General features: G+C 71.2%; 52 protein-coding genes and 1 rRNA gene. 22 read left to right on the forward strand and 31 right to left on the reverse strand.

Annotation, left to right across the window (positions count from 1 at the left end):
- The first annotated feature begins 248 nt into the window (after positions 1–248).
- From modA to ABEA82_RS09610, 3 genes are read left to right on the forward strand one after another with little or no spacing between them, the layout of a single operon-like run.
- Positions 249–1,076: a molybdate ABC transporter substrate-binding protein gene (gene modA / locus ABEA82_RS09600; protein ID WP_345661015.1), complete on the forward strand. Its 828-nt coding sequence runs from the start codon at positions 249–251 to the stop codon at positions 1,074–1,076.
- On the forward strand, positions 1,073–1,879 hold the full coding sequence (gene modB / locus ABEA82_RS09605) for a molybdate ABC transporter permease subunit (protein ID WP_345660926.1): 807 nt from the start codon (positions 1,073–1,075) through the stop codon (positions 1,877–1,879). Before modA ends, modB begins: the two co-directional genes overlap by 4 nt.
- Entirely contained in the window at positions 1,876–2,961 is a 1,086-nt protein-coding gene (locus tag ABEA82_RS09610) for an ABC transporter ATP-binding protein (RefSeq protein WP_345660927.1), read from the forward strand. The genes modB and ABEA82_RS09610 overlap by 4 nt, the downstream gene beginning before the upstream one ends.
- 57 nt (positions 2,962–3,018) lie before the next feature.
- Here ABEA82_RS09610 and ABEA82_RS09615 read toward each other — a convergent pair whose 3' ends face one another.
- Entirely contained in the window at positions 3,019–4,203 is a 1,185-nt protein-coding gene (locus tag ABEA82_RS09615) for a M20 family metallopeptidase (protein ID WP_345660928.1), read from the reverse strand.
- Between the two features lie 66 nt (positions 4,204–4,269).
- Entirely contained in the window at positions 4,270–5,823 is a 1,554-nt protein-coding gene (locus ABEA82_RS09620) for an AbgT family transporter (RefSeq protein WP_345660929.1), read from the reverse strand.
- A gap of 169 nt (positions 5,824–5,992) precedes the next feature.
- Between ABEA82_RS09620 and ABEA82_RS09625 the strand changes: the two genes are divergently transcribed.
- Positions 5,993–7,018: an AsnC family transcriptional regulator gene (locus tag ABEA82_RS09625; protein WP_345660930.1), complete on the forward strand. Its 1,026-nt coding sequence runs from the start codon at positions 5,993–5,995 to the stop codon at positions 7,016–7,018.
- 52 nt (positions 7,019–7,070) lie between these two features.
- Here ABEA82_RS09625 and ABEA82_RS09630 read toward each other — a convergent pair whose 3' ends face one another.
- Positions 7,071–7,304 (reverse strand): hypothetical protein, encoded by a 234-nt coding sequence (locus ABEA82_RS09630; protein WP_345660931.1) that lies wholly within the window; start codon positions 7,302–7,304, stop codon positions 7,071–7,073.
- Between the two features lie 160 nt (positions 7,305–7,464).
- On the opposite strand from ABEA82_RS09630, the gene ABEA82_RS09635 reads away from it, so the two are divergent.
- On the forward strand, positions 7,465–8,268 hold the full coding sequence (locus tag ABEA82_RS09635) for a GNAT family N-acetyltransferase (RefSeq protein WP_345660932.1): 804 nt from the start codon (positions 7,465–7,467) through the stop codon (positions 8,266–8,268).
- 17 nt (positions 8,269–8,285) lie between these two features.
- Here ABEA82_RS09635 and ABEA82_RS09640 read toward each other — a convergent pair whose 3' ends face one another.
- Together ABEA82_RS09640 and ABEA82_RS09645 are read right to left on the reverse strand one after the other, a co-directional pair.
- Positions 8,286–8,636: a hypothetical protein gene (locus tag ABEA82_RS09640; RefSeq protein WP_345660933.1), complete on the reverse strand. Its 351-nt coding sequence runs from the start codon at positions 8,634–8,636 to the stop codon at positions 8,286–8,288.
- A 23-nt stretch (positions 8,637–8,659) separates the two neighbouring features.
- Complete coding sequence (locus ABEA82_RS09645; protein WP_345661016.1) at positions 8,660–9,694, reverse strand: LacI family DNA-binding transcriptional regulator; 1,035 nt, start codon at positions 9,692–9,694, stop codon at positions 8,660–8,662.
- 299 nt (positions 9,695–9,993) lie between these two features.
- On the opposite strand from ABEA82_RS09645, the gene ABEA82_RS09650 reads away from it, so the two are divergent.
- The 4 genes from ABEA82_RS09650 to ABEA82_RS09665 are packed head-to-tail and all read left to right on the forward strand — an operon-like array spanning position 9,994 to position 14,758.
- Positions 9,994–11,268 carry an ABC transporter substrate-binding protein gene (locus tag ABEA82_RS09650; protein WP_345660934.1) on the forward strand — a complete coding sequence of 425 codons (1,275 nt, stop codon included), beginning with the start codon at positions 9,994–9,996 and terminating at the stop codon, positions 11,266–11,268.
- A gap of 11 nt (positions 11,269–11,279) precedes the next feature.
- Positions 11,280–12,263: a carbohydrate ABC transporter permease gene (locus ABEA82_RS09655; protein ID WP_345660935.1), complete on the forward strand. Its 984-nt coding sequence runs from the start codon at positions 11,280–11,282 to the stop codon at positions 12,261–12,263.
- Positions 12,260–13,093 (forward strand): carbohydrate ABC transporter permease, encoded by an 834-nt coding sequence (locus tag ABEA82_RS09660; RefSeq protein WP_345660936.1) that lies wholly within the window; start codon positions 12,260–12,262, stop codon positions 13,091–13,093. Before ABEA82_RS09655 ends, ABEA82_RS09660 begins: the two co-directional genes overlap by 4 nt.
- A 24-nt stretch (positions 13,094–13,117) precedes the next feature.
- Positions 13,118–14,758 (forward strand): glycoside hydrolase family 13 protein, encoded by a 1,641-nt coding sequence (locus ABEA82_RS09665; RefSeq protein ID WP_345660937.1) that lies wholly within the window; start codon positions 13,118–13,120, stop codon positions 14,756–14,758.
- Positions 14,759–15,155: 397 nt separating this feature from the next.
- On the opposite strand, the gene ABEA82_RS09670 is transcribed toward ABEA82_RS09665, so the two are convergent.
- From ABEA82_RS09670 to ABEA82_RS09685, 4 genes are all read right to left on the reverse strand, one after another.
- A complete protein-coding gene (locus tag ABEA82_RS09670) occupies positions 15,156–16,610 on the reverse strand; it encodes a sensor histidine kinase (RefSeq protein ID WP_345660938.1) in 1,455 nt (484 codons plus the stop codon).
- A complete protein-coding gene (locus tag ABEA82_RS09675) occupies positions 16,611–17,333 on the reverse strand; it encodes a response regulator transcription factor (RefSeq protein ID WP_345660939.1) in 723 nt (240 codons plus the stop codon).
- Positions 17,334–17,450: 117 nt separating this feature from the next.
- Complete coding sequence (locus ABEA82_RS09680; RefSeq protein WP_345660940.1) at positions 17,451–18,527, reverse strand: LLM class flavin-dependent oxidoreductase; 1,077 nt, start codon at positions 18,525–18,527, stop codon at positions 17,451–17,453.
- Between the two features lie 102 nt (positions 18,528–18,629).
- A complete protein-coding gene (locus ABEA82_RS09685; protein WP_345660941.1) occupies positions 18,630–19,067 on the reverse strand; it encodes an ester cyclase in 438 nt (145 codons plus the stop codon).
- Positions 19,068–19,195: 128 nt separating this feature from the next.
- Between ABEA82_RS09685 and ABEA82_RS09690 the strand changes: the two genes are divergently transcribed.
- Complete coding sequence (locus ABEA82_RS09690) at positions 19,196–19,972, forward strand: SDR family NAD(P)-dependent oxidoreductase (protein ID WP_345660942.1); 777 nt, start codon at positions 19,196–19,198, stop codon at positions 19,970–19,972.
- A gap of 10 nt (positions 19,973–19,982) precedes the next feature.
- Here ABEA82_RS09690 and ABEA82_RS09695 read toward each other — a convergent pair whose 3' ends face one another.
- Positions 19,983–21,176 (reverse strand): RtcB family protein, encoded by a 1,194-nt coding sequence (locus ABEA82_RS09695; RefSeq protein ID WP_345660943.1) that lies wholly within the window; start codon positions 21,174–21,176, stop codon positions 19,983–19,985.
- 172 nt (positions 21,177–21,348) lie between these two features.
- Here ABEA82_RS09695 and ABEA82_RS09700 point away from each other — a divergent pair, with 172 nt between their 5' ends.
- The 3 genes from ABEA82_RS09700 to ABEA82_RS09710 all read left to right on the forward strand — a co-directional run bounded on the left by ABEA82_RS09700 (position 21,349) and on the right by ABEA82_RS09710 (position 24,642).
- Positions 21,349–22,200 carry a DUF3558 domain-containing protein gene (locus tag ABEA82_RS09700; protein WP_345660944.1) on the forward strand — a complete coding sequence of 284 codons (852 nt, stop codon included), beginning with the start codon at positions 21,349–21,351 and terminating at the stop codon, positions 22,198–22,200.
- 118 nt (positions 22,201–22,318) lie between these two features.
- Positions 22,319–23,227 carry a DUF3558 family protein gene (locus ABEA82_RS09705; protein WP_345660945.1) on the forward strand — a complete coding sequence of 303 codons (909 nt, stop codon included), beginning with the start codon at positions 22,319–22,321 and terminating at the stop codon, positions 23,225–23,227.
- Between the two features lie 89 nt (positions 23,228–23,316).
- A complete protein-coding gene (locus ABEA82_RS09710) occupies positions 23,317–24,642 on the forward strand; it encodes a DUF2637 domain-containing protein (protein WP_345660946.1) in 1,326 nt (441 codons plus the stop codon).
- Positions 24,643–24,701: 59 nt separating this feature from the next.
- Here the strand turns inward: ABEA82_RS09710 and lysS are convergent, their stop codons facing one another.
- Complete coding sequence (lysS, locus tag ABEA82_RS09715) at positions 24,702–26,447, reverse strand: lysine--tRNA ligase (RefSeq protein WP_345660947.1); 1,746 nt, start codon at positions 26,445–26,447, stop codon at positions 24,702–24,704.
- Positions 26,448–26,596: 149 nt separating this feature from the next.
- Here lysS and argS point away from each other — a divergent pair, with 149 nt between their 5' ends.
- A complete protein-coding gene (gene argS, locus ABEA82_RS09720) occupies positions 26,597–28,354 on the forward strand; it encodes an arginine--tRNA ligase (protein WP_345660948.1) in 1,758 nt (585 codons plus the stop codon).
- Between the two features lie 80 nt (positions 28,355–28,434).
- Here the strand turns inward: argS and ABEA82_RS09725 are convergent, their stop codons facing one another.
- The gene (locus ABEA82_RS09725) at positions 28,435–28,818 is read right to left on the reverse strand and encodes a peptidase inhibitor family I36 protein (protein ID WP_345660949.1); all 384 of its coding nucleotides are present in this window, start codon (positions 28,816–28,818) and stop codon (positions 28,435–28,437) included.
- 310 nt (positions 28,819–29,128) lie between these two features.
- Between ABEA82_RS09725 and ABEA82_RS09730 the strand changes: the two genes are divergently transcribed.
- Positions 29,129–29,887 carry a peptidoglycan-binding protein gene (locus tag ABEA82_RS09730; RefSeq protein WP_345660950.1) on the forward strand — a complete coding sequence of 253 codons (759 nt, stop codon included), beginning with the start codon at positions 29,129–29,131 and terminating at the stop codon, positions 29,885–29,887.
- Positions 29,884–30,741 carry a helix-turn-helix domain-containing protein gene (locus tag ABEA82_RS09735; protein ID WP_345660951.1) on the forward strand — a complete coding sequence of 286 codons (858 nt, stop codon included), beginning with the start codon at positions 29,884–29,886 and terminating at the stop codon, positions 30,739–30,741. The genes ABEA82_RS09730 and ABEA82_RS09735 overlap by 4 nt, the downstream gene beginning before the upstream one ends.
- Here ABEA82_RS09735 and ABEA82_RS09740 read toward each other — a convergent pair.
- Both ABEA82_RS09740 and ABEA82_RS09745 read right to left on the reverse strand, forming a co-directional pair.
- Positions 30,738–31,961, reverse strand: a complete 1,224-nt coding sequence (locus ABEA82_RS09740; protein ID WP_345660952.1) for an aminotransferase-like domain-containing protein — start codon at positions 31,959–31,961, stop codon at positions 30,738–30,740. The two genes, ABEA82_RS09735 and ABEA82_RS09740, sit on opposite strands and share 4 nt — an antisense overlap.
- Before the next feature lie 112 nt (positions 31,962–32,073).
- Positions 32,074–32,976: an SAM-dependent methyltransferase gene (locus tag ABEA82_RS09745; protein WP_345660953.1), complete on the reverse strand. Its 903-nt coding sequence runs from the start codon at positions 32,974–32,976 to the stop codon at positions 32,074–32,076.
- Positions 32,977–33,061: 85 nt separating this feature from the next.
- Here ABEA82_RS09745 and ABEA82_RS09750 point away from each other — a divergent pair, with 85 nt between their 5' ends.
- Positions 33,062–33,418: a hypothetical protein gene (locus ABEA82_RS09750; protein WP_425588499.1), complete on the forward strand. Its 357-nt coding sequence runs from the start codon at positions 33,062–33,064 to the stop codon at positions 33,416–33,418.
- Between the two features lie 9 nt (positions 33,419–33,427).
- Here ABEA82_RS09750 and ABEA82_RS09755 read toward each other — a convergent pair whose 3' ends face one another.
- A complete protein-coding gene (locus tag ABEA82_RS09755) occupies positions 33,428–34,828 on the reverse strand; it encodes a helix-turn-helix domain-containing protein (RefSeq protein ID WP_345660955.1) in 1,401 nt (466 codons plus the stop codon).
- A 229-nt stretch (positions 34,829–35,057) separates the two neighbouring features.
- On the opposite strand from ABEA82_RS09755, the gene ABEA82_RS09760 reads away from it, so the two are divergent.
- Positions 35,058–35,762, forward strand: coding sequence for a DUF4232 domain-containing protein (locus tag ABEA82_RS09760; RefSeq protein WP_345660956.1), 705 nt, complete (start codon positions 35,058–35,060; stop codon positions 35,760–35,762).
- Between the two features lie 6 nt (positions 35,763–35,768).
- On the opposite strand, the gene hemB is transcribed toward ABEA82_RS09760, so the two are convergent.
- Complete coding sequence (hemB, locus tag ABEA82_RS09765) at positions 35,769–36,767, reverse strand: porphobilinogen synthase (RefSeq protein ID WP_345660957.1); 999 nt, start codon at positions 36,765–36,767, stop codon at positions 35,769–35,771.
- Between the two features lie 303 nt (positions 36,768–37,070).
- Between hemB and ABEA82_RS09770 the strand changes: the two genes are divergently transcribed.
- Positions 37,071–38,459: an FAD-binding oxidoreductase gene (locus ABEA82_RS09770; protein ID WP_345660958.1), complete on the forward strand. Its 1,389-nt coding sequence runs from the start codon at positions 37,071–37,073 to the stop codon at positions 38,457–38,459.
- A gap of 121 nt (positions 38,460–38,580) precedes the next feature.
- Here the strand turns inward: ABEA82_RS09770 and ABEA82_RS09775 are convergent, their stop codons facing one another.
- The 5 genes from ABEA82_RS09775 to ABEA82_RS09795 form a co-directional block, all read right to left on the reverse strand.
- Entirely contained in the window at positions 38,581–40,287 is a 1,707-nt protein-coding gene (locus ABEA82_RS09775) for a bifunctional uroporphyrinogen-III C-methyltransferase/uroporphyrinogen-III synthase (RefSeq protein ID WP_345660959.1), read from the reverse strand.
- Complete coding sequence (gene hemC, locus ABEA82_RS09780) at positions 40,284–41,243, reverse strand: hydroxymethylbilane synthase (protein ID WP_345660960.1); 960 nt, start codon at positions 41,241–41,243, stop codon at positions 40,284–40,286. The genes ABEA82_RS09775 and hemC overlap by 4 nt, the downstream gene beginning before the upstream one ends.
- Positions 41,240–42,940, reverse strand: coding sequence for a glutamyl-tRNA reductase (locus ABEA82_RS09785; protein WP_345660961.1), 1,701 nt, complete (start codon positions 42,938–42,940; stop codon positions 41,240–41,242). Before ABEA82_RS09785 ends, hemC begins: the two co-directional genes overlap by 4 nt.
- Positions 42,937–43,698 carry a redox-sensing transcriptional repressor Rex gene (locus ABEA82_RS09790; RefSeq protein WP_345660962.1) on the reverse strand — a complete coding sequence of 254 codons (762 nt, stop codon included), beginning with the start codon at positions 43,696–43,698 and terminating at the stop codon, positions 42,937–42,939. The genes ABEA82_RS09785 and ABEA82_RS09790 overlap by 4 nt, the downstream gene beginning before the upstream one ends.
- A 313-nt stretch (positions 43,699–44,011) precedes the next feature.
- The gene (locus tag ABEA82_RS09795; RefSeq protein ID WP_345660963.1) at positions 44,012–44,281 is read right to left on the reverse strand and encodes a glutaredoxin family protein; all 270 of its coding nucleotides are present in this window, start codon (positions 44,279–44,281) and stop codon (positions 44,012–44,014) included.
- 170 nt (positions 44,282–44,451) lie between these two features.
- On the opposite strand from ABEA82_RS09795, the gene ABEA82_RS09800 reads away from it, so the two are divergent.
- The 3 genes from ABEA82_RS09800 (at position 44,452) to ABEA82_RS09810 (ending at position 47,973) form a co-directional block, all read left to right on the forward strand.
- Positions 44,452–45,369, forward strand: a complete 918-nt coding sequence (locus tag ABEA82_RS09800; protein WP_345660964.1) for an HAD family hydrolase — start codon at positions 44,452–44,454, stop codon at positions 45,367–45,369.
- A gap of 349 nt (positions 45,370–45,718) precedes the next feature.
- Positions 45,719–46,489 carry an ECF subfamily RNA polymerase sigma factor, BldN family gene (locus ABEA82_RS09805; RefSeq protein ID WP_003992051.1) on the forward strand — a complete coding sequence of 257 codons (771 nt, stop codon included), beginning with the start codon at positions 45,719–45,721 and terminating at the stop codon, positions 46,487–46,489.
- A 236-nt stretch (positions 46,490–46,725) separates the two neighbouring features.
- Entirely contained in the window at positions 46,726–47,973 is a 1,248-nt protein-coding gene (locus tag ABEA82_RS09810; protein WP_345660965.1) for a DUF5667 domain-containing protein, read from the forward strand.
- 62 nt (positions 47,974–48,035) lie between these two features.
- Here the strand turns inward: ABEA82_RS09810 and ABEA82_RS09815 are convergent, their stop codons facing one another.
- The 10 genes from ABEA82_RS09815 to rrf all read right to left on the reverse strand — a co-directional run.
- On the reverse strand, positions 48,036–49,091 hold the full coding sequence (locus tag ABEA82_RS09815; RefSeq protein WP_345660966.1) for a lysophospholipid acyltransferase family protein: 1,056 nt from the start codon (positions 49,089–49,091) through the stop codon (positions 48,036–48,038).
- A gap of 14 nt (positions 49,092–49,105) precedes the next feature.
- Complete coding sequence (locus ABEA82_RS09820; RefSeq protein WP_345660967.1) at positions 49,106–50,167, reverse strand: NAD-dependent epimerase/dehydratase family protein; 1,062 nt, start codon at positions 50,165–50,167, stop codon at positions 49,106–49,108.
- Between the two features lie 201 nt (positions 50,168–50,368).
- A complete protein-coding gene (locus tag ABEA82_RS09825; protein WP_003948845.1) occupies positions 50,369–50,467 on the reverse strand; it encodes a 30S ribosomal protein bS22 in 99 nt (32 codons plus the stop codon).
- A 154-nt stretch (positions 50,468–50,621) separates the two neighbouring features.
- Positions 50,622–50,834, reverse strand: a complete 213-nt coding sequence (locus tag ABEA82_RS09830; protein WP_004984898.1) for a helix-turn-helix domain-containing protein — start codon at positions 50,832–50,834, stop codon at positions 50,622–50,624.
- Positions 50,835–50,963: 129 nt separating this feature from the next.
- Positions 50,964–51,779, reverse strand: coding sequence for a phosphatase (locus tag ABEA82_RS09835; RefSeq protein ID WP_345660968.1), 816 nt, complete (start codon positions 51,777–51,779; stop codon positions 50,964–50,966).
- Between the two features lie 87 nt (positions 51,780–51,866).
- Complete coding sequence (locus tag ABEA82_RS09840) at positions 51,867–53,039, reverse strand: acetoin utilization protein AcuC (RefSeq protein ID WP_345660969.1); 1,173 nt, start codon at positions 53,037–53,039, stop codon at positions 51,867–51,869.
- The gene (locus tag ABEA82_RS09845) at positions 52,990–54,219 is read right to left on the reverse strand and encodes an MFS transporter (RefSeq protein WP_345660970.1); all 1,230 of its coding nucleotides are present in this window, start codon (positions 54,217–54,219) and stop codon (positions 52,990–52,992) included. Before ABEA82_RS09845 ends, ABEA82_RS09840 begins: the two co-directional genes overlap by 50 nt.
- An 82-nt stretch (positions 54,220–54,301) precedes the next feature.
- On the reverse strand, positions 54,302–55,021 hold the full coding sequence (locus tag ABEA82_RS09850) for a VC0807 family protein (protein ID WP_345660971.1): 720 nt from the start codon (positions 55,019–55,021) through the stop codon (positions 54,302–54,304).
- 68 nt (positions 55,022–55,089) lie between these two features.
- A complete protein-coding gene (locus ABEA82_RS09855) occupies positions 55,090–55,734 on the reverse strand; it encodes an HAD family hydrolase (protein ID WP_345660972.1) in 645 nt (214 codons plus the stop codon).
- Between the two features lie 62 nt (positions 55,735–55,796).
- A 5S ribosomal RNA gene (gene rrf / locus ABEA82_RS09860) occupies positions 55,797–55,874 on the reverse strand; the annotation flags it as partial.

The raw sequence follows: 55,874 nt of genomic DNA on the forward strand, positions 1-55,874 counted from the left end.
GTGTGTCGTCGAGGGTGACCGCGAGGAGGACGGGGCACGGCCGAAGACGGGGTCCATCTCGGCCGATGACCGTACCCGCACCACCTTCCCGTACGAACGCACATGCCATGCCGAAGCGCGAAGAGCCCGGCTCGTGCGATGTGACAGGAGACTTTCGCCTGGCATCTGCGGAAGTATCATCGGCGCATGCGTCCGTCAGGACCAGAGTCCGTCAGGACCGTCAGGACCAGAGGGAGTGGACCCCCGTGATGACCCGTACCGTGCGCCGGACCCGCCGGATACTGCAGGTGACCGGCGCAGGTGCCGCCGCACTGCTGGCCCTGAGCGCCTGCTCGTCCTCCGACGACTCCTCGACGGCGTCGTCGGGCTCCTCGCCAGCGGCCTCCGGCTCGCCGAAGCTGTCCGGGGACGTGACCGTCTTCGCCGCCGCCTCGCTGAAGGAGAGCTTCACGACGCTGGGCAAGGAGTTCGAGAAGGCCCACCCCGGCACCAAGGTCACCTTCAGCTTCGGCGGCAGTGACGCGCTCGCCGCGAGCATCACCGGCGGCGCCCCGGCCGACGTGTTCGCCTCCGCCAGCCCCAAGACGATGAAGGTCGTCACGGACGCGGGGGACGCCTCCGGCACGCCCGCCACCTTCGTACGCAACCAGCTGGAGATCGCGACCCTCCCGGGCAACCCCGACAAGGTCGCCTCCCTCAAGGACCTCACCGGCCCGGACCTGAAGGTGGTGCTGTGCGACAAGACGGTGCCGTGCGGCGCCGCCGCCCAGAAGGCCCTGGACGCGAGCAAGCTGAAGCTCACCCCGGTCTCCTACGAGGAGGACGTGAAGTCCGCCCTCAACAAGGTGGTCCTGAAGGAGGCCGACGCCGCCGTCGTCTACAAGACCGATGTGAAGGCGGCGGGTGACAAGGTGGAGGGCGTGGAGTTCCCCGAGTCCGCCGACGCCATCAACGACTACCCCATCACCCTCCTCAAGAGCTCGGAGAACACCGAGACCGCCAAGGCGTTCATGGAGCTGGTGCGGTCCGCGGAGGGCCAGAAGGTGCTGAGCGAGGCCGGGTTCCTCAAGCCGTGAGGCGCTCCCTGGGCAGAGGCGTCCGCGGGGGTGCCCCGCTGCCCCTCCTGCTGCCCGCCCTGATCGGCCTGGCCTTCCTGGTCCTGCCGCTCGTCGCGCTGCTGGTCCGGGCGCCCTGGCGCAGCATGCCCGAACTGCTGACCAGCACCGAGGTGTGGCAGGCACTCCAGCTGTCCCTGGTCTGCGCGACGGCGGCGACCGCGGTGAGCCTCGTGATCGGGGTGCCGCTGGCGTGGCTGCTGGCGCGGGTCGAGTTCCCCGGGCGCGGTCTCGTACGGGCGCTCGTCACCCTCCCGCTCGTCCTGCCGCCCGTGGTGGGTGGTGTCGCCCTGCTGATGGCACTGGGCCGCAACGGCGTCGTGGGGAAGTGGCTGGACTCGTGGTTCGGGATCACGCTGCCCTTCACGACCACCGGGGTCGTCATCGCGGAAGCCTTCGTGGCGATGCCGTTCCTCGTCATCAGCGTGGAGGGCACGCTGCGCGCCGCCGACCCCCGCTACGAGGAGGCCGCCACGACGCTGGGCGCCTCCCGGTTCACCGCGTTCCGCCGGGTCACCCTGCCGCTCATCGCGCCGGGCATCGCGGCGGGCGCCGTCCTGGCCTGGGCCCGGGCGCTGGGCGAGTTCGGGGCGACCATCACCTTCGCCGGCAACTTCCCCGGCCGTACGCAGACCATGCCGCTCGCCGTCTACCTGGCCCTTCAGAACGACCCGGAGGCGGCGATCGCCCTCAGCCTGGTGCTGCTCGCCGTGTCCATCGCCGTACTCGCCGGACTGCGCGACCGCTGGATGACCGCCTCATGAGCGAACCCGAGAGGACCGCCCTCGCCGCTCCCGGCCCGACCGGTGAGGGGCTCGACGCCCGGCTCGTGGTCGAGCGCGGCTCCTTCCGTCTCGACGTCGGGCTCACAGCGGCCCCGGGCGACGTCGTCGCCCTGCTGGGTCCCAACGGCGCCGGCAAGACCACGGCCCTGCGGGCACTGGCCGGCCTCGTTCCCCTCACCGGCGGCCATCTGCGCCTGGACGGCGTGGAGATGGACCGCATGCCGCCGGAGGCCCGGCCGGTCGGGGTGGTCTTCCAGGACTACCTGCTCTTCCCTCATCTGTCCGCCCTGGACAACGTGGCCTTCGGGCCGCGCTGCCACGGGGCGACGAAGGCGGAGGCCCGCGCGCAGGCCGCCGCGTGGCTGGAGCGCCTGGGTCTCGCCGAGCACGGCTCCGCGAAGCCCCGCCGCCTGTCCGGAGGTCAGGCCCAGCGCGTCGCCCTCGCCCGCGCCCTGGCCACCCGCCCCCGTCTGCTCCTCCTCGACGAGCCGCTCGCCGCGCTCGACGCCCGCACCCGCCTCGACGTCCGGGCCCAGCTCCGCCACCATCTGGCCGAGTTCGAGGCCGTCGCCGTCCTGGTCACGCACGACCCGCTCGACGCCATGGTCCTCGCGGACCATCTGGTCGTCGTCGAGGACGGCCACATCGTCCAGCGGGGCGCCCCCGCCGACATCGCCCGCCGTCCACGCACCGACTACATCGCCCACCTGGTCGGCCTCAACCTCTACCGGGGCGAGGCCGAGGGACACGTGGTCCGGATCGACGGGGCATCGACGATCGCCACCACGGAGGACCTCACCGGTCCGGTCTTCGTCGCCTTCCCGCCGAACGCGGTCACCCTCTACCAGCAGCGCCCCAGCGGCTCCAGCGCCCGCAACCTGTGGCGCTGCGAGGTGGCCGGCATGGAGACCCACGGCGACCAGATCCGCGTCGCGCTCAACGGCGAACTCCCCCTGGCCGCCGATCTCACCACGGTCGCCGCCGCCGAACTCGGCCTGCGCCCCGGGGCCACGGTGTGGGCGACGGTCAAGGCGGCCCAGACGCACGCCTATCCCGCCTGACGCGTCGTCAAGGAGGTTCTGGCTGCGTGTGCGCGAGCGGGGATCCACACTCTCGGCTCAGCCGCGCAGGGGCTCCGTCAGCCGGGTCAGCAGGCCGGCGACCAGGGCGGTCTGGGCGGGCACGGTGTCGGGGTAGACGAACTCGCCCCGGGCGTGGGCGCCGTCACCGACCGCGCCCATGCCGCACAGGACCGGCAGGCCGAGGGCGGCCACGAAGTTGGCGTCGCTGGCGCCGCCGACGGCCGCGTCGGGCAGGTCGGCGCGGCCCTCTTCGCGGGCGACGTCGCGGGCGAGGTGGAGCAACGGGGCGGAGGCGGCGTTGAGGGTCATCGGCGGCCTGTTCCAGGCGTGGTCGACCTCGATCCGTACGCGGGGATCGCTCACCCCGATGGCCGCGAACTCGGCGTCGACGCGGTTCTGTTCGGACTCGCTCCTCACCCGGATGTCGATGGTGGCGGTGGCTCGTCCGGCGACGACGTTGGTGGCGCTGCCGCCCGTGATGAGCCCGGGGTTGACGGTGGTGCCCCGGTCGGGGGCGGCCACCGCCGCGGCGGCGAGGACGAACTCCGACAGTGCGGTGATGGCGCTCGCCCCGTCCTGCGGCGCGAGTCCGGCGTGCGCTTCGACGCCGGTGGCCGTCACCTTGAAGATGCCGGAGCCTTTGCGGGCGGTCTTGACGGCGCCGTGCGCGGTGGGTTCCAGGACCAGCGTGGCTTCGGCCCTCCGCGCCACCTCCTCGATCACCGGGCGGGAGGCCAGGGAGCCGATCTCCTCGTCGCCGTTGAAGAGGAAGGTGACGGTGGGGAGGGGGGTGCCGGTCTCGCGGGCCAGCTTCAGGGCCCAGATGCCCTGGGCCAGACCGGTTTTCATGTCGAAGACGCCGGGCGCGCTGAGCTTCTCGCGTCCGTCGCCGTCCGGCTCCGGCTGCTCCCATCCCGCGAGGGTGCCGGTCGGCCACACCGTGTCGTAGTGGCCGACGAGCGCGACATGGCCGGGGCCGGTGCCGGTGTAGGTCAGGGTGAGGGTGTCGCCGCACTCACCGCCGGGGTGGCGGTGCTCCCGGTCGGGCGGCCCGAGCCGGTGGACCGCCAGCTCGCGCAGGAGGTCCAGGCCTGCCGCGAGGCCGGCCGGGTCGTAGCTGCTGGTCTCCTGGCGGACGAGGGTGAGGATGTCGGTGACGATCTCCGAGCAGAGCTCCCGGGCGCGGGCGGTGAGGGTGGCGGGTGCGGGCGATGCGGTCATGGTCGGCTTTCTCGTGTCTGTCGTACGTCGGGGTGTGCCGGGGTGTCGTCCGGTGGCTGAGCGGGGTCAGCTGACGCCGAACGGGATGCCGAGCAGGTACCAGGCCACGAAGAAGAGGACCCAGACGATCCAGACGACGGCGGCGATCGGGATGGTGAAGGAGGCCAGCGTGCCGATGCCGGCGGACTTCTTGTGCTGCTGGACGAAGGCGAGGCACATGGCGAAGTAGGGGCTCATCGGGGTGACGCAGTTGGTGACGGAGTCGGCCACGCGGTAGACGGCCTGCGTGGTCTCGGGCTCGATGCCGATGAGCATCAGCATCGGGACGAGCACCGGGGCGGCCAGCGCCCACAGGGCGGACCCACTCGTGATGACCAGGTTCATGAAGGTGATCAGTACGGCGATGCCGACCAGCACGGCCCAGCCGCTCAGCCGCATCTCCTTCAGGGTCTCGGCGCCCTCGATGGCGATGACGTTGCCGATGTTCGTCCACTTGAAGTACGCGAGGAACTGGGAGATCGCGAAGAACAGGACGAGGATCGGGGCGAAGCTGCGGGTGCCCTCGACCAGCGCGTCGACGAGGTCGCCCGCCGCGCGGAAGGTCCCCGTCATGCGGCCGTAGACGCAGCCGAGCAGGGAGAAGAACAGGAACAGCACGACCGACATGCCGGAGATCACCGGCGACTCGACCAGGGAGCCGTGTTCGCCGCGCAGCGGGGAGTTCGCCGGGGTCATGGCCACCGCCAGGGCCGCGATGAAGCCGAGCGCCGTCAGGCCGGTCGTCCGCAGGGCGCGGCGCTGCTCCGGGGTGAGCGCGATCGCCTCCGCTTCCTCGGTGCTCAGTGCCTTGACCGGCTCGTCGGGGGCCAGGTCCGAGCGCTTGGAGATGACCTTCTCGACGACGACCGTGATGACCAGGGCGACGAGGACGGACGAGGCGAGGCCGAAGAAGTAGTTCGCCACCGGGGTGACGACGTAGCCGGGGTCGATGGTGTGGGCGGCGGCCGTCGAGATCGACGACAGCAGGACGTCGGTCGTGGTGAGGGACGGGGAGGCGTCGTAGCCGGCGGAGATGGAGACGTAGGCGACGACGCAGCCGAGGACGGGGCTGCGCCCGGCCGCGCGGAAGATCAGCGCCCCGAGCGGTATGAGGGTGACGTAGGCGGCGTCACCGGCGACGTGGGCGACCATCGCCGTCATCGACAGCGCGAAGGTGAGGTACTTGCCCGGCACCCGCGCGACCATGCGGCGCAGCAGGGCCGTGAACAGGCCGCTCGCCTGGGCCACGGAGATGCCGAAGCCGACGATGAGGATGGTGGCCAGCGGCGGGAAGGTCGCGAAGTTCTCGACGGCCCCCTCGACCATCGTCGTGAGCCCCGCCTTGCTGAGCAGGCTCTGCACCTCGATGGTGTCGTGCGTTCCGGGGTGCACGGTGCTGACACCGGCCGCCGCCAGGATCGCGCTGAGGACGATCACGACCCCGGCGAGGATCCAGAACAGCCAGAACGGGTTGGGCAGTTTGTTGCCGACCCTCTCGATCGCCGCGAAGGCACGGAACGCGGCGCGCAGGACTCTCGAAGGGGGCTCGGTCGGCTGGGGCTCGGTGGCGGTGGCACTCATGGGTACCTCTTCGTGCTTCGGGGGGAGGGGTTGGATGGCGTGTGGGGAACAGCCGGGAACGCGTGGGGGATGTTTCCGCAAACCATGGCACCAGAGTGAGAGATTCTCTAGTCTCTGCGTGTAACAGTGGGATTAATCGACATGCAGCCGCCGTCTAAGGTGGGACACCATGACCCGCCCTCTCCTCGACGAGCTCGACCGGCGCCTGATCGGGGCGCTGCACCTGGCCCCCCGGGCCACTTGGGACGACATCGGCGGAGTCCTGTCCGCCGACGCCGGCACGCTGAAGCGACGCTTCGACCGGCTGCACGACTCCCGAATGGTCCGCGTGATCGGGCAGGCCGACTGGGGCGTGCACTCCACCGCGATGCCGGTCCACGTGTTCCTGGACATTACTGGCGAAACCCCGCTGGCTGTCCTGCACCGGCTCCGTGACCTGCCCCACCTCCAGCTCCTGGCGCAGATCTCCGGCGACTATCCGCTGTACGCCGTGGTCCACGCCCCCTCGGAGGCGGCCACCAGCGAGGCGATCGACCGGATGTTCTCGGTCCCCGGCGTCCGCCGCGTCAACGCCCTGCCCGCGCTCAGCACCCTGCGCCGGGGCATCACCTGGGACCCGCAGTTCCTGACCGGCACCGAGCGGGCGGGCCTGCTGGAGCTGTCCGGCGCACAGCCGGAGGGCACCGCGACCGCGACGCCCCCCGTCAAGCCCCTCAGCGAGGCCGAGCGCACGGTCGTCTCCCTGCTGATCCAGGACGGCCGCGCCAGCGCCGCGAGTATCGCCCGTGCCGCGGGTCTGGCCACCTCCACAGCGCACCGCGTCGTGCGCCGGGTGCTGGACGAGCGCTGGGTCAAACCGCGCCTGGAGATCGTGTCGGAGTGGCTCGGCTTCCAGACCCCGTTCATCCTGCGTCTGCGCGTCGCCCCGGGTGAGACGCCCGAGGTCATGCGCCGCATCGACCGGCTCCCCCAGACCCGCCTCTCCGTCCACGTCGCCAGCGACGTGTCCGTCCTGGCCACAGGCCTGGTCACCGACCGTTCCGCCCTGGCCCGCTTCATCGACGACGAGTTGGCGAGGATCCCCGGCATCATCACCGTCAGCGTCGACGTCATGCTCGCGGAACCGCGACGCTACTGGCTGGACCGGGACCGGGAGACGGGTCTGGGGGAGTTCCGCGCACCCGCGTTGCTCTAAGAGCACGGGAGCTCCGACGGCTTCGCGGAGCTCCCGCGTACGACGAAACCGCTCAGTCGTCCACGCACTTGGGGTACTTCGACCCCCGGTTGCAGTCGTGGTAGTCGTACTTGCTGACCCGGAACTTGGTCTCCTCGCCCCCCTTGGCGGGATCAACGACGAGGTAGAACTTCTTCCCGTCCTTGATCTTCTCGGCGACCTTCCCCTCAGGTCCCTTGTCGAAGTCCTGGGCACATCCGGCGAGTGCGAGGACGCTGACTGCCAAAGCGGCAGCGAGGCGACGCATGTCATGCTCCGATCATTTGGAAAAACCGGGCACAGTCTAGGGGAGCACTTCGCAGTCGCGATCAAGGATCTCAGGGCCGGTGGGTGAAGGACCTCGGCGGTGGGCAATACATCCCCGCGTCGGCAACACCCGTTCCTCACAAGCGATCTGAAAGGGCATCATGCCTGATCTCACGGACTCGATCGAATCCATGGAGCAGCTCGCCGCCGTCTGGCGCGTGATGGTCCTCGACCGCGATTCGCACGCGGACGTTCGCGATCTGCCAGGTGTCGCCGTCCGGTGGGCCGACTGCCGGTTCGCCTTCTGGAACTGTGTCACCCTGACCGAACAGGGCGCGGATGCCGGGCTGCTGAAGCAGCGGCTGGGTGAGGCCGCGGAGATCATGCGGTCCAAGGAGCGGCCCGGGTTCCTCTGGGTCTTCGAGGACCTCCTCGACGACGAGGCGCGGGCCGGGCTCGCGGACGCCGCCGACCGGGTGGGGCTCGAGTGCGCCTTTCCCGGGACCGGTATGGCGGCCGAGTTACCGGCCCTCTCCGAGCCCGCCCATCCCGATCTCACCTTCGTGCGGGTGACCACCGACGAACAGCTGCGCGCCTACGCGGACATCAACTCGCGTGCCTACGGGTTCCCGCTGGAGGACGGGCGGGACGGACTCGGCCGGTCCGCGCTGTGGAAGGAGCGGGTGCACGCGTATCTGGGCGTGCGGGACGACGGCACGCCCGTGAGCTGCGCCGCCACCGTCGAGGCCGAGGGGCGCCTCTTCGTCCTGCTCGTCGCCACCCACCCGGAGTGGGAGCGACGGGGGTACGGAGAGGCGGTGACACGCAAGGCCCTGTACGAGGGCTCCCGCGCCACCGGACTGACCCGGGCGACGCTGCACGCGACGGCCGCCGGAGCGCCCGTGTATCCGCGCATCGGCTTCCGGCCGAACTCCCCGATGCGCTTCTTCGCGCTCAGGGGCTGATCAGGCCGGCCATCGCGTCAGTCTCCCTGCGACCAGGCGGCCACCGGGAGCGAGAGATACACGCCGAAGTCGCGCAGGCCGGTCGCGGTCGCGACGGTGTCGTACAGCCGGTCGACCCGCTCCTGGCGGTCGGCCGCCCTGCTCTCGAACCACTTCGACCGCACCTCGATCACGAGGTCCAGGCCGCTGCGGTCCAGGGGGCCGAGCTGCCGGAAGCGCAGCTCCACGTCGCCGGGCCGGAGGTCGCCGTCGTAGGGCTCCTCGGGGCACTCGACCGCCAGGGACACCAAGTGCGGCAGGACAGAACCGAGTTCGCGGAGCGTCGCCTCGGGGACGTGCGGTGCGTACGTGATCTCGACCAGCGGCATCGGGCCAGCGTAGCCAGGCCTCCTTACGCGTGGTCCTCCGCGTCCCGCTCCCGGACCACCGGCTGAGCCACCGGCGCCGTCGTCTCCCGTGGGATCACCTGGGTCGGCAGGACGACGTGCCGCTCGTGGTCGACGGCGGAGTCCTCGATGAGCTTCAGCGCCAGCTCCCCGGCCTCCCGCCCCATGTCCGACGGTGACTGGGCGACCGTCGACAGGTCGAACCAGTCGGCCAGCGGCTGGTCGTCGAAGCCGAGGACCGAGACGCGTTCGGGGACGGGGATCTGGGTCTTGCGCAGGTTCCAGATGAGGGCGACCGCCACCTCGTCCTGTTCGGCGAAGATCGCGGTGGGGGGCTCGCGCAGGCTCAGCAGGGCGCCGAGCGACTCGGCGGCGGCGCGTTTGCTGCCGACCAGGGTGGACACCACCAGGTCGTCGTCGAGCGGGACACCCGCTTCGGTGAGCGCCTGCTGGTAGCCGAGCAGCCGCTCGTTGGAGCTGAAGGAGAAGCCGCTCGCGCCCACGGTCTGGACGAAGGCGATCCGGCGGTGGCCGAGGTTGAGCAGGTGCCGGGTGCCGTGCAGGGCGCCGGCCACGTCGTCGACGTAGACGCTCGGGCGTCCGTCGACGTGCTGGCTGACGTAGATCACCGGCATGCCGAGGTCGTCGAGCCGGGCGGTCTCCTCGTCGGTCAGGTCGAAGGAGAACACCAGGAGCGCGTCGGCGTTGCGGCGCGCCGGGAGGTGTTCGAAGAACGCGGTGCGCTCGGCCAGGTCGGGGATCTCGTAGACGTTCAGCTGCATGCCCGCCGCCCGTAGCAGCGGGGCCAGGCTGGACAGGGCGGATCCCATGAACCACGAGTTGAGCGTCGGGACCATCACGGCGACCGTCCCGGTCCTGCCCGTGACCAGACTCGCGGCCTGCCGCGACACGGCGAAGTTCAGCTCCCGCGCGGCCTTCTCGACGCGGGCGCGGACGTCGGGGGACACCGTGGACAGACCGCGCAGGGTGCGCGAGACGGTGGAGGTGGAGACCCCGGCCCGTTCGGCCACATCGGCCATGGTGGGGTGCCGCTGAGCTGGTGGCATGAGCGGACGGTAGCACAGCGAGCACCCCGTTTCGGCGCCCTCGTGACAGCGCTTTCACAGAGATGAGAGCCGAGTGGTCAGCTGATTACCCCCAAGTAACGCATTGACTTCGACACAGGGCACCCCTAGCTTGCAAGCGTTGTCCCGACGGCCTCGAAGCCCTCGCAGGCAGAATTCTCATCCCACCTCTGACCTGCTCATTTGCATCACTTGTCCCATGACAACGCAGTCTCACGAGCCGTGACCCCGGTTCCGCACGACCAGGAGAGACAGTGACGACCAGAACCACCACCAGAGCGGCCGCGCTCGCCGCCACCGGGCTGCTCCTCACCGCCTGTGGCGGCGGCTCCGCCCAGGACGGGAAGCCGTCGTTCGAAGGGCGCGGCCCCATCACGTACGTGGCCGGCAAGGACACCACCGGCACCGTCCAGCCGATGCTCGACCGCTGGAACAAGGCGCACCCGAAGGAGAAGGTCACCTTCATCCAGCTGCCGACGGACGCGGACGCGCAGCGCCAGCAGATGATCCAGAACGCGGAGACGAAGTCCGACGCCTACACGGTGCTGTCCCTCGACGTCGTGTGGACCTCGGAGTTCGCCGCCCACCAATGGATCGACCGGCTGCCCGAGAAGCGGTATCCGCTGGGGAAGATGCTGAAGCCGGTGGTGGAGACCTCGCGGTACCGGGGCGGGCTGTACGCGGTGCCGTCCAGTTCGGACGGCGGCATGCTCTACTACCGCACCGATCTGCTGAAGAAGGCGGGCGTCGCGGGGCCGCCCACCACCTGGGCGCAGATGACCGCCGCCTGCGCCAAGGTGAAGAAGCTGCCCGAGGCGAAGGACATGACCTGCTACGCCGGGCAGTTCCAGAAGTACGAGGGCCTGACGGTGAACTTCGCCGAGGCGGTGAACTCCGCGGGCGGCACCGTCACCGACGCCGCCGGCAAGCCGGACGTCGACACCCCCGAGGCCCGCAAGGGCCTGGACTTCCTGTCCCGTTCCTTCAAGGACGGGACGATCCCGAAGAAGGCCATCACCTACCAGGAGGAGGACGGCCGGCAGGCCTTCCAGTCCGGCAGGCTGGTCTTCCTGCGCAACTGGCCGTACGTGTACTCGCTGGCCCAGAAGAGCGGCATCAAGGGCAAGTTCGCGGTCGCGCCCCTGCCCGGCCTCAACGGTCCAGGCTCCTCCAGCCTCGGCGGCCACAACATGGCCGTGTCCTCCTCGGCGAAGAACAAGGCGACGGCCCTGGACTTCATCGAGTTCATGACGAGCGAGAAGAACACGCGGACCCTGCTGGAGGACGCGTCCCTCGCCCCGCCGTACGCCTCGCTCTACGACGACCGGGCACTGATCGGGCAGTACCCGTACCTGCCGGTGCTCAAGGAGTCCATCGTGCGGGCCGTCCCGCGTCCCCGCGTGGTGCCGTACGGCGATGTCACCGCGGCGATCCAGCAGGAGGCGTACGCCGTCCTGAACGGGGACAAGAGCAGCGCGCAGGCACTGCGGGACCTGCAGAAGGCGCTGGGCAAGGCCGTGGCGCAGTGAAGGCCGGGGTCATGACCGAGGCGGTGGCACCGCGCTTGGCGCCTACGCAGGCCGGGCCGCCGGTGCGGCGGGGGCGGGCGACGGCGGGTGCCGGGCGGCTGGCCGCGCTGCTCGTCTCCCCCACCCTGCTGGTGCTCACGGTCGTCGTGCTCTACCCGACCCTGATGGCGGTCAAGGAGTCGCTGTACGGGGCGAAGGGCCTGGACCCGGCGACCGGGTTCATCAGCGACACCGAACCGTTCGTCGGGCTGGGCAACTACGCCGAGATCTTCGGCGAGGCCGGGGCGCGCTTCTGGAACGCTTTCTGGAACACCACGTTCTTCACCGTCGTCACCGTCGGTCTGGAGACCGTGATCGGCGTGGCCATGGCGCTGATCATGCACCGGGCGTTCCGGGGCCGGGCGCTGGTGCGGGCCGGGATCCTGGTCCCCTGGGCGGTGCCGACGGCGATCTCCGGACTGCTGTGGCGGTGGATCTTCAACAGCGACGGTGTCGCCAACGCGCTGCTGGGACAGCAGATCCTGTGGACCACCGAGGGCTTCCACGCCAAGGTCGCCGTCATCGTCGCCGAGGTGTGGAAGACCGCGCCGTTCATCGGGCTGCTGGTCCTGGCCGGCCTCCAGGTGATCCCGAAGGAGGTCTACGAGGCGGCCCGGATGGACGGGGCCCGGCCGGTGCGCCAGTTCTGGCACATCACGCTGCCGCTGGTGAAGCCGGCGCTGCTGGTGGCCGTGCTGTTCCGCTGCATGGACGCGCTGCGGATGTTCGACCTGCCCTACATCCTCGTCGGCGCGCAGAAGCACTCGGTGGAGACGCTGTCGATGCTCGCGCAGAACGAGGCGTCCAACGTCCGCTTCGGACCGGCCTCCGCCTACGCGGTGATCCTCTTCCTCTACGTGTTCCTGATCGCGCTGGCCTTCGTCCGGCTGCTCGGGGCCGATCTCGTCGGGGGCGGACCCGGTGGAAGGCGCCGTGGCAAGGGGGTGGCGGCATGACGCTCAGGGTCGACTGGCGGCGGTGGCTGTCGTACGCGGGGATCGCCGCGGTGGTGGCGTACTGCCTGGCCCCCTTCTACTGGATGCTGGTCTCCAGCCTCCGCCGCACCGGCGACATCTTCGACACCACGCTCCTCCCGTCGCCGCTGTCCTTCGAGAACTACCGGGCCGTGTTCGACCCCGCGCAGGGCTTCGGGCGGGCGCTGCTCAACAGCCTGGTCGTCGCCGGGATCACGACGGTGCTGGCGCTGCTGCTGGCCACGTTCACCGCGTACGCGATGGCCCGGCTGGAGTTCCGTTTCAAGCGGCTGATCCTCACGCTGATCATCGCCACCTCGATGTTCCCGGTGGTGTCGATCGTGGTGCCGCTGCTGAAGCTGTTCACCGACATCGGCTGGATCAACACGTACCAGTCGATGATCGTGCCGAGCATGTCCTTCGCGCTGCCGCTGGCGGTGTGGAACCTGACCACGTTCTTCCGGCAGATGCCGGACGAGCTGGAGCACGCCGCGATGGTCGACGGCTGCACCCGTGGGCAGGCCTTCCGCAAGGTCATCGTGCCGCTGGCCGCGCCGGGCATCTTCACCACGGCGATCATCACGTTCATCGCGGCCTGGAACGAGTTCCTCATCGCCCTGTCGATGACCAACAAGCCGGGTATGCAGACCGCCACGGTCGCCATCTCCAAGTTCACCGGCGCCACGACCTACGAGACCCCCTTCGGCAGCCAGATGGCCGCGGGTGTCCTGGTCACCGTGCCGCTGGTGGTCATGGTGCTGCTCTTCCAGCGCCGTATCGTCGCCGGACTCACCGCCGGCGCCGCGAAGTAGACCCACTGACCCCTGAGGAGCAACGTGTCCCCCACCGGACCCTGGTGGCGCAGCGCCGTCATCTACCAGGTCTACATCCGCAGCTTCGCCGACGGGAACGGCGACGGCGTCGGCGACATCGCCGGCATCCGCTCCCGGCTGCCCTATCTCAAGTCCCTCGGCGTGGACGCGATCTGGATCAACCCCTGGTACAAGTCGCCGATGGCCGACCACGGTTACGACGTCGCCGACTTCCGCGAGATCGACCCGCGGTTCGGCACCCTGGCGGAGGCCGAGCAGCTCATCGAGGAGGCGCACGGGCACGGGATCCGCGTGATTCCCGACATCGTGCCGAACCACACCTCCGACCAGCACGCCTGGTTCCAGGAGGCCCTCGCCGCCGGGCCGGGCAGCCCGGAGCGCGAGCGGTACGTCTTCCGCCCCGGCCGGGGCGCCGACGGTTCGCAGCCGCCGAACGACTGGGTCTCCTGCTTCGGCGGCCCGGCCTGGACCCGGCTGCCCGACGGGGAGTGGTACCTGCACCTGTTCGCGCCCCAGCAGCCGGACCTGAACTGGCAGCACCCCGAGGTGCGGGCCGAGTTCGAGTCGGTGCTGCGGTTCTGGTTCAGCCGGGGCGTGGACGGGTTCCGCATCGACGTGGCCCACGGCCTGATCAAGCACCCGGAGCTGCCGGACCTGCCGCCGCGCCGGGATCCGGAGGCCGGGCAGCCCGTGCGGCACGTGGACCACCCGCACTGGGACCGCGACGAGGTGCACGAGATCTACCGGGCCTGGCGCAAGGTGGCCGACGAGTTCCCCGGCGACCGCTCGTTCGTCGCCGAGGCCTGGGCGGACACGCCCGAGCGGCTCGCGGCGTACGTCCGCCGGGACGGTCTGCACACGGCGTTCAACTTCGACTTCCTGATGTCGAGTTGGGACCCGAAGGACCTGCGGGCGGTCATCGACGGCTCCCTCGCCATGCTGGGCGCGGTGGGTGCGCCGGCGACCTGGGTCCTCTCCAACCACGACGTGATGCGCCACCCCAGCCGCTACGGCCGCCGGGCCGTCAAGCGCTGGGTGGCCAACGAGAGCTACCGCCCGGAGGGTCCCCTCGACCTGGAACTCGGCACCCGGCGGGCCCGGGCCGCGGCCCTGCTGATGCTCGCCCTGCCCGGCGGGGCCTACGTCTACCAGGGTGAGGAACTCGGCCTCCCCGAGGTCGAGGACCTGCCCGAGGACGTCCTCCAGGACCCGACCTGGGAACGCTCGGGCCACACCGACCGGGGCCGGGACGGCTGCCGCGTCCCGATCCCCTGGTCCGGCCGGACGGCCCCCTTCGGCTTCAGTCCCGACGGCGGTTCAGCCGAGCCGTGGCTGCCGCAGCCCGCCCGGTGGGCCGACCACACCGTCGAGTCGCAGACCGGCGATCCCGGCTCCATGCTGGAGCTCTACCGCGCGGCCCTGCGCCTGCGTCACGACCACCCCGCCCTCGGCGACGGCACCATGACCTGGCTGGACGCTCCCGAGGGAGTCCTGGCCTTCCGCCGCGAGCCGGGCTTCGTCTGCGTCGTGAACCTCTCGGCCGAGCCGTGCGAACTGCCCGCGCACCACGCGCTGCTGCTGTCCAGTGGCCCGCTCGAGAACGGCCGCCTCGGGACGGACCAGGCGGTGTGGCTGGAGGTGTGAACCGGCCTCACCGGGCCGCCCGGGCGCCCGCGCCGCTCAGGACGGCCAGGGGGGTGCGGAGGGTGTCGGTGTCCGGGACGGGGCCGCGGGGTCGTCGTACGGGGTCCGCGACTCGGTGCCCGGGGAGTACCTGGTGCGGGCGACCGTCCACGAGGTCGTGGCCTACGGCGGGATCGCGGACTAGGGCCTGTCTGACAAATCCCCGTCGTCCGCCCGAAGGGCGGGCTCCGCGGCGTCTGGTGCGTGCGATCGCAAGGCGCCGGAGCGCCCTCGATGGGGGTGCCCCCTGCTCGAGCGGAGCCGAGAGCTTGGGGGAGGAGCCACGTGGGCGGTTCGGCAACGCGGCGAGCGTGCGTGCCAGACGCCGCGGAGCAGGCGGGGATTTGTCAGACAGGCCCTAGGGGGCTTCCGCCGCGTCGGTGTGGAAGCGCCCCTGGTCACGCCCCCCGCCCACCGTGAAGCCGATCACCGTGCCGCCCCCCTCCCGGCGGAACGCGAAAGGCGCTCCCCCGTGCGCGAGCGCCACCTCACGGACGATGGACAGGCCCAGCCCGGAACCGGGCAGGGAGCGGGCGTCGGCGGCGCGGTAGAAGCGGTCGAAGACGCGGGCGAGGTCGATGTCGGAGATGCCGGGGCCGCGGTCGCGGACCTCGATGCGGATCGTGCCGGGCCGGGCGGGCCCGGCGACGACCATCTCGACGGGGGCCGTGCCGCCCTGGTCGAACTTCACCGCGTTCTCCACCAGGTTGGACAGCGCCCGGGTCAGCATCCCGGGCCGCCCGTCGGTCGTGGTGTCGCCGCTCGCGCGCAGCACGATCCGCCGCCCGCTGCGACGCCGGGCGAGAGCCGCCACCTCCTCGGCGATGTCGGCGACGTCCACCCGCTGCGGCGGCTCCGTGTCGGACTGCCCGGCCGCGAGGTCGACGAGCTCGTTGACCAGGTCGGTCAGCTCCCGCGCCTCCTGCCCGAGGTCGGCGACCAGTTCCTCGCGGGCCCCGGGCGGCAGCTCGTCGATCCGGCGGAGCAGGGAGATGTTCGTACGCAGCGAGGTCAGCGGTGTCCGCAGTTCGTGGCCCGCGTCCTGGACCAGCCGGCGCTGGTCCTCCTCGGACTGGGCGAGCCGGCCCAGCATGCGGTCGAAGGCACGGCCCAGCCGGCCCACCTCGTCGTGCCCGGCGACGGGCACCTGGATGCCGAGCCGCCGGGTGCGGGCGACGTCCTCGGCGGCGTCGGTGAGGACGACCAGACGGCGCGTGATCCGCCGGGCCAGCCACCAGCCGAACAGGCCGGCGCCCACCACCACGGCCGCCATCAGCACCAGCGTCCGCCGCTGGAGCGCCCGCAGCAGGTCCTCGACGTCGCTGAACTCCTGCGCGATCTGCACCGCGCCCCGGCCGCCGCCGAGGGAGACGGTCGCGACCCGGTAGACGTCGTTGCCCACGTCGACGTCCTTGTGCTCGACGACCCGCCCGGACGCCGGCGCGGCGGCGATCCGCACGTCGGTACCGGTGACCGGCAGCCCCGGACTGCCCGGGTCGACGACATGCCCGTCCGGGCCGAGCACCTGCACATCGGTACGGGCGGGCCGGACCAGGTCGTGGCCGGGCGCGGCGGACGAGAAGTCGCCGGGCGACATGCGGTTCCCCCGCACCTCGTCCCGCAGGTCCTGCACGACCTCGTCGAACACCGTCTGCTGGTCCACCCGCACCAGCCGGGCCGCCGCGCTGTAGGACAGGATGCCGACCAGGATCGTCACGGCCGCCGTCACGGCCGCGAACGACACCGCGAACGTGGTCCGCAGCGACACCAGCTTCGGCCGCCGCCCGCTCAGCAACCGGCGGAGGCGGCCCACTCAGTCCTCCCGCAGCACGTAACCCACGCCGCGCACCGTGTGGATCAGCAGCGGCGCGCCCGGCTCGTCGAGCTTGCGGCGCAGGTAGCCGACGTAGACGGCGAGGTTCTTCGAGCCGGGCCCGAAGTCGTAGCCCCAGATGCGGTCGTAGATCGTCGAGTGGTCGAGGACGATGCCGGCGTTGCGGACCAGCAGTTCCAGCAGCTCGAACTCGGTGCGGGTCAGCTCCAGCTCGCGCCCGCCCCGCCAGGCCCGGCGCGCCTGCGGGTCCATGCGGATGCCGGCGGCCTCCAGGAACCGCCCGGGGGCCGGCTTCGGCGCCTCCTCGGCCGCCGGGGCGCTGCCGGCCGCCACCGGGCTCGTACGGCGCAGCAGGGCGCGCAGCCGGGCGAAGACCTCCTCCACGTCGAAGGGCTTCACGACGTAGTCGTCGGCGCCCGCGTCCAGGCCGGCGATCCGGTCGGCGGTCTCCACGAGGGCCGTCAGCATCAGCACCGGCGTCCGGTCGCCCTCGGCGCGCAGCACGCGGCACACCTGGAGCCCGTCGATGCCGGGCATCATCACGTCCAGGACGAGGACGTCCGGCCGGTTGCGGTGGGCCTGGGCCAGTGCCTCGACACCGTCGGCGACCGCCATGACCTGGTAGCCCTCCAGGGTCAGGGCGCGCTCCAGGGCGTTGCGGATGGCGCGGTCGTCTTCGGCGAGCAGCACTGTTTGGGGCACGCGTCCAGTGTGCCAAGCCGCCGGGTCCCCGGGACCGGATGAGCTGCGCCGGTGCGTCCTTCTTACTCCTCTCTCACCACGGTGCGCGGGACGGCCGGGCCGGGCCCCACCGTCCTCTCACGCCCGGGCCGCGGCGAGCCTGGCCGCGTGCGTGGGCGCGTCCGGCACGTCCGCCGGGCGGCCGACGGCGAACTCCTTGCGCAGCACCGGTACGACCTCCTCGCCCAGCAGGTCGATCTGCTCCAGCACGGTCTTCAGCGGCAGTCCGGCGTGGTCGACCAGGAACAGCTGGCGCTGGTAGTCGCCGGCGTACTCGCGGAAGGCCAGCGTCTTCTCGATGACCTGCTGCGGGGAGCCGACGGTCAGCGGCGTCTGCTCCATGAAGTCCTCCAGCGACGGCCCGTGCCCGTACACCGGGGCGACGTCGAAGTACGGCCGGAACTCGCGGACGGCGTCCTGCGCGTTCTTCCGCATGAACACATGCCCGCCGAGCCCGACGATCGCCTGCTCGGGCGTGCCGTGCCCGTAGTGCGCGTACCGCGTCCGGTACAGCTCGACCATGCGCTTGGTGTGGTCGGCCGGCCAGAAGATGTTGTTGTGGAAGAAGCCGTCGCCGTAGAAGGCGGCCTGCTCGGCGATCTCCGGCGAGCGGATCGACCCGTGCCAGACGAACGGGGGCACGCCGTCCAGCGGCCGGGGCGTGGCCGTGAAGCCCTGCAACGGTGTGCGGAACTTCCCCTCCCAGTCGACGCCTTCCTCGCGCCACAGGCGGTGCAGCAGGGCGTAGTTCTCGACGGCGAGCGGGATGCCCTGCCGGATGTCCTGCCCGAACCAGGGGTAGACGGGGGCGGTGTTGCCGCGCCCCAGCATCAGGTCGACGCGGCCGTCGGCCAGGTGCTGGAGCATCGCGAAGTCCTCGGCGATCTTCACCGGGTCGCTGGTGGTGATGAGGGTGGTGGCCGTGGAGAGGACCAGGCGCTCGGTGCGGGCGGCGACGTAGCCGAGCATGGTGGTCGGGGACGACGGCACGAACGGCGGGTTGTGGTGCTCGCCGGTGGCGAAGACGTCGAGCCCGGCCTCCTCGGCCTTCAGGGCGATGGCGACCATGGCCTTGATGCGCTCGCGCTCGGTCGGTGTCCGGCCGGTGGTCGGGTCGGGCGTGACGTCACCGACGCTGAAGATCCCGAACTGCATGGTCGCTCACCCTCCAGGTTGTTTACGCTTCAACGATACCTGGGACAACCACGACCACCGCGGGACCATTCCAGGGGGATCCCGGCCCCTCCCCCGAGGGGCTCAGAACGGCTCGTCGGGCGGCAGCAGCCCCAACTGCCCCAGGAAGTCCAGCTCGTCGAAGTACAGCCGGTAGTCCACGATCCGCCCGTCCCGCACGGTGGCGATGTCCACCCCGCGGATCCGGATCTCCTTCTGCGTCGGCGGCAGCGTCTCGCCGTTGGGCAGTTCCAGCGGCCCGGTGTTGCGCCCGCTGAAGATCCCCTCGTCGATGGCCGTGTCGCCCACCTCGTAGGAGTGCAGCGACTGGAACGTCGCCTCGGGGACCGCCTCCGTCATCCCCCGCCAGTACTCGACGATGTCGTCGCGCCCGCGCAGCTCGCCCTCGTCAGGGGTGAAGGCGACCGCGTCCTCGGCGTACAGCTCGGCGATGACCTTCAGATCGGCGTGCGTGGTGACCGCGTCCGTGAGCCGGTCCATGACCTCACGTGCCTCGCCCATGATCCACCTCCAGGAAAGCCCAGGAACCAGGGGACCACCCGCCCCCATTGTCCCACCGCGGGCCCCGCCTATCCTGGCCGGAAGCCCTGCCGCACCAGCAAGCCCCACACCACGCCCGAGGAGCTCCCATGGCCACCGTCGCCCCGTCCGCAGCCTCCCGCATCGCCGTCGTCACCGGTGCGAGCAGCGGCATCGGCGCCGCCACGGCCCGGCAGCTCGCCGCGGCCGGCTACCGCGTCGTCCTGACCGCCCGCCGCAAGGACCGCATCGAGGCACTGGCGGAGGAGATCGACAAGGCGGGCCACCAGGCCACGGCGTACGCCCTCGACGTCACGGACCGCGCGGCGGTCGACGAGTTCGCCACGGCCTTCCAGACGATCGGCGTCCTGGTCAACAACGCCGGCGGCGCGCTCGGCGCCGACCCGGTCGCGACCGGCGACCCGGCCGACTGGCGGCAGATGTACGAGACGAACGTCATCGGCACCCTCAACCTCACCCAGGCCCTGCTGCCCAAGCTGGTCGCGAGCGGCGACGGCACGGTCGTGGTCGTCTCCTCCACCGCCGGCCACGGCACCTACGAGGGCGGCGCGGGCTACGTCGCCGCCAAGCACGGCGCCCACGTCCTGGCCGAGACCCTCCGCCTGGAGATCGTCGGCCAGCCGGTCCGCGTCATCGAGATCGCCCCCGGCATGGTCAAGACGGACGAGTTCGCCCTGACCCGCTTCGGCGGCGACACGGAGAAGGCGGAGAAGGTCTACCAGGGCGTCGCCGAGCCCCTCACCGCCGACGACGTGGCGGAGACGATCACCTGGGCGGTGACCCGCCCCAGCCACGTCAACGTCGACCTCCTGATCCTGCGCCCCCGCGCCCAGGCCTCGAACACGAAGGTGCACCGGGAGTCGTAGAGCCGGCGGGTCACCCCTTGACGCAGACGACCTGCTTCAGCTTCGCCACGACCTCCACCAGGTCCCGCTGCTGGTCGATGACCTGCTCGATCGGCTTGTAGGCCGCCGGGATCTCGTCCACGACGCCGGAGTCCTTGCGGCACTCCACGCCCCGGGTCTGCTCCTCCAGATCCTTCGTCGAGAACCGGCGCTTGGCCGCGTTGCGGCTCATGCGCCGGCCCGCGCCGTGCGAGGCCGAGTTGAAGGACTTGTCGTTGCCGAGGCCCTTCACGATGTACGAACCCGTGCCCATGGAACCGGGGATGATCCCGTACTCGCCGGAGCCGGCCCGGATCGCGCCCTTGCGGGTCACGAGCAGGTCCATCCCGTCGTACCGCTCTTCCGCCACGTAGTTGTGGTGGCAGGAGATTTCCGGCTCGAACGCCGGCTTGGCCTTCTTGAACTCTTTGCGGATGACGTCCTTCAGGAGCGCCATCATGATCGAGCGGTTGTACTTCGCGTACTCCTGCGCCCAGAACAGGTCGTTGCGGTACGCCGCCATCTGCGGGGTGTCCGCGACGAAGACGGCGAGGTCGCGGTCGACCAGGCCCTGGTTGTGCGGGAGCTTCTGAGCGATGCCGATGTGGTGCTCGGCGAGCTCCTTGCCGATGTTGCGAGAACCGGAGTGGAGCATGAGCCACACAGAGTTCTGCGTATCTACGCATACCTCCGCAAAATGATTCCCGGATCCGAGCGTCCCCATCTGCTTGGCAGCCCGCTCCCCACGGAACTTGACCGCCTCCGCAACCCCGTCGAACCGCCCCCAGAACCCCTCCCAGCCGGCCGTACCGAACCCGTGCAGCCGCCCGGGGTCGACGGGATCGTCGTGCATCCCCCGCCCGACCGGAATCACCTGCTCGATCCTGGACCGCAGCCGCGACAGATCCCCGGGCAGGTCGTTCGCCGTCAGGGACGTCTTCACCGCCGACATGCCGCAGCCGATGTCGACCCCCACCGCCGCCGGGCACACCGCACCCTGCATCGCGATGACCGAGCCGACCGTCGCGCCCTTTCCGTAGTGCACGTCGGGCATGACCGCCAGGCCCTTGATCCAGGGCAGCGTGGCCACGTTCTGGAGCTGCTGGAGCGCCGAGCCCTCGACCGTCGCCGGGTCGGCCCACATCCGGATCGGCACCTTCGCACCCGGTACCTCTACATACGACATAGCGTCCTCAATCCCCCGTAAGACGAACAGAAGTCCTCAACCGCAAATACCGGCGCCAAGGTCGACGAAAGGGAATCCGGACCGGCGTCCACGGCAGTGCGTGCGATACACATTGTGTCCATCGGCCGCCCCGCGGCGGCAAGCCAATATCCGTGCCGAGAGGAGCCTTCACGTGCAACGGAAGGCGTACGCACCCGCTATCGCCGCGCTCCTCGCCGCCCTGCTCGCCGGCTGCACCGGCAGCTCGGACGACGGCGGCCCGGCGGACGACTCCAACCCGGGCGACACGGGCACCGCGTCGGCCGCCGCCGAGCCGGGCCGCTACCGCACGCTCCCCGAGCCCTGCACCGCGGTCGGCCACAGCACGCTCGACGAACTCCTGCCCGGCATCCGGCAGATCAGCGACGAGGAACAGCGCGAGAAGGCGTACGAGGGTGAGGCGACGGTCACCTTCGACACCGACCGCAAGGTCGGCTGCCAGTGGAAGGTCGACGGCCCGCAGGCCACCGACCATCTGCAGGTCGACTTCGAACGGGTCGTCTCCTACGACAGCGCGGTCAGCGACGACAGCCAGGCCGAGCAGCTCTACGCGGAGAAGGAGGCGGCGGCCCACCTCCCCGAGCCGACCGCCACGGAGTCCGCCGTGGCGGGCAACACCCCGGCCGGCGGCACCTCCGCAGCCCCGAGCGGCTCCCCCGCCGGGTCCTCTCCGTCCGGTACCGCCTCGCCCTCGCCGTCCACGTCCACCGCCCCGTCCACGGCCCCGAGCGCCGCCCCGACCGAGCTCCAGCCGCGCGTCCTCGAGGACCTCGGGGAGGAGGCCTTCATCGACGACGAGCTGAGCAGCTCCGGTTCGACGGCCAAGCAGCGGACGGTGACTGTGGCGTTCCGCACGTCCAACGTCATCGTGACCATCGAGTACATCGAGCAGCCGGCCACCGTCGGTGTCGTTCCGGACAGCAAGGAATTGCAGGACAGGGCCCAGAAACTGGCCTCCCAGCTGGCCGATTCGCTGGGCGACTGAGGCCCCTTCACGCCCCCTTCACCCTCACCCGCAAAGCACCCGAAGGAAGAACACACCACGGCCTCAGCGCGTACGGTGACCACTCGGACCCGTTCCGACCGCAGGAACCACGAGCGTCATGAGTGAAGGAACCATGCAGCGACGAGTACAGCGTGACCAGCGAGACCAGCGAGACCAGCGAGCGAAGCGACTCAACCGCGTCCTTGTCTGCGCGGCCGCCGTTCCCGTGATGCTGGTCGCCTCCGGCTGCTCCTCGGACTCCGGCTCCGGCGACAGCACGGACAAGGCCGCGAACGCCGCCGCCTCGGCGTCCGCCAGCCCGTCGCCGACCGTGAAGGCGGCGGCGTACGGCAAGCTCCCGGAGCCCTGCAAGGTGCTGTCGAAGAAGACGCTGAAGGACCTCGTCCCGGAGGGCAAGTCCGGCAAGGAGGGCAAGTCGGACGACATCTCCACGCGCGCCGGCTGCTCTTGGAACAGCCTCGACAACAACGGCGTGAAGGGCTCGCAGTTCCGCTGGCTGAACGTGTCGATGCTGCGCTTCGAGTCGGACGCCACGCGCGGCCCGGCCGACAAGCTGGCCCAGGAGTACTACGCCAAGCAGGTCGAGGAAGCCCAGGGTGTCGAAGGCGCCAAGAGCACCAAGTCGGAGCCGGTGACCGACATCGGTGACCAGGCGACGGCCGTGCGCTACGACCTGAAGAAGAAGGAAGGCACCTTCAAGCAGCAGACGGTCGTGGCACGCGTCGAGAACGTCGTCGTCACGCTCGACTACAACGGCGCGGGTCTGGCCGGTGACAAGGCGCCGAGCGCCGACGACCTGACGAAGGACGCGAAGAAGGCCGCCGAGGAGGCGGTCGAGGCCGTCTCCGAGGCGAACGGCGCGGGCGGCAAGGCCGGCGACGCCCCCTCGAAGTCCCCGTCGAAGTCGGCCTCGAAGCCGGCCGACGGAGCCTCGAAGGAGCCCTCGAAGGAGGCGTCCTCGTCCCCGTCGAAGTCGTCCTCCGAGAAGCCCGCGTCGAAGAGCTGAACACCGCCGACCGGAACCGGCCACCCGTCCTCCGCACACATGTGCCACCCTGTTGCGCGCAACAGCACGCAAGGGGAGGGGAGTGACGGGTGGCCGCGCCACTGCAACTGACTCGGATGCACCGCGTTCTCATCGGTGTGGTCGTCGCCGGAGCGGTGATCATCGCCGGTATCGGCTTCGCCGGTTCGTACGCGGCCGTGCGCGAGTTGGCCCTGAAGAAGGGCTTCGGGAACTTCTCCTACGTCTTCCCGATCGGCATCGACGCGGGTATCTGCGTCCTGCTGGCCCTGGACCTGCTCCTCACCTGGATCAGGATCCCGTTCCCCCTCCTGCGGCAGACGGCCTGGCTGCTGACGGCGGCGACGATCGCCTTCAACGGCGCGGCGGCCTGGCCGGATCCGCTCGGTGTGGGCATGCACGGAGTGATCCCGATCCTCTTCGTGGTCTCGGTCGAGGCGGCCCGCCACGCGATCGGCCGGATCGCCGACATCACGGCCGACAAGCACATGGAGGGCGTCCGCCTCACCCGCTGGATGCTCTCCCCCGTGCCGACGTTCCTGCTGTGGCGCCGCATGAAGCTCTGGGAGCTCCGCTCCTACGAACAGGTCATCAAGCTGGAGCAGGAACGTCTCGTCTACCAGGCGAGGCTCCGCTCCCGCTTCGGCCGCGCGTGGCGGCGCAAGGCCCCGGTCGAGTCCCTGATGCCCCTGAGGCTGGCCCGCTACGGCGTCCCCCTGGCGGAAACGGCCCCTGCGGGCCTCGCGGCGGCGGGGATCGAACCGGCCCTGATACCGCCGGCCCCGCAGCAGGCTCTGGACGCGGCGGAACCGAAGACGCTGGCGGCGAACTCCGCCCCCGCCGCGGGCAGTCGTGCCGCTGGGGCGGCACAGGTGGGCGCGACGGCACCCCACAGCGGGCAGCGTCCGGAGCTCGACAGCGGCCCCCACGCGGAGCACCTGGACAGCGAACCCGAGCCGGAGCCGGACCAGAGCCCCTGGTTCAACACCCCGCGCGAGGTCGACTACCAGGGCGGCTACGACCCGGCCTACGACCCCGACCAGTACGCGCAGTGGATCGCCGAGCCCCCGCAGGCCGAGCGGCACCCCGACCAGCCGCAGGAGCCCCTCTCCCCGGAGGACACCGGCAGCTTCCCCATCCCGGTCGGCCCCAACCGCACCCGTGAACTGGGCGACGGCGGCGGCACCCCACCGGCCGTCGGGCCGGACGAGGAGGCGTACTACCAGATCTTCCGCGAGTCGATAAAGAGCGGGAACGGAGCGCCCACCCCGCGCGGGTTCCTCGCCGACGTCGAGGCGACCTACGGCGTCACCCTGGATGAGGCCGAGTCCAAGCGCATGGTGAACCGCTTCTCCAACCGCCTCAACGCAGAGCTGACGGACGAGCACATCGCCTGACACGCACACGCACACGAAAAGGGGGCCCTCGATCCGAGGGCCCCCTTTCGCGTCACCGCTTACTCACCGAGCAGATGCCGCACCCGCTCCTGCCCGACCGCCAGCAGCAGCGTGGGCAGCCGCGGCCCGGTGTCCCGGCCCACCAGCAGGTGGTACAGCAGCGCGAAGAACGACCGCTGAGCGGTCTTGATCTCCGGGGGCAGCTCCTTCGGCGTCGCGTCGGCCGGGAAACCGGCCTGCACCTTCGGCACGCCGTAGACGAGGTGGGTCAGCCCGTCCAGCGACCAGTGGTCGGCGAGCCCGTCGAGCAGCAGCCGCAGCGACTGGAGCCCCTGCTCGTCGAGCGACTTCAGCAGCTCGGCGTCCGGCTCGTCCCGCACGATCGTCCGCTGGTCGGCGGGCACGTGCGTGTTGATCCAGGCCTCGGCCTTGTCGTACCGCGGCCGCGCCTCGTCCAGCGAGGTCAGCGGCTGCTCCGGGTCCAGCTCGCTCAGGATCCGCAGCGCCTGGTCCTCGTGCCCGGCGGTGATGTCCGCGACGGACGCCAGCGTCCGGTACGGCAGCGGCCGGGCCGTGCGCGGCAGCTCACCGGCGGCCGTGCCCACCGCACGCGCGTGCGCGGCGGCGTCGGCCGGCAGCGCACTGCCGTCGGCGACCTTGGCGTCCAGCCGGTCCCACTCGTCGTACAGCCGCTGGATCTCCTGGTCGAAGGCGACCTTGAAGGACTGGTTGGGCCTGCGCCGCGCGTACAGCCAGCGCAGCAGCTGCGGCTCCATGATCTTCAGGGCGTCCGCCGGGGTCGGCACGCCGCCCCGTGAGGACGACATCTTCGCCATGCCGCTGATGCCCACGAAGGCGTACATCGGCCCGATCGGCTGCTGTCCGCCGAAGATCCCGACGATCTGCCCGCCGACCTGGAACGACGACCCGGGGGACGAGTGGTCGACGCCGCTCGGCTCGAACACGACACCCTCGTACGCCCACCGCATCGGCCAGTCGACCTTCCAGACCAGCTTGCCGCGGTTGAACTCGCTCAGCCGGACCGTCTCGGAGAAGCCGCACGCGGTGCAGGCGTACGTCAGCTCCGTGGAGTCGTCGTCGTAGGACGTGACGGTGGTGAGGTCCTTCTCGCAGTTGCCGCAGTACGGCTTGTACGGGAAGTACCCGGCCGTGCCGGAGCTGCCGTCGTCCTCGCCGGCCGCGCCGGAGCCCTCGGCGGCCTCCAGCTCGGCCTCGTCGACCGGCTTCTGCCCCTGCTGCTTCTTGGCGGGGGCCTTCTTCGTCCGGTACTGGTCGAGGATCGCGTCGATGTCGCCGCGGTGCTTGATGGCGTGCAGGATCTGCTCGCGGTACACGCCGGAGGTGTACTGCGCGGTCTGGCTGATCCCGTCGAACTCCACGCCCAGCTCGGCCAGCGACTCGATCATCGCGGCCTTGAAGTGCTCGGCCCAGTTCGGGTAGGAGGAGCCCTTGGGCGCCGGGACGGACGTCAGCGGCTTGCCGATGTGCTCGGCCCACGACTCGTCGACGCCGGCGATACCGGCCGGGACCTTGCGGTACCGGTCGTAGTCGTCCCAGGAGATCAGGTGGCGCACCTGGTGGCCCCGCCGCCGGATCTCGTCCGCGACGAGGTGCGGGGTCATGACCTCGCGCAGGTTCCCGAGGTGGATGGGCCCGGACGGGGAGAGCCCGGACGCGACGACGACGGGTTTGCCCGGGGCCCGACGCTCCGACTCCTCGATGACCTCATCCGCGAAACGGGAGACCCAGTCGGTGGTCTCGGTGCTCTGAGCCACGATCGGCACGTCCTTCTTTCCTCATCGGGCAGCCGGTACGGTCGCACGGCTGACCGCCCCATTGTCCCAGACCCCCTCGCGCCCGGAAAAACGGCTTTACCCGCATGGAATACTGGCCGTGTCTATCGATTCCCTCGAGGAGAACGGCACCCTTACCTATGGCCTCGGTCACGTCCCTCAGCGACTCCGTCCACCAGCGCCTCGCGGCGGCCCTGTCGGCGGCCCTGCCGCAGGCCGGTTCCGCGGACCCGCTGCTGCGACGAAGCGACCGGGCCGACTTCCAGGCCAACGGGATCCTGGCCCTCGCGAAGAAGGAGAAGGCCAACCCGAGGGAGCTGGCGACGCAGGTCGTCGCCCAGGTCGAGTCGGGTGACGTGATCAAGGACGTCGAGGTCTCCGGACCCGGCTTCCTGAACATCACGATCACCGACCGCGCGATCACCGAGAACCTCGCCGCGCGGCACGCGGACGGCGAGCGTCTCGGCGTGCCGCCGAAGGAGAACGCGGGCATCACGGTCGTCGACTACGCCCAGCCGAACGTGGCGAAGGAGATGCACGTCGGTCACCTGCGGTCGGCGGTCATCGGCGACGCCCTGCGCGGCATGCTCGACTTCACCGGCGAGAAGACGATCGGCCGGCACCACATCGGCGACTGGGGCACCCAGTTCGGCATGCTCATCCAGTACCTGTTCGAGCACCCCGGCGAGCTGGCCCCCGCGGCCGACGTCGACGGCCAGCAGGCGATGAGCAACCTGAACCGGGTGTACAAGGCGTCGCGTGCGCTCTTCGACGCGGACGAGGAGTTCAAGGAGCGGGCCCGCAAGCGGGTCGTCGCCCTGCAGTCCGGTGACAAGGAGACGCTCGAGCTGTGGCAGCAGTTCGTGGACGAGTCGAAGGTCTACTTCTACTCCGTCTTCGAGAAGCTCGACATGGAGATCCGCGACGAGGAGATCGTCGGCGAATCCGCCTACAACGAGGGCATGCCCGAGACCGCCCGCCTCCTGGAGGAGATGGGTGTCGCGGTGCGCTCCGAGGGCGCGCTCGTGGTGTTCTTCGACGAGATCCGCGGCAAGGACGACCAGCCGGTCCCGCTGATCGTGCAGAAGGCGGACGGCGGCTTCGGCTACGCGGCCTCCGACCTGACGGCGATCCGCAACCGCGTCTTCGACCTGCGGGCGACGACGCTGCTGTACGTCGTGGACGTACGCCAGTCGCTCCACTTCAGGATGGTCTTCGAGACGGCCCGCCGGGCCGGCTGGCTGGGCGAGCACGTCACCGCGCACAACATGGGCTACGGCACGGTGCTCGGCGCGGACGGCAAGCCGTTCAAGACGCGTGAGGGCGAGACCGTACGGCTGGAGGATCTGCTGGACGAGGCGGTGCAGCGGGCCGCCGAGGTCGTACGGGAGAAGGCACAGGACCTCACCGAGGACGAGATCCAGGAGCGGGCCGCGCAGGTCGGCATCGGTGCCGTCAAGTACGCGGACCTGTCGACGTCGCCGAACCGGGACTACAAGTTCGACCTGGACCAGATGGTGTCGCTGAACGGCGACACGTCCGTCTACCTCCAGTACGCGTACGCCCGGATCCAGTCGATCCTGCGCAAGGCCGGCGAGACGAAGCCGGTCGCGCACCCGGAGCTCGAACTCGCCCCGGCGGAGCGGGCGCTCGGTCTGCACCTGGACGCGTTCGGCGACACGGTCTTCGAAGCCGCCGCGGAGTACGCCCCGCACAAGCTGGCGGCGTACCTCTACCAGCTGGCCTCGCTGTACACGACGTTCTACGACAAGTGCCCGGTGCTGAAGGCCGAGACGCCCGAGCAGGTCGAGAACCGCCTGTTCCTCTGCGATGTCACGGCCCGCACGCTCCACCGGGGCATGGACCTGCTGGGCATCCGGACGCCCGAGCGGCTCTGAGCCCTGGTCCTTCCGACCGGCCCCGAGGGCGGCACTCCCCCGTTGAGTGCCGCCCTCGGGCGTTGTGGAGAAGCCGCTGGTCAGCGGCAGTTCACCCAGGTGTTGGACTTGATGTAGTGGCTCGCGCTGTCGGTCGTCTTGTATCCCCTCGGGACGACGCCGCTGGACCCGCCGTGGTTCTTCGCCGAGAACCACTTGAAGTCGCAGGTCGCGCCGTGGTTGTACCAGGACTTGAAGTTCTGGAACACCGGGTACTGGGTCAGGTCCTTGTTGGTCCCGGCGACCTTCTGCATGCGGCCGGTGTAGTCCTGTCCGGCCCACACGCAGAACCAGCCCGACGGACAGGCCGACGCCGCCTGAGGCGTGGCCTCCGCCGCACCTGCCGTACCCGCGTTGCCGGCCAGCAGACCGCCGGCCAGCGCGATGCCCCCGGCCATCACCGCGAACTTCCTGGTCATACCCATGCTGTTGCCCCCTTCGTGGCTGGGCCGACCGCCACCGGCCGGCTCCGCATCGAGACTGCGGCCCGGGCGCCGGGGACCGCCACAACCGCCGCCGAAATGACGTCCTCATGGGACGTCCCACCCGCTGACCTGCGGCGCCACCGCGCGCCGGGACGGCAGGGCGGGACGCCTCCGGCGCGCCCGTGGCCGGATCGGTAGGGGACCGGCAGGTGACCGCAACCGATGTCTGGGGCAGCGCGTGGATGCTGGTGCAGAATGCGGCGGTAACGGGGACCGCTGACCACGGTCCACGAACGCGAGTGGGGGGAACATGTCGCGTTGGAAAGGGCTGCCCGAAGAACTTGACCCACGGGTACGGCAGTTGGTGGTGCGATTACGCCGGGTCAAGGACCACGGCGGACTCAGCCTGCGCCGGCTGGCCGCGAAGACGGGCTACAGCACGTCGTCCTGGGAGCGCTATCTGTCCGGCAGGTCGCTCCCGCCCAGGGAGGCCGTCGAGGCGATGGCCCGGCTCGGCGGTGACGACCCGGTCCGGCTGCTCGCGCTGCACGAGGTGGCCGCCGAGGCGTGGGGAAAGGCGCCGGAGCGGCAGGAACCACCGGCCGCGACCGACCCGCCCCGCTCGCACGGCCGGGCGCTGCGCATCACGCTCGTCGCCGGGTCGGTGGCCCTGGTGCTGGCCGTCGCCGCCGCGGTGCTGCTGGCGGTACGGCTCACGGACGGCGAGAGCAAGGCGGCCGTGGCCCCTCTCACCTCGTCCGCCTCGACGGCGCCGGGGTCGGCGAAGGAGTCGGAGCCGCCCAGGTACACCTGCAAGGCGCAGCGGATCGACGGCCGCTGGTACGCGGGCAACAGCCGCACCCGGAAGGCCGTCCTGGCGACGGGCAACGCCGGGCCGGAGGTGGCCGAGGCACAGTGCCTGCTGCGCGAGGCGGGCTTCTCGCCGGGCGCCGTGGACGGCATCTTCGGCCCGCACACGGAACAAGCGGTCAAGGAGCTGCAGAAGCGGTCCGGCCTGGTGGTGGACGGCATCATCGGCCCGCACACCTGGAAGGCCCTGCGGGAATGACGCGGAACCCGCCGGGCGAGCTGCCACCGGAACGCGCCCGGCTCGCCTCCGCACTGCGGGAGCTGAAGACCGCGACGGGCCTGAGCCTGGCGGCCCTGGCGACGAAGACCACGTTCAGCAAGTCGTCCTGGGAGCGCTACCTCAACGGCAAGACCCTCCCGCCGCGCCGGGCGGTACAGGAGTTGTGCCGCCTGGCGGGCGAGCCGGAGGAGCGGTGTCTCGCGCTGTGGGAGCTGGCGGAGTCGGAGTGGAGCGGCAGGGCGGCGGCGCCGCGCACGGTCGAGGACACGGACCCGGAGGCGACCGCGCGTGCCGGCCTTTCGGAGGCGGAGACCGGGCGGCGCGCCGGCCGGGGCCGGCTCATGGCGGTCCTCGCCTCGGTCTGCGCGCTGGCGGCGGGCGGGCTGTCCGTCGCCCTGGTCCTGCTCGCGGGCCAGTCCGGCGACTCCCGCCCGTCCCCGCCGCCCACGTCCGCCCCGGCACCCCGCTGCCGTGGAGCCACCTGCGAGGGCAAGAGTCCGATGACGATGAAGTGCGGCGTCACCCCGCTCACCCTCGCCTCGCACCGCACCGCCTCCGGAGCCCACCTCGAACTGCGCTACAGCGACACGTGCGAGGCCGGCTGGGCCCGGATGTGGAGCACCCGCATCGGCGACCGCCTGGAGCTGAACCGGGCCGGCGGAGGCCACCCGCACTCCGCCGAGATCACGGACGGCGTCGCCGCGCAGTCGTACGTCTTCACCCCCATGACCGAGGCCCGCCCCGGCACGACCGTCCGGGCCTGTTTCCGTCCGGTGAGGGCAGGCGCCCGCGAGTGCTTCGAGGCCCGCGTGCGGTTCCGCCCTCGGCCCTAGACCCCGGGGGTCCCGCCCCGCAGGCCCGCCCCCAGCCTGCGCAGCCCCTCCCCGATCTCCTCCGGCGTCTGCGTCACGAAGCACAGCCGCAGGGTCGTGCGGTCGGGTGTGCCGGCGTAGAAGGGGGCGCCGGGGACGTACGCCACGTCCTGCCGCACCACCCGGGGCAGCAGGGCCGTCGTGTCGTACGGCTCTGGCAGCCGCGCCCAGAGGAACATGCCGCCCTCGGGCCGGCTCCAGACCGACCCCTCGGGCAGCGCCCCGGCGAGGCCCGCCAGCATGGCGTCCCGGCGCTCGCGGTAGACCCCGGCGACCCGGCTGACGTGCGCGTCCAGGTCGTTGTCCGCCAGGTACCGGGCCGCGGCGAGCTGGTTGACGGTCGGGGTGTGCAGGTCGGCGGCCTGCTTGGCGACGGCACAGGCGCGCCGCAGCTCCCCGGGCGCGCGCAGCCAGCCGAGCCGCAGCCCCGGGGCCATGACCTTGGAGAAGCTGCCGAGCAGCACCGTACGGTCCTCGGCGCCGGGGTGGGCGGCGATCCAGGGCACGCGCTCGCCCTCGTAGCGCAGCTCCCCGTAGGGGTCGTCCTCGACGATCCACAGTCCGCGCCGGGCGGCGACGGCGGCCACGGCGGCGCGCCGTTCGGCGGGCAGGGTGCGGCCGGTGGGGTTCTGGAAGGTGGGCACGGTGTAGAGCAGCTTGGGGCGTTCGCGCGCCACGAGTTCTTCCAGTGCCCCGGGATCGACGCCGTGCTCGTCGCCGGGCACGGCCACGACCCGCGCTCCGGCGAAGCCGAAGGCCTGGAGCGCCGCCAGATAGCAGGGGCTCTCGACGAGGACGGCGTCCCCGGGTTCGAGGAGTGCGGTGGCCAGGAGGGAGAGGGCCTGCTGGGAGCCGGTGGTGACGAGCAGGTCGTCGGGGTCGGTCGGCAGACCGCGCGCGGTGGTACGGGCGGCCAGCGCGGCCCGCAGCGCGGGCTCGCCCTCGGTCGTGGAGTACTGCAACGCCCGCGCGGGCGCCTCGGCGAGCACCGCGCGGTACGCGGCCGCGATGCCCTCCGCGTCGAACAGCTCCGGCGCCGGCAGCCCGCCCGCGAAGTTGATCACCTCGGGGCGGGCGGTGACGGCGAGGATGTCCCGCACGGGCGAGCCGCCGACGGACCGGGCCCGGGCGGCGAGCGGCGGCACGGGAGACTGGGTGGGCGCTGGCTCGGTGACGGTCATGAGACGGCTCCTTGGGCTGCGGTGAGGCCTGGTGCCCCGCAGCCTAGGAAAATACGTGTTGCCTACAAGAAGATTTCCGGGATCCGGACGCGCAGGGCGCTGAGCGCGCTGTTCAGCCCTTCGCGCCGATCGCCGCGTACACGTTGATGTCGGCGTCCGTCACGTCGTTGATGTCGTGGTAGCGCACCTTCTCGATGTCGTCGAGCCCGGCGAGGAAGGACTCCTCCGGCTGCTCCGGGACGGGCGCCGCGCCGTCGGGCCGCCAGCGGTGCGCGGGGACGACGCCCGGGTCGGCGATCTCCAGCCGGTTCTCCGTGAAGAACCGCTCGACATCGGCCCGGGAGCGCAGCACGAAGGTGAACCCCCGCTCGGTGTACGTCCGCTGCACCGCGCGGATGTTCTCCGGGTTGAGGTCCTCGGTGAGGTGACTGAGCACCAGCCGGCTGCCGGCCGGCAGCGCGTCGAGCAGCTCGCGCACCAGCGGGTACGCCTCCTCGTCCGCCACGAAGTGCAGGACGGCGACCAGGCACAGCGCGACCGGCTGCTCGAAGTCCAGGGTCTTCGCGGCCTGTTCGAGGATGCGGGCCGGTTCGCGCAGATCGGCGTCGATGTAGTCCGTACGCCCCTCGGGCCCGCTCGTCAGCAGGGCCCGCGCGTGCGCCAGCACCACCGGGTCGTTGTCGACGTACACGACCCGCGCCCCGGGCTCGGTCCGCTGGGCGATCTGGTGCACGTTCTCGGCGGTCGGAAGCCCGGTCCCGACGTCGAGGAACTGCCGGATCCCGTCCTGCTCCACCAGCGTGGTCACCGCGCGGCGCAGAAAGTCGCGGTTGTGCCGTACGTCGAGGTACCCGCGCGGGTTGGCGGCGAGCGCGGCGGCGGCCGCGTCCCGGTCGGCGGGGTAGTGGTCCTTGCCGCCGAGGAAGACGTCGTAGACCCGGGCCGGGTGCGCCTGGCTGCTGTCGATCCTCCTGCGCAGCTCGGCGGGATCCTGACTGAGGGCGTCACCGGTCATGGACGTCTCCTGAAGAGTAAGTGGTTCAACCAGCAACCACACCGACGGTCAACAACCTAACGGCTCAGGTGATTTGATGGTGCCCGTGCAGAGCAGCGAGCGCGCGACGACGACCCTGTGGCGTCCCACCGGCCCCAAGGAACTGGACCTGGTGCGAGAGCTCGACTGGCGCGCCTGGCCGCCCCGGCTCCCCGAGCAGCCGATCTTCTACCCCGTCCTCAACGAGGACTACGCCGTCAGGATCGCCCGCGACTGGAACGTCAAGCACGACGGCGCCGGCTTCGTCACCCGGTTCGAGGTCGACTCCGACTTCCTGCGCCGGTACCCGGTCCAGCAGGCGGGCGGGGAGACGATCCTCGAACTGTGGGTCCCGGCCGAGGAGCTCGACGAGTTCAACGCCCACATCGTCGGCCGGATCGAGCTGGTGCACGAGTTCCACTGAGACTGCCGTTCAGGACTGCTCGGTGGTGCCGGCCTCGACCCACTTGTCGCCGCCCAACGGGAACTCGTAGGCCGGGCGCCCGTTGTTCCCGCTCGTGCGGAAGGGCCGGCCCCCGTCGTCCACCGTCAGCGTGCCCTTCCGGCTGCCGCTGGACCAGCTCAGCTCCAGGTACCAGCTGACGTCGTAGGCGGAGGCGTCGGCCCGGATGTAGTAGACCTCCGGATCGGACTCGCTCACCGAGTACGGGAAGTCGCGGTGCCCCGCCTCGGGGACCACCGCGGGACGCGCGGCATCGAGGGCGACGGTGAAGAAGCGCGTCGGAACGCCGCCGCCGCAGCCGACGCCCGGGTAGCCCATGGCGTAGTCGTTCCAGGCGAGTGGTGCGCGCTTGCCGGCCATACGGACCGTCAGCCCGTCGACGACCACCGTCTCCTTGCCGGTGCCCTGCACGGTGACCTTCAGGAACTGCTCCCCGGACGGCACCGCCCCCGTCGCCGCCACCCAGGCGGGCGCGTCCTGCTCCAGCGGCGGCGGTCCCACCTGCCCCGGCGGCCGGTTCACCAGGTAGCGCTGGGAACAGGGGCTCTCCCAGGCGTGCGCGGTGGTGTGCACGGTGAGGGGGGCGGGGCCGGCGGCCTCGGTCGTGGCACGGCCCGGGCGATCGGGGGCGGCGCCGGTGGCCTTGCCGGCGGCGGGGGCGGACGAGGTGGGCGTCCTGGAGGGGGCGTCCTTCCCCTCGGCCTTCTTGTCCTTGCCGGTGCCGGAGGAGGAACTGACCGAGGGCGACACGGAGTCGGCCGCGCCGCCGTCCGGCCGCCGCCCGGCGTCGGACACCGCCGCCGAACCGCCACGCCCGTCCTCGTTCCCACGGTCGGAGGGCACGGCCACGGCGAGACCGACCCCGCCCAGGACCACGGCCACGGCGACACCGGCGAGCAGGGCTCGACGCGGACGTCTCGGACGGCTCCCCGCGACCTCGTCCGGAACGCCCTCCTCCGCAGCAGCCGCCACCGGTTCAGCTGCCTCCGGCACAACCGCCTCCGGTGCCGGAGCCGGTTCCTGTGCCGGGGCCGGTTCCTGTGCCGGGGCCGGTTCCGGTGCCGGGGCCGATTCCGGTGCCAGGGCCGGTTCCGGTGCCGGTGCCGGTGCACCCTTGCGCCCCCGGCCGGCATCCGCGAGCACCCACCGCCGGTGCAGCTCGACGAGCTCCCCCGGCGACGCCTTGCAGAGGCGGGCGAGCCGCTCCACGGGCGCGTAGTCGGCCGGCACGGCATCCCCGTTGCAGTACCGGTGCAGCGTCGACGTACTCATGTGGAGCCGCCTGGCGAGCACCCCGTAGCTCAGCCCGGAGCGCTCCTTCAACTCCCCCAACAGCGCGGCGAAGTCAGCCGCGGCCGTGCCTTCCGACACCGTTCCTCCATCCCCCCGTGTCCCGTTGCCCCGTTCCAGGGGAGGGTCGTTTCCCCTGGTCAATGCGTGTACGGGCGTTCCAGCGTCCCTGATCGTCCGCCGACTGTGGCGCCCGGGACGGACCAGCGCACACGCTCTGGTCATCCAAGCACGCCGCTCCCGGCACACCGTCGGCGCGGCTCGCTGGGCCCCACATGCCGACGACCTTTGTCCGAAAGGAAACCCACTCATGCGCAAGTACCGCGCTCTGCCCGTCGCCCTCCTGGCCGCCCTCGCCCTCACCGCGTGCCAGGACGGTACGGGCACGAAGGACGAGGGGGCCGCGAGCTCCGAGCCGGCGTCGTCGATCACCGCGAAGGCCGAGGAGACCTCCGGTGCCACCGGCGCGAAGGACGCGAACTCCGGGACGGCCACCGGCGCGAAGGGCGGGGCCTCCGGGACGACCACCGAAGCCAAGGGCGGGAACGCCCGGGCGGCCAAGCCGACCGACCCCGCCGACCCGGCCAACCGCGTCTCCTGCAACGGCTCCAACACCACCGTCACGGCCCAGCCGGTCGCGCGCCCCCTCAACCACATGCTGATCACGGTCAAGAACACCGGTTCGAAGTACTGCGACCTCACCTACTACCCGGTGCTGCGCTTCGACGAGATGCAGTGGGTCCCGCGGCCGGTCGAGGACTCGCAGCCGCAGGCGGTGACGACTCTGGCCCCCGGCGAGACCGGCTACGCGGGCGTGATGCTGTCGGCGGCCGACGGCAGCGGCGAGCACGGCCGCACCAGCCACAAGCTCACGGTCGGCTTCCAGGGCCGCACGCCTAACAGCAGCGGCGGCCCCTCCGCGCTCCCCAAGCTGCCCGCGAAGGGCGTGTACTACGACAGCTCGCTGACGGTCACCTACTGGCTGCGGGACATGGACGAGGCGCTGTCGTACTGACCCGTCCTACTGACGGTTCAGCTTCTGGGCCACCTCGGTGGCCCAGTAGGTGAGGATGTTCCGGGCGCCGGCCCGCCGGATACCGGTCAGGGTCTCCAGGATCGCCCGGTCGCGGTCGATCCAGCCCTTCTCGGCGGCGGCCTCGATCATCGAGTACTCGCCGGAGATCTGGTAGGCGGCCACGGGCACGTCCACGGCGTCGGCGACCCGGGCGAGGATGTCCAGGTAGGGACCGGCGGGCTTGACCATCACCATGTCGGCCCCTTCCTCGAGGTCGAGGGCGAGCTCCCGCATGGACTCCCGTACGTTCGCCGGGTCCTGCTGGTACGTCCTCCGGTCGCCCTGGAGGGAGGAGGCGACGGCCTCCCGGAAGGGCCCGTAGAAGGCGGAGGCGTACTTCACGGTGTAGGCGAGGATGGCGACGTCCTCCCGCCCGATCTGGTCGAGGGCGTCACGGATGACACCGATCTGGCCGTCCATCATCCCGCTGGGCCCGACGACATGGGCTCCGGCGTCGGCCTGCACCTGGGCCATCTCGGCGTACCGCTCCAGGGTCGCGTCGTTGTCGACCCGCCCCTGGGCGTCCAGCACACCGCAGTGCCCGTGGTCGGTGGTCTCGTCGAGGCACAGGTCGGACATGACGAGCAGCTCGTCACCGACCTCGGCCCGCACGTCCCGCAGGGCGACCTGCAGAATCCCGTCCGGATCGGTCCCGGGCGTCCCCTGCGGGTCCTTCTTCGACTCCTCCGGCACGCCGAACAGCATGATCCCGGAGACCCCGGCCGCGACCGCCTCGGCGGCGGCCTTCTTCAGGCTGTCGCGCGTGTGCTGCACGACCCCGGGCATCGTCGTGACCGGCACGGGCTCGCTGACGCCCTCCCGCACGAACGCCGGAAGAATCAGATCGGCGGGGTGCAGCCTGGTCTCGGCGACCATCCGACGCATGACGGGGTTACTCCGCAAACGCCGCGGCCTAGTACCGGGAAAAGATCCGTACGTCGTCATGCCTTCTACGCTACGCCCGCCCCGAACGCCCCGATGCCGACGCCATGTCGGCCCACCCGCGCTGCGGGCAGTCGCTGCCGCCCGGAGCTGCGGGCAGTCGTGCCGCTGGGGCGGCACGGGTGGGCGCAGCGGCACCCCGCACCGCCGGGCTGCGCAACCCCCCGCCCTCAGCCCCAACGCCGAGCGCCACCGAAGCCCACAGCACCACCGAAGCCCACAGCACCACGGCCCACAGTGCGCCCCCACCCACCCAGGTCCATCCTGAAAGTCCAACCCTCCGTACCCACCCCCGCGGAGGCCGCGATGACCACCATCCACGGCACCCCCGACCTCTTCGCCCTCTCGGAGATCAACGGCCCGGTCCTACGCCCCGGCGACCCCGCCTACGCCGACGAGGTCACCGGCTTCAACCTGTCCGCGCTCCACACACCCGACGTCGTCATAGGAGCGACCGGCCCGGACGACATCGTCACCGCCATGCGCTGGGCGAAAGCCACCGGCACCCCCGTCGCCGTCCAGGCCACCGGCCACGGCGCCAACTTCCCCATCGAACAGGGCCTCCTGATCAACACGTCCCGCATGACGGACGTGGAGACAGACCCCACCACCCGCACCGCCACCGTCGCCGCAGGCGCGAAGTGGAGCGACGTCCTGGCCTCAGCCGCCCCCCACGGCCTCGCGGGCTTGTGCGGCACCTCCACCGACGCGGGCGTCATCGGCTACACCCTCGGCGGCGGACTCCCCGTCCTCGGCCGTGCCTACGGCTACGCCGCCGACCTGGTCCGCTCCTTCCAGGTCGTCACCCCGGACGGCCACCTGCGCGAAACGGACCCGCAGCAGGAACCGGAGCTGTTCTGGGCCCTGCGCGGCGGCAAGGGCAACGTGGGCGTGGTCACCTCACTCGTCACCGAACTGGTCCCCGTCCCCCGCCTCTACGGCGGCGGCATCCACAGCCCGGGCGAACACGCGGAGCCCCTGCTCCGGGCCTGGGCGGACTGGACCCGTACCGTCCCGGACGAGATGGGCAGCATGTTCTCCATGCTGCGCCTGCCGCCCATCCCTCAGATCCCGGAACCCCTGCGCGGCGGCTTCTGGGCACGCGTCGCGATCACCTGGCCGGGCGACCCGGCCGAGGGCGAGGCACTGATCGCCCCGCTCCGCGACGCCGCCCCCGTGGCCGTCGACACGGTCGAGGAGATGGACGTCACGGCCATGGACCGCATCCACATGGAACCGCAGGACCCGCTCCCCGCCCGGGAGTGCTGCCTGCTCCTGCGCGACCTGCCCGCCGACGCCCTCAGCGCGTTCCTGGAGCAGGTCGGCCCCGCGGCCGGCGCCGACCACCCCCTGCTGGTGGCCTCGCTGCGCCACATGGGCGGCGCGCTGTCCCGCCCGGCCCTCGTCGAGGACGCCGTCTGCGCACGCGACGCCCGGTACTTCATGGAGTCGGTCGGGCTCATGCCCGCCCCGCCCGTGGCCGAAGCCGTCGAACAGGCGACGCGCCGCCTCTACACCGCGATGGCCCCCTACGGCACCGGCCACACCATGGTCAACATCCACGGCACGCCGGGCGACGAACAGGACCGCGCCCGCGCCTGGACCCCGGAGGTCTACGCCCGCCTGCGCCACGACAAGGCCACCTACGACCCGGCCAACCTGCTCCGCTACGGCCACGCGGTGACACCGGCGTAGCCGCACACGGCCCCGAGCGGCGCGGCCCGCACCCAGAGTTCCCGGGTACGGGCCGCACACGCGCTGTCAGTGCGCGACGGTGATGCGGAGCGCTCGGGAGACCCGGAGCACTCCGCCCACCTCAGGTCGTAGAACGCCGCCGCCGCGCCCCCGGCCTCCGCTCACTCGGACGGGTGACCGGATCCCCGGCCTCCACAGCGGCTGCTCTCCGCTTCGCGCCGAAGTCCGCCAGCGCCTCCGCGAGCCTCAGTACGGACGGCTCCGGGGCCATGACGTCCACCCGGAGGCCGTGCTCCTCGGCGGTCTTGGCCGTGGCCGGGCCGATGCAGGCGATCACGGTGACGTTGTGCGGCTTGCCGGCGATACCGACCAGGTTCCGCACGGTCGACGACGAGGTGAAGAGAACGGCGTCGAAGCCACCGCCCTTGATCGCCTCCCGCGTCTCCGCCGGCGGCGGCGAGGCCCGCACGGTCCGGTAGGCCGTGACGTCGTCGACCTCCCAGCCGAGCTCGATGAGCCCGGCGACCAGCGTCTCCGTGGCGATGTCGGCACGCGGCAGGAACACCCGGTCGATCGGGTCGAAGACCGGGTCGTAGGGCGGCCAGTCCTCCAGCAGCCCGGCGGCGGACTGCTCGCCGCTCGGCACCAGGTCCGGCTTCACGCCGAAGGCGATCAGCGCCTTGGCCGTCTGCTCGCCCACGGCCGCGACCTTGATGCCCGCGAAGGCACGGGCGTCGAGCCCGTACTCCTCGAACTTCTCCCGCACGGCCTTGACCGCGTTCACCGAGGTGAAGGCGATCCACTCGTAGCGGCCCGTCACCAGCCCCTTGACCGCCCGCTCCATCTGCTGGGGCGTGCGCGGCGGCTCGACGGCGATCGTCGGCACCTCGTGCGGCACGGCCCCGTACGACCGCAGCTGGTCGGAGAGCGACACCGCCTGCTCCTTGGTCCGCGGCACGAGCACCTTCCAGCCGAACAGCGGCTTGGACTCGAACCACGCGAGCTGGTCGCGCTGGGCGGCGGCGGAACGCTCACCGACCACGGCTATCACCGGCCGGCCGCCCTCCGGCGAGGGCAGTACCTTGGCCTGCTTCAGCGTCTGCGCGATCGTGCCGAGCGTGGCGGTCCAGGTGCGCTGCCGGGTGGTCGTGCCGGCGACGGTGACCGTCATGGGGGTGTCCGGCTTGCGGCCCGCGGAGACGAGCTCGCCGGCCGCGGCGGCGACGGAGTCCAGCGTGGTGGACACCACGACCGTGCCGTCCGACGCGCCGACCTCCGTCCAGCACCGGTCCGACGCCGTCCGCGCGTCCACGAACCGCACGTCCGCGCCCTGCGCGTCGCGCAGCGGCACACCGGCGTAGGCGGGCACACCGACCGCGCTCGCGATACCGGGGACGACCTCGAAGGGCACCCCGGCGGCGGCGCACGCCAGCATCTCCTCGGCGGCGTACGTGTCGAGGCCCGGGTCGCCGGACACCGCACGTACGACCCGCCTGCCGCCCCGCGCGGCCTCCATGACAAGATGTGCGGCATCCCGCACCGCGGGGGCGGCCACGGCGGTTGACGTACCGTCAACAACCGTGAGCTGGGGCGCTCCTGTGCCCGGAGTCGGCTCCTTCGCAGGATCCGAGTCCGTGTCCACTTCGGAGACGCCCTGCCTGGCGTGCTGACGTACGACGTCGAGCACCTCGTGCTCGGCGACGAGGACGTCCGCGTTCGCCAGCGCCTCCACGGCGCGCAGAGTCAGCAGTCCCGGATCTCCGGGTCCGGCACCCAGGAAGGTGACGTGCCCGTGTTCAGGACCGGCGGAAAGGGTGGTGGGGCTCAATGTGCTCGCTCCCCCATCAGACCGGCCGCGCCCTGGGCGAGCATCTCGGCCGCGAGTTCGCGACCGAGCGCCGTTGCCCGGTCGTGCGTCTCGGGCACGGGACCGGTGGTGGACAGCTGCACCGTGCGCGTGCCGTCGGTCGTCCCGACGACGGCGCGCAGGCGCATTTCCTTGACAATCTGCCCGTCGGCCAGCAGGTCGGCCAGCGCCCCGACAGGGGCACTGCAGCCGGCCTCCAGGGCGGCGAGCAGTGATCGCTCGGCCGTTACGGCGACCCGCGTGAACGGGTCGTCGAGTTCGGCGAGCGCGGCGACGAGGTCCGCGTTGCCCGCGGCACACTCGATCGCCAGGGCCCCCTGGCCGGGGGCGGGCAAAACTGTGTCGACCGACAGGAAGTCGGTCACTTCGTCGCCCCGGCCGATCCGGTTCAGTCCGGCGGCGGCCAGTACGACGGCGTCGAGTTCTCCGCTGCGCACGTACCCGATGCGGGTGTCGACGTTGCCGCGGATCGGGACCGTGGATATGTCCAGGCCGTGGCCGCGCGCGTACGCGTTGAGCTGCGCCGTCCGGCGCGGCGAACCCGTACCGATGCGGGCCCCGCTGGACAGGTCGGTCAACTTCAGCGCGTCCCGGGCGACGATCACGTCCCGCGGGTCCTCCCGCACGGGCACGGCGGCCACGACGAGTTCGTCGGGCTGCGTGGTCGGCAGGTCCTTCAGGGAGTGCACCGCGAAGTCGACCTCGCCCTTGAGCAGAGCGTCGCGCAGGGCGGTCACGAACACGCCGGTGCCGCCGATCTGCGCGAGCTGCTCGCGCGAGACGTCGCCGTACGTGGTGATCTCGACGAGCTCGACGGGCCGCCCGGTCACCCGGCGCACGGCCTCGGCCACCTGCCCGGACTGGGCCATGGCGAGCTTGCTCCGCCGGGTACCGAGCCTCAGCGCTGTGTTGGTCATGCCGGGCCTCGGTCCTTCTGGGTGGTGCTGTCCTCGGCCCGGGAGACGGCGGCCACCGTCTCGGGGTCGAGGTCGAACAGGGTCCGCAGCGCGTCCGCGTACCCGGCTCCGCCGGGCTCGGCCGCGAGCTGCTTGACCCGTACGGTCGGCGCGTGGAGCAGTTTGTCGACCACGCGCCGCACGGTCTGGGTGATCTCCGCTCGGTGCTTGTCGTCGAGGCCCGGCAGCCGCCCGTCCAGGCGGGCGATCTCGCTGGCCACGACATCGGCGGCCATGGTGCGCAGGGCGACCACGGTCGGTGTGATGTGCGCGGCCCGCAGTGCTGCCCCGAAGGCCGCGACCTCGTCGGAGACGATACGCCGGACCTGGTCCACATCGGCAGCCATCGGAGCGCCCGCGGATGCCTCCGCCAGCGATTCGATGTCCACCAGCCGCACCCCGGCCAGCCGGTGCACGGCCGCGTCGATGTCGCGCGGCATCGCCAGGTCGAGCAGGAAGAGCACGGGCTCGGGCCGCCGCGGCTGGTCGACCGGCTCGGGCCGGCGCCGCTCGGGGATCCGCCCGACGGTGGCCGCGGTCGCCGCGAGCGCGCCGATCAGCTCGGCGTCGGCCTCGGGGCCGCCGCGGGCGCCCTCCCGGCGGTCGACGGTGCCGCCGGCGACCCATGCGGCGTGCTGCTCCAGCGTGGCGGCGTCCATGCCGGCCACGGCGGCCTCCCCCATGACGGAGAAGCCGGGCTGCACGGCGGCCAGGTCGAGCGGGCAGTTCTCGTCGTTGCCGACGGAGGTGGGCGGCAGCGCGTCCTGCCGGGGCACCGTACGCCGGTCGTCCTCGATCTCGGCGGCGGGCTGTCCGGTGCGTCCCTCCACCGCGGCGGCGACCGACTCGGCCGTCAGGACCAGGCCGGTCGCGCCGGTACAGGAGACGGCGATGTCGGCACGTGTCAGCTCGACCGGCACCGATTCCATCGGTACCGCGCGGGCCAGCACGTCCGTGTCGTCGCCCTCGGTGAGTATCCGGGCGAGCCGCTCGGCGCGGTCGAAGGTGCGGTTGGCGACGACGACCTCGGCGACCCCGGCCCGGGCCAGCGTGGCGGCGGCCAGGGAGGACATCGACCCGGCGCCGATGACCAGGGCCTTCTTGCCCCGGGCCCAGGTCTCCACGTCGCCGCCCGCGGCCAGCTGCTCCAGGCCGAAGGTGACCAGGGACTGGCCGGCGCGGTCGATGCCGGTCTCGGAGTGGGCGCGCTTGCCGACCCTGAGGGCCTGCTGGAACAGGTCGTTCAGGAGGCGGCCGGCGGTGTGCAGGTCCTGCGCGCGGGCCAGCGAGTCCTTGATCTGGCCGAGGATCTGGCCCTCGCCGACGACCATCGAGTCCAGCCCGCACGCCACCGAGAACAGGTGGTGGACGGCCCGGTCCTCGTAGTGCACGTAGAGATAAGGAGTGAGCTCCTCCAGGCCGACCCCGCTGTGCTGGGCGAGCAGCGTGGACAGCTCGGCGACACCGGCGTGGAACTTGTCCACGTCGGCGTAGAGCTCGATGCGGTTGCAGGTGGCGAGCACCGCGGCCTCGGCGGCCGGTTCGGCGGCGACCGTGTCCTGGAGCAGCTTTCCCTGCGCGTCCGGGTTGAACGAGGCCCGCTCCAGCACGCTGACCGGGGCGCTGCGGTGGCTGAGTCCGACGACGAGGAGGCTCATGCCGGCATCACGGCGGGCATGTCCCCGTCAGGCCCCTGGTCGGCGGACCGGCTGCGAGCGGCGGCGGCCGGGACGCCACCGTCGGAGGCGGCCTCCTCCCCGGCCTTGCGCTGCTCGTGGAAGGCGAGGATCTGCAACTCGATGGAGAGGTCCACCTTGCGCACGTCGACACCGTCCGGGACGGACAGCACGGTCGGCGCGAAGTTCAGGATGGAGGTGACACCGGCGGCCACGAGCCGGTCGCAGACCGCCTGGGCGGCACCGGCGGGGGTGGCGATGACACCGATCGACACGCCGTTGTCCTGGATGATCTTCTCCAGGTCGTCGGAGTGCTGCACGGGGATCCCGGCGACGGGCTTGCCCGCCATGGCGGGATCGGCGTCGATCAGCGCGGCGACCCGGAACCCACGGGAGGCGAAGCCGCCGTAGTTGGCCAGGGCGGCGCCGAGGTTACCGATACCGACGATCACGACCGGCCAGTCCTGGGTGAGGCCCAGCTCGCGGGAGATCTGGTAGACGAGGTACTCGACGTCGTAGCCGACACCCCGGGTCCCGTAGGAGCCGAGGTAGGAGAAGTCCTTGCGCAGCTTCGCGGAGTTGACCCCCGCCGCGGCCGCGAGCTCCTCGGAGGAGACCGTGGGGACCGAGCGCTCCGACAGCGCGGTCAGGGCGCGGAGGTACAGCGGAAGCCGGGCGACGGTGGCCTCGGGAATCCCTCGGCTGCGGGTCGCCGGTCGGTGAGTTCGGCCAGTTGCCACGGTGCTCCTGCGGGTAGAGCGGGGCTGTAGGCGGTCATACGTCCCTACATGACCGCCCCGTCGAATGCAGGCTATGTCTTTGTGAACGCGTGCACAAAGATGGTGTCCGATTTGCCCGGCCAACGTGACCGGGCTCACGCACCCCCGGCGCATTCGTGGGGAACCGGCGCACGAGCACCGCCGTTCCTTCACTCCTGGGGGCAAAACCGCACACTCTCCTCCATGCATCCCGCCCCCGAGACCAGTTCCCGTCGATCCTAAGCGACCTGGCGACCGCTTTGGACTGGTCGGTCAGTCGCGTCACCGGCCGGCCTCACTCGGTGAGCGCCTTGCGCAGGCGGTCCTCGTTCACGCGCCAGAAGGTGTGCTGCCTGCCGTCCACCAGCACGACCGGGATCTGCTCCCAGTACCGGTCGTGCAGTTCCTGGTCCTCGGTGATGTCCTTCCCCTCCCAGGGGACTCCGAGATCCCCGCACACCTTCTCCACGACGACCTGCGCGTCATCGCACAGATGGCAGCCGGGCTTCCGGATCAGCGTGACGAGCCGTTCCCCGGGGGGCTTGCGGCGAAAGAGGGGACTCATGTCGGCCATTGTCGCGCGCCCGTGAACGAGGGACACCCTCGCGACGGGCCAGGGGACACGCCGACCGGCTCCGTCCCGCGCGGCCTCTTTAACGACACGCACGCCGAGAGTTCACACGCTCCAAACCTCTCGACTCCGGAACCCCCGAACAAACTGGCTATGCTCACGCCATGGCCGCTCTTGGATGGCTCACTCCCCGTAGGCGCTCCGCCACGGCGCGGAGCGTTTTGGCAGGCGAGGCCTCGGCGGAGGCAGCACGCAAGTCCTCACAGGAGGCTGCCGGCACGACCGAGGAACCGCAGTTCCCGGTCCACGGCGACGACCGGGCCGCCGCCTTCTTCGACCTGGACAACACCGTCATGCAGGGCGCCGCCCTCTTCCACTTCGGCCGTGGCCTGTACAAACGGAAGTTCTTCGAGACACGCGAGCTGGCGAAGTTCGCCTGGCAGCAGGCCTGGTTCCGGCTGGCCGGGGTCGAGGACCCCGAGCACATGCAGGAGGCCCGCGACTCGGCCCTGTCCATCGTCAAGGGCCACCGCGTCGCCGAGCTCCAGTCGATCGGCGAGGAGATCTACGACGAGTACATGGCCGAGCGCATCTGGCCCGGCACCCGGGCCCTGGCCCAGGCCCACCTGGACGCGGGCCAGAAGGTGTGGCTCGTGACGGCGGCCCCGGTCGAGATCGCCCAGGTCATCGCCCGCCGCCTGGGCCTGACCGGCGCCCTCGGCACCGTCGCCGAGTCCGTCGACGGCGTCTACACGGGCAAGCTGGTCGGCGAACCGCTGCACGGCCCCGCGAAGGCCGAGGCGGTCCGCGCCCTGGCGGCGGCGGAGGGCCTGGACCTGGGCCGCTGCGCCGCCTACAGCGACTCGCACAACGACATCCCGATGCTCTCGCTGGTCGGCCACCCCTACGCCATCAACCCGGACTCCAAGCTGCGCAAGCACGCCCGGGAGCTCGACTGGCGCCTGCGCGACTACCGCACCGGCCGCAAGGCGGCCAAGGTCGGCATCCCCGCCGCGGCCGGTGTCGGCGCGGTCGCCGGCGGCACGGCGGCGGCGATCGCCCTGCACCGCCGCCGCCGCTGACGAGGCGATCAATCCGGGACACCATCGTTTACGGGATGACACGCCCCGTAAATCCAACTGGCGTACCCCCACAACCTCGCGTCCAGTCCTCTTGGCTGCACACGGCCACAACACGCCCTGGACTCGACCCCAATCCGAACCATTTCGATCAACAAGCGTTCACGCTCTGGCGCTTGATCCGGCGTCAATCGGTTACGGAAGCGACGTAATCGATGATTTGAGCAACTCGGTGTAGCAGGGCCTGTACGAAGCGTTATTCTCCTCAGACGCAATCCGGTACCCCTCCGTCGCTACGACGGGTGAAAGGTCCCGTACTGCACGTGATGGAAGCTCTGCCTCTGGGAGTCCCGTGTACCCACACGTCGGGGTTGACGCCTCGGGCCTGGCTACGCTGCGCGCAACGGTCCTCGACCTGTTGCGCGGCTTCGTCCCCACCGCGTACGCCGTCCCCGCATTCGCCGCCGCCGCGCCCGTCGGCCCGTGCTACGCACTGGCCGACGGCAGCGCCGCGGTCGGCAGACGAGGCCGCCCGTCCGGGGCGGCCACCGCCCGCCGGCCCGCGGCGGACAGCGACAGCGCCCGGATGATGGACCTCGTGGAGCGCGCCCAGGCCGGCGAGGCCGACGCCTTCGGCCGCCTCTACGACCAGTACAGCGACACCGTCTACCGGTACATCTACTACCGGGTCGGAGGAAAGGCGACCGCCGAGGACCTCACCAGCGAGACCTTTCTGCGGGCCCTGCGCCGCATCGGCACCTTCACCTGGCAGGGCCGCGACTTCGGCGCCTGGCTCGTCACCATCGCCCGCAACCTCGTCGCCGACCACTTCAAGTCCAGCCGCTTCCGCCTCGAGGTCACCACCGGCGAGATGCTCGACGCCAACGAGGTCGAGCGCTCCCCCGAGGACTCCGTCCTGGAATCCCTCTCCAACGCCGCCCTGCTCGACGCCGTACGGCGGCTCAACCCCCAGCAGCAGGAGTGCGTGACGCTCCGCTTCCTCCAGGGCCTCTCCGTCGCCGAGACCGCCCGCGTGATGGGCAAGAACGAGGGCGCCATCAAGACCCTCCAGTACCGGGCCGTCCGTACCCTCGCCCGGCTTCTCCCGGAAGACGCCCGCTGACCGGAGCACACCCTCCGCCACCGCCAACTCACGCTCCGTGAAAGTCTGTTGACTTCGGCATCGGATCATCCGGGGTCCGTAACCCAAGTGCCGAGCCGCTCGTTGTGCGGGATGCAGACTCCCTGTGGTCACCCCCTGGCCGACTCCGGTCACTCGATCGCGCGGTCGTGGTCGGGGTGTGCAACCCTCAGGACCCCCTGGGGAGTCGACCGTCATGACGAGAGGAGGTGCCGCCAGTGATCGCGAACGTATCGGCGCACCGGCGGGCGAACGCCTTCGCCCAGGCCCTTCAGGAGCAGTCCGAGCAGGGCACGGCGGCCGAGCAGCCCGAAGGACCGGCACCGGCGCCGGCCGCTGCGGAACAGACCGAACAGGCACGCCTGCTGGCGCTCGCCTCCGGTCTCGAGACGCTGCCCAGACCGGAGCTCGACCCGGAGGTCAAGGTCGTCCAGCGGGCCCAGTTGGTGGCAGCCTTCGAGGCCATGCTCCAGGAGGGCACCGTCGGAGGCGGGGCGACGGACCGCGCGGTCCCCGAGCAGCGCTCCCCCCGGGCCCGGGGCGCCCACCGCGCGAACTCACTGAAGAAGTACCGGCCGCGTTCCCGGCTCGCCAAGGGCCTCACCGCGGGCGGGCTCAGCGTCGGCGTCGCCGCGAGCGCCCTCGGCGGAGTCTCCGCGGCCAGCTCCGACGCCCTGCCCGGCGACTCGCTCTACGGCCTCAAGCGCGGCATCGAGGACGTCAAACTCGGCCTGGCCGACGGCGCCGACGAGCGCGGGCGGGTCTACCTCGACCACGCCTCCACCCGGCTCAGCGAAGCCCGCCGCCTGATGGAGCGCGGCCGCAGCGGCCCCCTGGACCACGAGTCCCTCGGCGAGATCCGCCGCGCCCTGTCCGGCATGCGGCACGACGCGTCGGAAGGCCACCGGCTGCTGAGCGAGGCGTACCAGCACGACCCGGACTCCCTGGGCCCCATCCAGGCCCTGTCCGCGTTCTCCCGCTCCCACCGCCAGGCCTGGGGCGAACTGCGCGAGAAACTCCCCGTCCAGCTCGGGGACGTCGGCGACCAGGTGTCGTCGGTGTTCGACGCCATAGAGGAGGACGTCGCCCCGCTGCGCTCCCTGCTGCCCGAGCCTCCGGCCCCAAGCGGCGGCGGAGGCAGGCACCGGGGCGCCTCCGAGTCGGCCCCCACCGGCTCCTCGGCCACCGACCGGTCGGCCCGCCCCAGCAAGAGCAGCGGCAAGAACACCAACAAGGGCCGCACGGGCAGCGGCAGCCCCAGCCGCCCGGCCGGCTCCGGCAGCGAGAGCGACGGCCTGCTCGGCGGCAACACCGGCGGCCTGCTCGACACGCCGAAGGACAGCGAGGCGAGCACCTCCCCGTCGGCGGAGGGCACCCCGTCCGTCCCCAAGCCGAACGTGACACTCCCGCCGCTCCTGCCCGGCCTGCTGCCCGGGCTGGACATCGACAACGAGGACGCGAACTAGACGGCCGTACCGCAGTGGGGGGGGCGCCCCTCGGCGCCCCCCCCACTGTCATGCCCGCGGGCTCAGAAGAAGACCGACCGCCGCTGCACCAGCAGCTTGTACAGCGTGTGCTGGATCTGCTCCCTGACCTGGTCGGTCAGGTTGAACATCAGCATCGGGTCCTCGGCCGCCTCCGGCGGATAGCCGTCCGTGGGGATCGGCTCGCCGAACTGGATCGTCCACTTGGTCGGCAGCGGAATCGCCCCGAGCGGCCCGAGCCACGGGAAGGTCGGCGTGATCGGGAAGTACGGGAATCCCAGCAGCCGGGCCACGGTCTTGGCGTTGCCGATCATCGGGTAGATCTCCTCGGCCCCGACGATCGAGCAGGGAATGATCGGTGTCCCGGCGCGCAGTGCCGTGGAGACGAAGCCGCCGCGACCGAAGCGCTGGAGCTTGTAGCGGTCCGCGAAGGGCTTGCCGAGGCCCTTGAAGCCCTCCGGCATCACCCCGACCAGTTCGCCCTGCTCCAGCAGCCGCGCCGCGTCCTCGGCGCACGCCAGGGTGTGGCCGAGCTTGCGGGCCAGTTCGTTGACCACCGGCAGCATGAACACCAGATCGGCGGCCAGCAGCCGCAGATGCCGGCCCGCCGGGTGGTTGTCGTGCACGGCGACCTGCATCATCAGGCCGTCCATCGGCAGCGTCCCGGAGTGGTTCGCCACGATCAGCGCGCCGCCCTCGGACGGGATGTTCTCGACGCCCTTCACCTCGACCCTGAAGTACGTGTCGTACAGCGGCCGCAGCAGGGACATCAGGACCTGGTCGGTCAGTTCCTCGTCGTAGCCGAAGTCGTCGACCTCGTAGTCCCCGGTGAGGCGGCGGCGCAGGAAGGCCAGGCCGCTCGCGATACGCCGTTCCAGGCCGCCGTCGCCACCCCCGGACCCCTCCGGCGGTTGTTCATCGGACGTCACAGGAACATCATCCTGCGGAACGGCCCTGGTGGGCAGGGGCTGCACCTCACGCACCGGCGCGGACTCCGTGCCCGGGCGGCGGCTCCCCCCGCTCCGGCGACGCTGGGGGCGCTGTGCGGCGCTCCCGCGGGACCGGTCGTCGTCGAACGGAATGACCTTGGCATCCGCCATCGTTGATGCGCTCCTCAGTTGGCGCTCTGCGTCGGGGTGTGACCGCCGCCTGCGAGGGGCAGCGCGGCGATCCGGTCGACGGCCCCGGCAAGGGCCTCCGGCGGAACAAGTCCGGGGCCTTGGCTGCGTGCGAAGTCCGCGAACGTCTCCGCTGTCGTGTACTTGGGCTGGAATCCCAGCGTCTCGCGCATCTGGCCCGTGGCGACGACCCGGCCGTGGGTCAGCAGCCGGATCTGCTCGGGCGAGAAGTCCGTCATGCCCAGCGTACGCACCAGCGAGCCCGCCCAGGTGACGACGGGCAGCAACAGGGGCACGGTCGGGCGGCCCAGGCGCCGGGAGCACTGGGAGAGCAGCAGGACGCCGTCACCGGCGATGTTGAAGGTGCCGCTGTTGAGCGTGCCCCGCCGCGGCTCGTGCGAGGCGATCCGCAGCACCTCGATCACGTCGTCCTCGTGCACGAACTGCAGTCGCGGGTCGTAGCCGAACACCGTCGGCAGGACCGGCAGCGAGAAGTACGAGGCGAGCGGGGTGTCCGCGGTCGGGCCGAGGATGTTGGCGAACCGCAGCACGGCCACCGCCACGTCGGGCCGCCGGCGCGCGAACCCGCGGACGTAGCCCTCGACCTCCACCGTGTCCTTGGCGAAGCCGCCGCTCGGCAGCGACTTGGGCGGGGTCGTCTCGGTGAACACGGCCGGGTCGCGGGGCGCGGACCCGTAGACGTTCGTGCTGGACTTCACGACCAGCCGCTGCACGGCGGGCGACTTCTGGCAGGCACCGAGCAGCTGCATGGTGCCGATGACGTTGGTCTCCTTCAGGGAGGCCCGGTTGCCGCTGCCCAGCGGCGTGCCCGTCACGTCCAGGTGGACGACCGTGTCGGCGCCCGCTTCGGCGAGCACCCGCGCGATCCCGGGCTGCCGGATGTCGGCCTGGACGAAGTCCGCACCGCCCAGATGGTGCTCGGGCGGCACCGCGTCCACCCCGACGACGCGGTCCACGTCGGGGTCACGCTGGATCCGCCGGACGAACCGGCCCCCCAGCTGGCGGGCCACTCCGGTGACGAGCACGACCTTGCCCAAGATCAGCGCCTTCCTTCCAGAACATCTCGCCCCCGCCGCGTTCCCCCGTGGGGCCAACTTAGCGGGTCGCTGTTGCGCTGTGATGACCGCCCGATGCGCGAAGTGACCAAAGCAGCCGGACGTACGAGCCGATACACGTGTGGCCCCCCACCGTTAAGTGGGGGGCCACAGCAACGCTCTCGCGGCGTCCGCGTCGCGAACTTACTTCTTGTTGCGACGCTGGACGCGCGTGCGCTTGAGCAGCTTGCGGTGCTTCTTCTTCGCCATCCGCTTGCGCCGCTTCTTGATAACAGAGCCCACGACTACCCTCGCTCACTTCTCATCACTCGGTGTTTGGGCGCCATGGGCCCATACGACCTACGAGGGGCCAGCCTACCCGTCCGAGCGCTGAGGTCGTAATCGAGGAGGCCGGGGGATCCCGAAGTGCCCTGTGAGAATCGCCCCGGCCCAGCCGTCAGGCGGTTTCCACCCCCACGTAACTCTCGCGGAGGTACTCGTGAACCGCTTGCTCCGGGACGCGGAAGGACCGCCCCACACGGATCGCGGGCAGATGACCGCTGTGCACCAGGCGGTACACGGTCATCTTCGACACTCGCATCACCGAGGCGACTTCCGCCACGGTAAGGAACTGAACCTCGTTCAGAGGCCTCTCGCCAGCTGCAGCCATGACACACCTGAACCTTCCGCACTCGACGGCCACCGGCTTCCCCTTCCGGTGACTCTTCGTCGCTGCGTGCTCACTCCCCAATGTAGGTGCCAGTGATGCGAGTGGGGAAGAGGTGCACCCATCGGCGGCCTACTGTGACAGACACGCCCGATTGAGTACGTAGCGGGTAAGCGGCAGGTAGTAATCAGACCGCACGCCGTCATCAAGTGGAACGACGACGGACACGGACCCCTCGGCCTGCCCCACGAACGGCGCGGGGTCGTCCGTATCGGCCGGACCGATGGCCTCGAACCCCAGCTGACCTGCTCCGCAGACCCACCCGTGGTCCCCGATCACCAGCTCGGGAAGGGGCCCGCCGGCCTCCGCGGCGACGGCCAGCACGGTACGAACCGGGAGAGGGGAGTGCGTATGCGCGCCGGGCTCACAACCGGGGCGTTTCCCGCCGGGCGCCCGTACCAGCGCGACTCCTCGTACGTAGTCGAGGTTGTACGTACGTAGGCCGAACCGGGTCGTTATGTCGACACAGCGACCCTGCGCGGGGGTGAGGACCTCACACCCCGCCGCCGACAGCGCGTCTGCCAGAGCGGCGTAGAAACCGAGCAGCCGGTGCGGATGCCCGGTGCCGAGCAGCACCGGTGCGCGGCGCCGGGCGGCCCCGGCGAGCCGTTCCGCGAAGGCGTCCAGCGCGCTCAGCGTCTTCTCCGGATCGATCACGTCCTGGCCGGAAGTATGACGATAGTCGACCGAAACCCCGCACCGGTCCGCCATCAGGTCGATCAAATCCCGCTGCCTCCAGGACCTTTCGGGATCGATCCCGAGCAGCACCCGGGGATCCCGGGCAGCGAACAGCCGGTAGCTCCGCAGGCTCTCCTCCCGGGACGTGGCCACCGTCCCGGCGAGACGCGCACCCACCAGGTGCGCACGAAGGGCTTCGGGGGTCAGCACTAAAAAATCGTGCGCGACCCGGACCCCGGCTGTCCCGCGAACCGGGGAACACCGCACGGTCGGCCTACCGACGGCACCCCGATCCGCTCAGGCCAGCAGCCCCCGCAGCGGAAAGACCGCCCGCCTGGCCGCCAGCACCGCCTGATCCAGCCGGTCCGCCGGGTCGTAGCCCTCCTCCCAGCCCATCCAGGCGACGGGCCAGCGCCCGTCCGTCATCCGCGCCGGGGCCAACTGCCGCGTCCGCGCGAACACTTCCTGCCGCCAGCCCTCCGGGATCACCGCCTCGGGCTCCACCGCCCGGCCCGCCGCGATCCCGACCAGATGCGTCCACGACCGCGGGACGACGTCCACCACGGCGTAACCACCCCCGCCCAGGGCCACCCACCGCCCGTCCGCGTACGCGTGCGCCAGATCGTGACAGGCCACCTGCACCGCCCGCTGCGCGTCCAGCGACACCGCCAGATGCGCCAGCGGATCCTCGAAGTGCGTATCGGCCCCGTGCTGCGTCACCAGCACCTGCGGCCGGAAGTCCGCGATCAGCTCCGGCACCACCGCGTGGAACGCCCGCAGCCACCCGGCGTCCCCCGTCCCCGCCGGCAGCGCCACGTTCACCGCCGACCCCTCCGCCGAGTCCGCCCCGGTCTCCTCCGGCCACCCCGTCTGCGGGAACAGCGTCCGGGGATGCTCGTGCAGCGAGATCGTCAGCACCCGCGGGTCCTCCCAGAACGCCGCCTGCACCCCGTCCCCGTGATGCACGTCGACATCGACGTACGCCACCCGCTCCGCCCCGAGCTCCAGCAGCCGCGCGATCGCCAGCGACGCGTCGTTGTAGATGCAGAACCCGGACGCACCGCCCGGCATCGCGTGGTGCAGCCCGCCCGCGAAGTTCACCGCGTGCAGCGCCTCACCCCGCCACACCGCCTCCGCCGCCCCCACCGACTGCCCGGCGATCAGCGACGACACCTCGTGCATCCCCGCGAACGCCGGATCGTCCAGCGTCCCCAGCCCGTACGACTGGTCCGCCGCCCCCGGATCCACCGACGCGGCCTTCACCGCCCCGATGTAGTCCTCCCGGTGGACGAGCCGCAGCGTCGACTCCCCGGCCGCCTTCGCGGCGACCACATCCACCTCACGGTCCAGCCCGAAGGCATCGACCAGTCTCCGGGTCAGGGCGAGCCGGACGGGGTCCATCGGATGCCCCGGACCGAAGTCATAGCCCGTTACCGCCTCGTCCCACATCAGCTGTGCGCGACCGCTCATGCCCGCCACCGTATCGGTCCGGTTGAGCAGCGAACGACCGGGCGTACACGAGCGTCACCAGCACCAACACCATCGGCACCAGCATCGCCCCGCGATAGCTCCACAGGTCCCCCAGCGCACCGACCAACGGCGAACCGATCAGGAACCCCACATAGTTGAAGACGTTCAGCCGCGCCACGGCCGCATCCGAAGCCCCCGGGAACAGCCTGCCCGCCGCCGCGAACGTCTGCGGAACCAGCACACACAACCCCAGGCCCACCAGCGTGAACCCCAGCATCCCGACCCACGCCCCGGGCGCCCCCGCCACCACGGCGAACCCACCCGCCGCCACCAGCGCCCCGGCCCGCACGACCGCCACCGCCCCGAACCGCCGCACCCCCAGATCCCCGATCGCCCGCCCCAGCAGCGTCGTGACCATGTACACGTTGTACGGCACGGTCGCCAGCTGCTCCGAGCTCCCCAGCACGTCCTGGAGATACTTGGCACTCCAGTTGGAGACCGTCGAGTCCCCGATGTACGCGAAGGTCATCACCAGGCACAGCGGCAACAGCCACTTGAAGACGACAGCCCGCCCCTGCGCGCCCGAATCCCCCGCCTTCTCCTCCGCCCCGGGTGCCCCGCCCCGGTCGTCGACGTACCACCGGCTCCCCACCAGCACCGCCGGCAGCAGCACCAGCACGACCGGCAGATACGACACCCACAACGCCAGATCCCAGTGCGCCCCCACCCACGCCAGCGAGGCCCCGACGATCCCGCCCAGGCTGTACGCCGCGTGGAAGCTGAGCATGATGCTGCGCCCGTACGCCCGCTGAAGGCTCACCCCGAGCATGTTCATCGACGCGTCCAGCACCCCGACGGCGAGCCCGAACGCCGCGAGCGCGACACCCAGTTCGACCATCCGCTCCCCGGCCCCGACCCCGAGCAGCGCCAGCAGCACGACGGGCTGGGACCACCGAAGCAACCGGCTCGGCGGCACCCGCCGCACCAGCCGCTCGGTGCTCACGCTCCCGATCCCGGCGAGGATCGGCACAGCGGCCAGGAAGGCCGGCAGCAGCGCGTCGGAGACCCCGTACCGGTCCTGGATGGCCGGAATCCGCGTCACGAGCAGAGCGAAGGCGACCCCTTGCACACCGAAGCCGAACGCCAACGAGGCCCTGCCGCGCCGCAGCACATCAGTCATGGCCGCGAGCGTAGGGCCCCTGGCTTACCCGTGGGTAGATCCAGCCAAAGATGAATTTGCCTCACCTCTGCCGTGGTTCGGCTCAAGCGGCCAGGGCCGGCTCGACCGCCCTGGGCTCACCGCCCGCGGCGGCCCCGGCCTCGGCCTCCGCGCTGAGCATCCGCTCCATGGGCCCGGCACCGAACGCGCCACCGACCACGATCCCGGTCCCCACAGCAGCGACGAGGACGACCGACCCGAGCCACACCATGGTGTCCACCGGCACGGTGAACGCCCCCACGATCCGCACGACGCACTCCGCGAGCAGCACCCCTCCCCAGACGGTCGAGAAGACCCGCTCCTTGCGCCGGAAGTCCGCCGACGCCGCCGCGGTCCCGTCCATCAGCCGCCCCCAGGCGGCCTCCTTGGCCGCGTTCTTGACCAGGAACGGCTTGAGCCCGGCGGTCATCATCGGCCGCCCCAGCACGACGGACACCAGGATCCCGATCCCCACAGTGCTGCTGACGGCACTGTCCTTGGCGAGCATCAGCCGTGGATCACCGGACACGAAGCCGAGCGCCAGCGAGACGACGTTCACGACCAGGATGAGGCCGGCGATCCCGTTGACCACTCGCTCCGTGACCGCGGTCCACGCGGTCCGCACGGCCGGGGCGACGCTGCTCCAGGCCAGCGCCGCGAAGGTGCTCATCCCGAAGCCGTCCTTGAGCAGGTAGTACGCCCCGATGGGGACGGCCACGTCCAGGATCAGCGGCAGGAAGTGGTTCGGCTTGCCCGTCTGCGTGTCGCTCGTCTTCGTCGTCATGCCCTCAGAGTGCCGTCCGGCGACCGGCACCAGTAGAAACGATCGTCCGGACCTCCGTATGACAGATGTCAGACGAGCAGGTCGGCCAACTCCGCCATCTCGGGGAAGAGTCGAGTAGCTCCCACGAGCTTCTCCGGGGACGTCATCGCGGTGAACCCGTACACGTCCATCCCGGCCGCGACGGCCGCCCGCACCCCCAGCGGACTGTCCTCGACGACGACACACCGCTCCGGCGGGACCCCCATCCGCTCGGCCGCGTACAGGAACAGGTCGGGAGCCGGCTTTCCTCGCCCCACGTCCTGCGAACTGAAGATCCGTCCCTCGTCGAACCACCGGTCGAGCCCGGTCGTCCGATGCCCCACCCGGATCCGCTCATGACTCCCGGAGGAGGCCACGCAGAACGGCACCCCGTCCATGGCCAGCTTCTCCAGCACCTCGCGGGCCCCGGCCACGGCTTGTAGCTCCTGCTCGAAGGCCGCGAACACCCGCGTGTGGAAGACGTCGTCGAAGTCCTCCGGCAACCGCTGCCCCGTCCGCTCCAGGACCAGCTCGTGAATCCGGTGCATCGCCGACCCCATGTAGTCCCGAATGGACTCCTCGTAGGAGGTGGGGTGCCCCAGCTCGGTGAGGTACGCCGCGAGCAACCGGTTGGAGATGGGCTCGCTGTCGACGAGTACGCCGTCGTTGTCGAAGATCACGAGGTCATAGCGCATGGGTTTGAGCCTAAACGCAGAAAACCCCCGCACCGTAAGGTGCGGGGGTTTTCCCAAAAATTGTTCGGCGGCGTCCTACTCTCCCACAGGGTCCCCCCTGCAGTACCATCGGCGCTGTAAGGCTTAGCTTCCGGGTTCGG

This window comes from Streptomyces venetus (genome assembly GCF_039540295.1).
In the GTDB taxonomy this organism is placed as follows: Bacteria; Actinomycetota; Actinomycetes; order Streptomycetales; family Streptomycetaceae; genus Streptomyces; species Streptomyces venetus.

Excerpts from the sequence above, each read along its gene's own strand:
- ABEA82_RS09760 (WP_345660956.1), top strand. The coding sequence starts at position 35,058 with ATGCGCAAGTACCGCGCTCTGCCCGTCGCCCTCCTGGCCGCCCTCGCC.
- hemB (WP_345660957.1), bottom strand. The coding sequence starts at position 36,767 with ATGACGACGTACGGATCTTTTCCCGGTACTAGGCCGCGGCGTTTGCGG.
- ABEA82_RS09785 (WP_345660961.1), bottom strand. The coding sequence starts at position 42,940 with ATGAGCCTCCTCGTCGTCGGACTCAGCCACCGCAGCGCCCCGGTCAGC.
- hemC (WP_345660960.1), bottom strand. The coding sequence starts at position 41,243 with ATGACCAACACAGCGCTGAGGCTCGGTACCCGGCGGAGCAAGCTCGCC.
- ABEA82_RS09730 (WP_345660950.1), top strand. The coding sequence starts at position 29,129 with ATGTCGCGTTGGAAAGGGCTGCCCGAAGAACTTGACCCACGGGTACGG.
- ABEA82_RS09680 (WP_345660940.1), bottom strand. The coding sequence starts at position 18,527 with ATGCAGTTCGGGATCTTCAGCGTCGGTGACGTCACGCCCGACCCGACC.
- ABEA82_RS09630 (WP_345660931.1), bottom strand. The coding sequence starts at position 7,304 with ATGCGTCGCCTCGCTGCCGCTTTGGCAGTCAGCGTCCTCGCACTCGCC.
- ABEA82_RS09625 (WP_345660930.1), top strand. The coding sequence starts at position 5,993 with ATGACCCGCCCTCTCCTCGACGAGCTCGACCGGCGCCTGATCGGGGCG.
- ABEA82_RS09615 (WP_345660928.1), bottom strand. The coding sequence starts at position 4,203 with ATGACCGCATCGCCCGCACCCGCCACCCTCACCGCCCGCGCCCGGGAG.
- ABEA82_RS09610 (WP_345660927.1), top strand. The coding sequence starts at position 1,876 with ATGAGCGAACCCGAGAGGACCGCCCTCGCCGCTCCCGGCCCGACCGGT.
- ABEA82_RS09735 (WP_345660951.1), top strand. The coding sequence starts at position 29,884 with ATGACGCGGAACCCGCCGGGCGAGCTGCCACCGGAACGCGCCCGGCTC.
- argS (WP_345660948.1), top strand. The coding sequence starts at position 26,597 with ATGGCCTCGGTCACGTCCCTCAGCGACTCCGTCCACCAGCGCCTCGCG.
- ABEA82_RS09620 (WP_345660929.1), bottom strand. The coding sequence starts at position 5,823 with ATGAGTGCCACCGCCACCGAGCCCCAGCCGACCGAGCCCCCTTCGAGA.
- ABEA82_RS09695 (WP_345660943.1), bottom strand. The coding sequence starts at position 21,176 with ATGTCGTATGTAGAGGTACCGGGTGCGAAGGTGCCGATCCGGATGTGG.
- ABEA82_RS09725 (WP_345660949.1), bottom strand. The coding sequence starts at position 28,818 with ATGGGTATGACCAGGAAGTTCGCGGTGATGGCCGGGGGCATCGCGCTG.
- ABEA82_RS09645 (WP_345661016.1), bottom strand. The coding sequence starts at position 9,694 with ATGGCCGATGTGGCCGAACGGGCCGGGGTCTCCACCTCCACCGTCTCG.
- ABEA82_RS09660 (WP_345660936.1), top strand. The coding sequence starts at position 12,260 with ATGACGCTCAGGGTCGACTGGCGGCGGTGGCTGTCGTACGCGGGGATC.
- ABEA82_RS09655 (WP_345660935.1), top strand. The coding sequence starts at position 11,280 with ATGACCGAGGCGGTGGCACCGCGCTTGGCGCCTACGCAGGCCGGGCCG.
- ABEA82_RS09840 (WP_345660969.1), bottom strand. The coding sequence starts at position 53,039 with ATGAGCGGTCGCGCACAGCTGATGTGGGACGAGGCGGTAACGGGCTAT.
- ABEA82_RS09815 (WP_345660966.1), bottom strand. The coding sequence starts at position 49,091 with ATGGCGGATGCCAAGGTCATTCCGTTCGACGACGACCGGTCCCGCGGG.
- ABEA82_RS09850 (WP_345660971.1), bottom strand. The coding sequence starts at position 55,021 with ATGACGACGAAGACGAGCGACACGCAGACGGGCAAGCCGAACCACTTC.
- ABEA82_RS09685 (WP_345660941.1), bottom strand. The coding sequence starts at position 19,067 with ATGGGCGAGGCACGTGAGGTCATGGACCGGCTCACGGACGCGGTCACC.
- ABEA82_RS09705 (WP_345660945.1), top strand. The coding sequence starts at position 22,319 with ATGAGTGAAGGAACCATGCAGCGACGAGTACAGCGTGACCAGCGAGAC.
- ABEA82_RS09830 (WP_004984898.1), bottom strand. The coding sequence starts at position 50,834 with ATGGCTGCAGCTGGCGAGAGGCCTCTGAACGAGGTTCAGTTCCTTACC.
- ABEA82_RS09690 (WP_345660942.1), top strand. The coding sequence starts at position 19,196 with ATGGCCACCGTCGCCCCGTCCGCAGCCTCCCGCATCGCCGTCGTCACC.
- ABEA82_RS09795 (WP_345660963.1), bottom strand. The coding sequence starts at position 44,281 with ATGAGTCCCCTCTTTCGCCGCAAGCCCCCCGGGGAACGGCTCGTCACG.
- modA (WP_345661015.1), top strand. The coding sequence starts at position 249 with ATGACCCGTACCGTGCGCCGGACCCGCCGGATACTGCAGGTGACCGGC.
- ABEA82_RS09745 (WP_345660953.1), bottom strand. The coding sequence starts at position 32,976 with ATGACCGGTGACGCCCTCAGTCAGGATCCCGCCGAGCTGCGCAGGAGG.
- ABEA82_RS09740 (WP_345660952.1), bottom strand. The coding sequence starts at position 31,961 with ATGACCGTCACCGAGCCAGCGCCCACCCAGTCTCCCGTGCCGCCGCTC.
- ABEA82_RS09770 (WP_345660958.1), top strand. The coding sequence starts at position 37,071 with ATGACCACCATCCACGGCACCCCCGACCTCTTCGCCCTCTCGGAGATC.
- ABEA82_RS09855 (WP_345660972.1), bottom strand. The coding sequence starts at position 55,734 with ATGCGCTATGACCTCGTGATCTTCGACAACGACGGCGTACTCGTCGAC.
- ABEA82_RS09640 (WP_345660933.1), bottom strand. The coding sequence starts at position 8,636 with ATGCCGCTGGTCGAGATCACGTACGCACCGCACGTCCCCGAGGCGACG.
- ABEA82_RS09845 (WP_345660970.1), bottom strand. The coding sequence starts at position 54,219 with ATGACTGATGTGCTGCGGCGCGGCAGGGCCTCGTTGGCGTTCGGCTTC.
- ABEA82_RS09635 (WP_345660932.1), top strand. The coding sequence starts at position 7,465 with ATGCCTGATCTCACGGACTCGATCGAATCCATGGAGCAGCTCGCCGCC.
- ABEA82_RS09800 (WP_345660964.1), top strand. The coding sequence starts at position 44,452 with ATGGCCGCTCTTGGATGGCTCACTCCCCGTAGGCGCTCCGCCACGGCG.